We start from the raw sequence: 56,219 nt of genomic DNA on the forward strand, positions 1-56,219 counted from the left end.
CGTCGGGCGAATACCACTGATGCGGGTTGCCGCCCCCACCGACCCCGACCGTGTCGCCGACATTGACCACCATGCGCTGCGGATTCGGGTCGGACGCAAGCATTTTGTCGGCCCAGGCGTCATAACCGATGCCGTTTTCGACCACGACCTTCGCGTCGGCAAACCTACGGGCATCTCCGGCCGATGGCTCATAGCTGTGCGGGTCCGTGTCCGGGTTGGTGATGATGCTTGTCACCTGCAGCCTGTCGCCGCCGAGCTGTGAAGCGATGCTGCCCCACGCGTTAATCGTCGCCACCACGGCGAGTTTTCGGACGGGCCCCGTCGTGCTTTCGGCACTGGAACCGGATTGAGGTGTTTTGGTGCCGCTACACGCCACAGCGCTCAGCAGTACCGCGGCGATGCCCAGCGCCGCCTTGCGCCGACCAGATTGATCTGCCATCCGAGTCTCTACGGCTCCTTATTGAAAACGATTTCCATTACAGTGGGTGACTGTAGCACTCGACTTGACGTTGTGGAACGGCTGATTTCTCTGTGGCACCCGCTCCAACCGGCGCCACCGAAACTATGCGAAGAGGCCGCCAGCTGGCCCTGACTACCCGTTGGCGGTGTGGGCCGACGCCGCGGTGATCGGCTCGTGATCTGAAGTCGGCCATCGAAAGTGACCGCTTCCAGACTTGGGGAGGTGTGGGTGGCGCAGGTTTCCGGTGCGCCGGCCGTTGCGCTACATAATAGGACGGTGGCGACGCTGAGGTTGAGGCGCGGAGTCCGCATCGGGTCGTCCGAAGCGCTGGTAGGCATCCTGTTGGCGTGCGCCTTCTCGACGACGATATTGCGTAATGTGGTCTTCGGCAGCCAGGCGTTGTCGACAATGGGCACGGTGTTTTGTGGGGTGTTCGTGCAGGCGATTCCCTTCCTTGCGCTCGGGGTGGTGGTCAGCGGGTTGATCGCGGTGTTTGTTTCGCCGCAGCGGTTGGCGCGCTGGCTGCCGCGCCGGCCCGCGGTGGCGGTATTGGCCGCCGGTGTGGGTGGGGCGGCGTTGCCGGGCTGTGAGTGCGGGTCGGTCCCGGTGGCACGGCGATTGTTCGGCGAAGGGGGCGCTACCGGGGCCGCGGCCTTGACGTTCATGCTGGCCGCACCGGCGATTAACCCGGTGGTCTTAGTCGCCACCGCGGTGGCGTTTCCCGGTGCGCCCAGGATGGTTCTTGCTCGGATGGCAGCGTCTCTGCTCGCCGCGGTGATCATGGGCTGGGGGTGGGCGCGGTGGGGCCGCCCGGAGTGGGTCACCCGCCGGCTGCCCCCTTCTTGCTCTGACAGTGAGTCACGGTGGGTGGTGTTCGCTGAGGCGGCCCGCCACGACTTCCTTCAAGCCGCATCGTATTTGGTATTGGGTGCCGGCGCGGCCGCGATACTTCACGTGCTGGTGCCGCGGTGGGTGTTCGAACATTTGGCGGCACACCTGATCCTCGGCGTGGTGGTGATGGCCGCCCTCGCGGTGATTCTGGCAATGTGTTCGGAGGCCGACGCGTTCGTCGCCGCCAGCATGACGATGGTGCCGCTGCTGCCCCGGCTGGTGTTTCTGGTCGTCGGCCCGGCCGTGGATGTGAAACTGTTCGCGATGCAGGCGGGCATGTTCGGCCGCGCTTTTGCGGCGCGCTTTGCCCCTACCACGTTGCTGGTGGCAATGGCGAGCGCGTGTCTTGTCGGATTTTTCGTTCTCGGTGGTGGGTAAGTGAGCCGCGAAACTGAGAACATAGTTCTCTTGCTGGTAGGCACTAGCATCGCCGTGATCACCGTGTCGGGCGCGTTCACCCGTTACGTCAAGCCGGGACTATTGCCGTGGCTGGCTGCGTCCGCGCTGCTGCTGATTGCGTTAGCGCTCGTGGCGATCATCGGCGATATCCGCCGCGGCGGACCGCGGCCCACTGATCACAACGAGGCACACTCCCACCGGACCGGCATCGTGTGGCTGCTCGTCGTTCCTGTCTTGGTCTTGATCGTTGTTGCGCCGCCCGCGTTGCGCCCATCCGGGGCCGCGCCGTCTGTGACCGCCGCGTCCAACGCTGTTCTGAATCGGTTTCCGTTTGCTCCGCTACCGCCGGGCAACGCCCCTGAGGTGTCGCTCCCGGAGGTACTGCAGCGCGAGGTCCAGGACTCCACCGGCTCGTTGACTAATCGATCGATCACCGTGGCCGGCTTCGTCCTCAACGAAGCGCAGGGCGTCGACCTTGGTCGCGTAGTCATTGTCTGTTGTGCCGCCGATGCCCAGCTGGCCCGCATCCATCTGCGTGGCCCAGCCGCCCCCCACGCCGCCGGCCTGGCTGACAACACATGGGTTCGGGTGGAAGGCCAAGTCAAACCCCTAACCGGCCAGGCAGATTACCGCGTGATTCCGACGCTGGAAGCCACCAAAGTCACGCGCATCAACGCCCCGGCCAACCCTTACGACTACCCCCATTGATGCAGCAGGTTCCAGCCAATCGCGCAGTAATGCAAAACACGTCTGCGTGTGATACTGCTCCGATACCGAATGCCTTGCGTTGTCGCACACGGTGTTTGGTGATCTGGAGCCCCAGGCAGCGTGAGTACGCACAATGGCCACGATGTGCATTCGGCCGCGGGTCATGGTTCACCGGCCCATTGGCCGCTGTCAACCCCGCTTAGGCCTCTGCCGTTTGTGGTCAGTGGCTCGGCGGTGTCTCAATTGCTTCGACTTGCACCGCGAGCCCGATCATGCCCGTCGAGCTGTCTGGGCAAAGATGTGGTTTCCCACCGTCCCCGCTCTAACCAGTCGCGCAAGACTTCCGCGTCACCATGGTCAGTAATGGGGCCGATCCATCGGGGCGGCCCGGAGGGCACACGATCATTTGTGCAGGGCTGCAGCATCGCCATGACGCCGCATTCCGCCCGGCGAGACGCGCAGGTGAGTGGTCCGAGCACGCAGGCGGCGGCGACGAGTATCGCGTGTGGACAGCGTCGGATGACAGGCCGCAGTTCGTCGACGACCGATAGGTCATCATCGACCGCACAGGCGGTACAGACGACGACGGTGAATGGACGGTCGGTACCGCGAGGCGACGAAGTCAATGCGCCGTGCTCCGCGGCAGCGCGCCGAGATCAAAGCCGAGTTGTGTCATCGGTATATCCCTTCTGCGAGCGTGCATCAACGGTCAGGCAGTTTGTCCCGGATAGGGCAGTAGCGCCATTTCGCGCGCGTTCTTGATCGCGGTGCTGACCTGACGTTGTTGCTGGACGGTGAGGCCGGTGACCCGCCGGGAGCGGATCTTGCCGCGCTCGGAGACGAACATCCGCAGCGCGGAGGTGTCCTTATAGTCGACCGCACTGAGCCCCAGGATGGCGAGAAGATTCTTCTTGCGGGGCCCGATACCAGGTGGGGCGCCGCGACGAGCGCGCGGTGATTTCTTGGCCGTCACCAGCTCGCCTTCCGTATGCCGGGCAGCTGCCCGTTGTGGGCCAATTCGCGGACCCGTACCCGCGATAGCCCGAATTTGCGCAGATGCCCGCGGGGACGCCCATCGACCGAGTCGCGGTTGCGCAACCGCACCGCGCTGGCGTCGCGGGGCTGGCGCGCCAACTCTCTTTGCGCGGCCACCCGTTGCTCATCAGTGCTCGACGGTGACCGGATGATCTCTTTGAGGTAAGCGCGACGTTCTGCGTAGCGCGCCACAATTACCCGGCGGCGCTCATTCTTGACGATCTTCGATTTCTTGGCCATGATCAGCGTTCCTCACGGAAGTCGACGTGGCGGCGAAGTACCGGGTCGTACTTGCGCAGCACCAGCCGGTCCGGATCGTTGCGCCGGTTCTTCCGCGTCACGTACGTGTAGCCGGTGCCCGCCGTCGAGCGAAGTTTGACCAAGGGCCGGATGTCGTTGCGGGCCATCAGATTCGCTGCCCTTCGCGGCGCAGCCGCGCCACGACGGCTTCGATGCCGTCGCGGTCGATGACCTTGATGCCCTTGGCGCTGACCCTCAGCCGAATGCGATGGCCTTCCGATGGCAGGTAATACTTCTTGAGCTGGACATTGGGTGACCAGCGCCGCCGAGTCCGGCGATGCGAATGCGACACCGCGTTACCGAAACCCGGTGCCCGGCCTGTGACTTGGCAACGAGCAGACAATGTCTAACCTCCCTGGCGCTCATACCCTTATTGAAAATGATTTTCGACAAGCGTCGTCAGCGACGGTACCGTATCGGTAGCCCTAATGAAAATGATTATCAACAAGGGAGCCTGATGCGGACGCCCGTGATCTTGGTCGCTGGCCAGACCGACACCGACCCGGTCGTGGGCGCATTGCTGCGCACCGCCGGGACGCTGGTGGTAGAGCACCGTTTCGACGGTCATGTGGTGCGACGGACGATCGTGACCCTGCAGCATGGTGTGTTGACGACCGCGGAAGCCGGGCTCGAACTCGCGCACGGGTGCGTGTCCTGCACCATCCGCAACGACCTTCTGGTGTTGCTGCGTCAGCTGCACCGCCGCGACGACGGCGACCGCATTGTGGTTCACCTGGCGCCATGGCTGGAACCCGAACCGATCTGTGTTGCCGTCGACCATGTCAAAGTGCGTGTGGCGCCAGGCTACGTCGACGGACCTGCCGCTCTTGATGTGTCGATCGCCGCCGTCGTGACGTGTGTCGATTCATCGGCGTGGCTGAATCAGGCGCTCGGTGACGCCGAACTCGACGACGGACGCACCTGTGCCCAGGTGGTGGTCGGACAGGCCGAATTCGCTGACGTCGCGGTGCTCAACCATCCTGACCCGTTCGTGACTGCGGTACTGCGCCGACTGTCGCCGCGCGCTCGCATCACCGTGGGCGCCGACGACATCGAACACACCTTGGACAACCTGTACCGCGACGCGCGGCGAGGCCGAAGCGACGATCCCCATGGTCCGCTGCTGGCTGGCCAGCCGCCCTTGAATGCCCGGGGCCCCATCAACCTGATCGAGTTCAATGCCCGACGCCCGTTTCACCCGAAGCGTCTGCACGCGTGTCTGGACCTGCTATTAGATGGCGTCATTCGAACCCGCGGGCGGCTGTGGTTGGCCAGCCAGCCCGATCAGGCGATGTGGTTGGAAACGGCCGGCGGCGGATTGCGGGTTAGTTCGGCCGGCAAATGGCTGACCGCACTTACGAGTCGCGAGCTAGCCGATATCGATGCAGAACGACGCCTCTTCGCCGAGCTGACCTCGGACGAGCACTACGGCGATCGCCACACCGCGATGACCATCCTTACTTGCGCGGCAAACGACGCGGAAATCCACGACGGCCTCAACGGCGCACTGCTCACCGACGACGAGCTTCGCTGCCCGCAGGACTGGATCCACTACGACGATCCGTTCGGCGACTGGCATGAGGACCCGTGTGAAGCCCCGGCAGCCGATGCCGAAAACACACCTGCCCACCACGCCCAGAACGGAGACCCCGGATGAAACCCGGCATTCACCCCGAGTACCACCCCGTTGTGTTCCAAGACGCCACCACCGGCGCGATGTTCCTCACCCGATCGACAATCACCAGTTCGCGCACCGTCGAGTGGCAGACGCCCGACGGGGCGCACACCTACCCGCTCGTCGTCGTTGAAATCACCTCGGATTCACACCCGTTTTGGACCGGGGCGCACCGTATCGTCGACAGCGCCGGACAAGTCGAGAAATTCCACCGCCGCTTCGGAGCCCGGCAACCACCCCCACTTCAATGCGATGCCGATTCCCGAAATGACCGATGAAATGCCTACCGCTTTACCGTCCGCCTCAGCCTGGGCACAGATTGAGCTTCCTCGAGAGCCTTGAACAGCAAGCGATCTCGTCGATAACGTCAAATTCGGTTGACCAAAACGATGACGAGTAGCTCGTTCTGTTTTTCAGGTAAATCATCCACCAACTAGCATGGCCGATAGCCGCCGCGTCGGATTTACCAGTGCCATTCGTGTCCATGTCCGCCGATGTGAGCTCGCTGAGTCCCTCGGACAGCTTAGTCCTAATGACAATCGTTTCCATTAGGAGTACGGGGTCGAGGTTGCGTAGGCGCCGACGGGGATCCGCTGTAGCGTCACCGAACGTGAGTCCCACCCCCCGCCGGCGTGCGACTCTGGCGTCGTTGGCGGCCGAACTCAACGTCTCGCGCACCACCGTCTCGAATGCCTTCAACCGCCCGGATCAGCTCTCCGCCGACCTTCGCGAACGGGTGCTCGCGACGGCCAAGCGGCTCGGTTACGCCGGACCCGACCCAGTAGCGCGATCGTTGCGGACCCGCAAAGCGGGGGCCGTCGGATTGGTGATGGCCGAACCGCTGACCTACTTCTTCAGCGATCCCGCGGCGCGGGATTTCGTTGCGGGAGTGGCACAGTCGTGCGAGGAGCTGGGGCAGGGCCTGCTTCTGGTAGCCGTTGCGGGAAGCCGAACACTCGAGGACGGGACCGCCGCCGTGCTGGGTGCCGGGGTGGACGGCTTCGTCGTCTACTCCGTCTGCGACGACGATCCCTATCTCCAGGTGGTGCTGCAACGTCGGCTGCCCGTCGTGGTGGTGGATCAGCCCAAAGACCTGTCCGGGGTATCCCGCGTCGGCATCGACGACCGGGCGGCGATGCGAGAGCTCACCGACTACGTACTGCGGTTGGGACACCGTGAAATCGGGCTGCTGACCATGCGGCTGGGCCGGGACCGCCGCCAGGGGCTCGTCGACGCCGGGCGGCTGCGGTCACCGGCGTTCGACGTGCAGCGCGAGCGCATCGTTGGCGTGTGGGAGGCGATGAAAGCCGCCGGCCTGGACCCGGATTCGCTGACCGTGGTGGAAAGCTACGAACACCTCCCGGCGTCGGGCGGCGACGCGGCCAAGGCGGCGCTGGAGGCCAATCCGCGGATCACCGCGTTGATGTGCACCGCGGACATACTGGCCCTGTCGGCGATGGATTACCTTCGCGCACACGGCATTTACGTGCCAGGCCAGATGACGGTCACCGGGTTCGACGGCGTGCTCGAGGCGATCAGGCGCGGGCTGACGACGGTCGCGCAGCCGAGCCTGCAAAAGGGTCGCCGGGCGGGCGAACTGCTGCTGAACCCGCCGCGGTCGGGTCTGCCGGCGGTCGAGCTGTTGGACACCGAGCTGATTCGCGGGCGTACCGCCGGTCCGCCCGCTTAGCCGGATTCGGTGTCGCCGATCAGCAACCGCACGGCCAGGTCCAGCCGCTTGCTGACGTCGGTCGCCGAGGCCCGCCGGGTGAGCCACGCGAGCAGGTTCGACAGCCACACGTCGGAGATCACCCGGGCGATGTGGTACTGGTCCTCGGTCGGCTCCCCGTCGGCCATCGCACGCGCGAACATGGAGTCGATGAGCTTCTCGACCTGGTCGACCTCGCTGGCCGCGGATGCGTCGGCGAAAACATAGGCGCGCGTCATCGCCTCGGTGAGTAGCGGATTGCGCTGCATCGCGCGGTTGAGCTTGCCCACCATGAAGTTCAGCCGCTGAAACGGGGTGCCGCCGGCAACCGCGGAGCGGTCGGTTTTGGCATCGATGCGGCTGAACTCCCGCCCCAGGGCAGACACCAGCAGATGCACCTTCGACGGGAAATAGCGGTACAGCGTCCCAACCGCCACATCGGCCCGGTCCGCCACGGCGCGCATCTGGACCGCCTCGTAGCCACCCTTCGACGCGATGGCCATGGTGGCGTCCAGGATGCGTTTGCGGCGCTCCCGCTGTGCCTCCGAGCCCAGCTCGGATTCCGCTAATACCGCCACGTTTATGACCTCGCGCGGCTGCGATTCGGAAACGCGGCCCAGGTTGGTGTTCGCTGGCGACATCTGGCCGATTCCCCCTCTTCCGGGCGGTTCGTTCGCAAACGGTACACAAGCCGATTGTGAATTTCCCACCTCCACCCCACCGGGACAACGAGCTGTCCTGCTGCAATGTCGTTCGACTTGACGCTCGATCGCTGGCACTATTAGAACACGTTCTAGTGGGCACCGGGGCTCCATTTACTACCTCGAATCAAGGACGCGGAGGACGCACGTGGTAGCGACCGTCACCGACGAGCAGTTCGCGGCTCGTGAGCTGGTGCGCGATTGGGCACGTGATTCCTCCTCGGGGCCCAACGGGACCCAAGCGATCCGCGACGTCGAGCAGGGCAACGCCGATGCGTGGCGGCCGGTGTTCGCCGGCCTGGCCGAACTGGGACTGTTCGGCGTGGCCGTTGCGGAGGACTCCGGCGGGGCGGGCGGCAGCGTCGAGGACCTCTGCGCGATGGTCGAGGAAGCGGCCAAGGCGCTGGTACCCGGGCCCGTCGCCACCACCGCGCTGGCGACCCTTGTCGTCTACGATCCCGAAACGCTGGCCGCGCTGGCCTCCGGTGAACGCTTCGCCGGGGTCGCACTCGAGGGCGCCGTGCAGTTCGACCGTGGTCTTGCGTCCGGCTCCGTCGATCTGGTGCTGGGCGCCGCCGACGGCGGTCTGTTGCTGCTGCCCGCCGGCGAGACGTGGGTGTTGGTCGACACCCGGTGCGAGGGCGTTCAGCTGGAGCCGTTGCGGGCCACCGACTTTTCCCGGCCGCTGGCGCGGGTGGTGCTGACGGAGGCGCCGGCCACCGCGATCGAAGCGCCGCGCGAGCGGGTCGACGAACTCGCCGCGACCGTGCTGGCCGCCGAGGCGGCCGGCGTGACCCGATGGTCCCTGGACACCGCGGTCGCATACGCCAAAGTCCGCGAGCAGTTCGGCAAGCCGATCGGCAGCTTCCAGGCCGTCAAGCACCTGTGCGCCGAGATGCTGTGCCGAGCCGAACAGGCCGAGGTGGCCGCCGCCGACGCCGCGCGCGCCGCGGCGGACTCCGACCCCGCACAGTTCTCGATCGCCGCGGCGCTGGCCGCGAGCATCGGCATCGCCGCCGCGAAGGCCAACGTCAAGGACTGCATTCAGGTACTCGGCGGCATCGGGTGCACCTGGGAGCACGATGCGCACCTATACCTGCGCCGGGCGCATGCCATCGGCCGCTTCCTCGGCGGCGCCGAGCGCTGGCTGCGCCGCATCACCGCGTTGACGCAGTCGGGCGTGCGGCGTCGCCTGGGTATCGACCTCAGCGAGGTGGAGGGCCTGCGGCCAGAGATCGCCGCGGCCGTCGCCGAGGTCGCCGCGCTGCCGGAGGAGAAACGGCAGGCGGCCCTGGCCGACGCCCGGCTGCAGGCGCCGCACTGGCCCCCGCCGTACGGACGCGCGGCGTCACCGGCCGAGCAGCTGCTGATCGATCAGGAGATGGCGGCCGCCGGTGTGGTGCGGCCCGATCTGGTGATCGGTTGGTGGGCGGCGCCGACCATCCTCGAGCACGGCACCCCCGAGCAGATCGAACGCTTCGTGCCGGCCACCCTGCGCGGCGAATTCCTTTGGTGCCAACTGTTTTCCGAGCCGGGAGCGGGCTCCGACCTGGCGTCCCTGCGCACCAAGGCGGTCCGCGGCGACGGGGGCTGGCTGTTGACGGGGCAGAAGGTCTGGACGTCCGCGGCGCACAAGGCGCGCTGGGGTGTGTGTCTGGCGCGCACAGATCCCGACGCGCCCAAACATAAGGGCATCACCTACTTCCTGCTGGACATGAAATCGCCGGGCATCGAAATCCGGCCGCTGCGCGAGATCACCGGCGACTCGCTGTTCAACGAGGTGTTCCTGGACAACGTGTTCGTGCCCGACGAGATGGTGGTCGGCACGGTGAACGACGGCTGGCGGCTGGCCCGCACCACGCTGGCCAACGAGCGGATCGCGATGGCCACCGGCACCGCGCTGGGCAACCCGATGGAAGAACTGCTCAAGGTGCTGGCGGGGATCGACCTCGACACTTCCCAGCAAGATCGGCTGGGGCGGTTGATCGTCACCGCCCAGACCGGAGCGCTGCTGGATCAGCGCATCGCGCAGCTCGCGGTGGGCGGGCGGGATCCGGGGGCGCAATCCAGCGTGCGCAAGCTCATCGGCGTCCGCTACCGGCAGGCGTTGGCCGAATTCACGATGGACGTCTCCGACGGCGGCGGCCTGGTCCACAACCAAGCGGTTTTCGACTTCCTCAACACCCGGTGCCTCACGATCGCCGGCGGTACCGAGCAGATCCTGCTCACGGTGGCCGCCGAGCGCCTCCTCGGTCTGCCCCGCTGACCGCTTTTTCGCCGACCCTGTAATTTTGGCGGTCCCTACTCGCACTTTGTCTGCAGATTTACAGCCTCGGCGACGTGTCGGTCGCCGATGCCACTATGCGGGCGTGCAGGCGGTGTTTATCGGCAGCGAAGCGGTCGCGCGGGGGGTAGTGACCAGGCATGAAGTGCGGCGTTGGTACGAGCCGATCTATCCGGGAGTGTATGCCGCACGGGGTCAACAACTTTCGCTGCGGGACAGGACGGAAGGGGCATGGTTGTGGTCGCGACGCCGGGCCATCGTTGCGGGCGTCGCGGCTTCGGCGTTGCATGGCGCCCGATGGGTCGACGCCGACATCCCCATCGAGTTGATCTGGTCGAGCACGCGGCCACCGACGGGAATCGTCGCGCGTGAGCAGCTCCTGGCCGGCGACGAAGCCACCCGCGTCGCGGGTCTGCCTGTCACCACCCCCGCGCGAACGGCGTACGACTTGGGCCGGTATCTGCCGCGCGGGCAAGCCGTTGCGCGGCTCGACGCGTTGATGCGGGCGACTCCGTTTTCGATGGAGGATGTGCTGCTGCTTGCCAAGCGATACCCCGGTGCTCGCCGGGTGCGACGACTGCGCTCGGTTTTGCACCTTGTCGACGGCGGTGCCGCATCGCCGAAGGAGACCTGGCTGCGGCTCCTACTCGTCGACGCGGGCTTGCCTACCCCGACCACCCAGATACCGGTGGTCGACGGCTACCGCGCCCTGGCCATGCTCGATATGGGCTGGCGAGAGTTCGGCGTGGCCGTCGAGTATGACGGCGACCAGCACCGTAGCGATCGGCGTCAGTATGTGAAGGACCAGTGGCGCCTACGAAAGCTCGCGGAATTCGGCTGGATCATCATTCGCGTGATCGCCGAGGACAAGCCCGAGGATGTCATCGAGCGCGCCACGACGGCGCTCCTCGCTCGAGGTTGGCGACCCGAGCGGACGACGCGAGTCGCTTGACGCCGCCGAGCTTGTAATTTTGGCGGTCCCTACTCGCACTTTGTTTGCAGATTTACAGCCTCGGCGCGTCCAGAAGCTAGGAGAACGTCGTCACCGCGCAGGTGCTGGGCGAGGTGATGTTGACCCCGGGGTAGACCACCTGGATGTGCGTGCAGGTGATGACGTTGACGTCGGTCTTGGGCTGACCGGTCCGCCAATCGGTCGAGTCGATGCGCCCCGTCGTCTGGTATTTGTCCGGCGGTCCCTCACCGAAGTAGACGGTGGTGATCTCGTCGTTGCCCATCGCCTTGTGGACCCGTTCGTACTGGCCGCTGGCGTGCGTGTCCAGGTAGGCCAACCGGTCCGTCGACCGGACCTCGGTGGTCTGGCGGGCCCACAGGCCGGGCGGGAAACCGATCACGCCGCCGTCGGGGGTGCGCACGTCGGCCCCGGCGGTGAAGTCACAGTGGCCGTCGGACTTGAAGCAATTGAGGAACATGTGCGTCTCGAGCTGGTTGGGGCCGTCGAGCGGAAACAGCGTGGTGGCCGTGTTGCTGGCCGCCGATGACGCGGGCGCCGGCAGGAACGTCACCATCGCCCCGACCACCGCGAATCCCGTCACTAGCCGCATCATCGGCGCTCCCCTTCCCGATTCGCTACGCGACTAATCGTCGTAGGTGACTTCTACCGAATCAGATTCGGGGTGAGATTGACAGGCCAAAATCAAACCTTCGTCAAGATCCTGCTGCTCGAGCACATCGTTGACCTCCATGTTCACCTTGCCGCTGCGCAGCGTGCAGGCGCATGCGCCGCAGTGGCCCTCCCGGCAGGAAAACGGCGCGTCCAAACCTTTCGCGAGCAAGACGTCGAGCAGCTTGGCGTTACGCGGCCAGGACACGGTATGCGTTTCGCCGTCCAGCTCGACAACCGCGGTGGCCGGCGGCTCGTCGCCTTCCGCGGTGTCCTCGATCTTGACCGCCGCGAAGGGGTCGGAGTCCAGCGACTTGAACACCTCGATATGTACTTGCGGCGCAGGCACTTTCAGCGCCTCCAGCGCTTCACGCGAGGCATCCATGAACGGGCCGGGCCCGCAGATGTAGACGGGCCGATCGGTGTAGGGGGCGGCCAGCTTCGCCAGCGCCGTCGCGCTCGGCAACCCCTGCAGCGATTCCAGCCAATGCAGGACCGTAAGCCGGTCGGGATACTTGGCGGACAGCTCGCGCAGCGCGTCGGCGAAGATCACCGAGCGATCGTCGCGGTTGGCGTAGAGCAGCGTCACCTGCCCGCTGCCCTCGGCGAGTGCGGACTTGCAGATCGACATGATCGGGGTGATCCCGCTGCCGGCGGCCATCAGCAGGAAGTCGGCGTCCAGCGTCTTGGGCACGAAGTTGCCCGACGGCGCCAGCACGTGGATGCGCATGCCTTTGTGGGCGTGGTCGCACAGCCAGTTGGACGCGTAGCCGTCCGCGGTGCGCTTGACCGTGACTGTGAGCGCGTCGTCGGTGAACGGCGAACTGCACAGCGAGTAGCAGCGGGCCACCGATCCGGTCCGATCGCTGGGCACGCGCAATGTCAGGAACTGGCCAGGCGCGTAGCGCAGCCGCTCCGGGGGGATGGCGGGGTCGCCGGCCGCGTCCGGCACCGCGAACACCAACGATCGCGCGTCGTCGGTTTCCGCGACGACCTCGGCGATCTGCAGTTCAAGGACGTGGTCGCCGAGTGGCTCGTCGGGAATTGCTTCCGTCAAGACCAGCCCTTCCTTCGATGACAACTAGAACATGTTACAGAAAACCCGATTGGTACCGCTACCAGCCGCAGGAACACCCTGCTCGACACAAATCGGAACGTGTTCTAGTCTTCTGTGTAAATCCGCACTCCCAGGAGGCAAACGTAGGTGACTTCCATTCAACAGCGTGATGCACAGTCGATTCTGGCTGGCATCGATGATCTGCTTCCGCAGATTCGGGAACGCGCTCAGGCGACGGAGGACTTGCGCCGGCTGCCCGATGAGACCGTTCAGGCGCTCGAGGACGTCGGCTTCTTCACCCTGCTGCAGCCCGAGCAGTGGGGCGGTCTGCAATGCGATCCCACGCTGTTCTACGAGGCGACGCGACGACTGGCGAGCGCGTGCGGCTCCACCGGCTGGGTGAGCTCGATCGTCGGGGTGCACAACTGGCATCTGGCCCTGTTCGACCAGCAGGCTCAGGAAGAGGTGTGGGGCGAGGACCCCAAGACGCGGATCTCGTCGTCGTATGCCCCGATGGGCGCGGGCGTGGTGACCGACGGGGGCTACATCGTCAACGGCTCGTGGAACTGGTCGTCGGGCTGTGACCACGCCAGCTGGACGTTCGTCGGCGGCCCGGTCATCAAGGACGGCCGCCCGGTGGATTTCGGCAGCTTCCTGATCCCGCGCAGTGAATACCGCATCGACGACGTGTGGCATGTGGTCGGGCTGCGCGGCACCGGCAGCAACACGCTGGTGGTCAAGGATGTCTTCGTGCCCCGGCACCGGTTCCTGTCCTACAAGGCGATGAACGACGGCACCGCCGGGGGATACCAGACCAACACCGCCCCGGTCTACAAAATGCCTTGGGGCACAATGCATCCCACCACGATCTCGGCCCCGATCGTCGGCATGGCATACGGCGCGTACGAGGCGCACGTCGAGCACCAGGGCAAGCGGGTGCGCGCGGCGTTCGCCGGCGAGAAGGCCAAGGACGACCCGTTCGCCAAGGTCCGCATCGCCGAGGCGGCCAGCGACATCGACGCTGCCTGGCGCCAGCTCAGCGGCAACGTCGCCGACGAGTACGCGCTGCTGTCCGCGGGCAAGGAGATCCCCTTCGAGCTGCGCGCCCGCGCCCGCCGCGACCAGGTGCGCGCCACCGGCCGCTCGATCGCCGCGATCGACCGCCTCTTCGAGGCGTCGGGCGCCACCGCGTTGGCCAATGACCAGCCGGTGCAACGCTTCTGGCGCGACGCGCATGCAGGTCGGGTGCACGCCGCCAACGACCCCGAGCGGGCGTACGTGATCTTCGGGAACCACGAGTTCGGGCTGCCGCCCGGCGACACGATGGTCTGATTCATGACGGCTACCGAAGAGCTGACGTTCGAGTCCACGTCGCGCTTCGTGGAGGTCGACGTCGACGGGCCGCTGAAGCTGCACTACCACGAGGCGGGTGTCGGGAACGACCAGACCGTGGTGCTGCTGCACGGCGGCGGCCCCGGGGCGGCGAGTTGGACGAACTTCTCGCGCAACATCCCGGTGCTGGCCCGGCAATTCCACGTGCTGGCCGTCGACCAGCCCGGCTACGGCCACTCCGACAAGCGCGCCGAGCACGGGCAATTCAACCGCTACGCCGCGCGAGCGCTCAAAGGCCTCTTCGATCAGCTGGGTTTGGGACGCGTTCCGCTGGTGGGTAATTCGCTGGGTGGGGGGACCGCGGTGCGGTTCGCGCTCGACTACCCGGATCTGGCCGGACGCCTGGTGCTGATGGGTCCCGGTGGGCTCAGCGTCAACCTATTTGCGCCGGACCCCACCGAGGGCGTCAAGCGCCTGGGCAAGTTCTCCGTCGAACCCACGAAAGAGAACCTCGAGGCGTTCCTGCGCGTAATGGTCTACGACCAGAAGCTCATCACCCCCGAGCTGATCGACGAGCGTTTCGCCCTGGCCAGCACACCGGAGTCGCTGACCGCGACCCGCGCGATGGGAATGTCGTTCTCCGGGGCCGACTTCGAGCTCGGCATGATGTGGCGCGAGGTGTACAAGCTGCGCCAGCCGGTGCTGCTGATCTGGGGACGCGAGGACCGGGTCAACCCGCTGGACGGCGCGCTGGTCGCGCTGAAGACCATCCCCCGTGCGCAACTGCATGTCTTCGGGCAATGTGGACATTGGGCGCAGGTGGAGAAGTTCGACGAGTTCAACAAACTCACCATCGATTTCCTGGGAGGTGCGTGATGAGCATCCGCTCGCTGGGCTATCTACGCATCGAGGCCACCGACATGGCGGCTTGGCGTGAGTACGGCCTGAAAGTCCTCGGCATGGTCGAGGGCAAGGGCGCCACGGAGGGTGCGCTGTATCTGCGGATGGACGATTTCCCGGCCCGGTTGGTCATTGTTCCCGGCGAGCAGGACCGGCTCGCGGAAGCCGGTTGGGAATGTGCGAATGCCGAAGGGCTGCAAGAGATCCGCAACCGGCTCGACGTCGAGGGCACCCCGTACAAGGAGGCCACCGCCGCCGATCTGGCCGAGCGGCGGGTGGACGAAATGATTCAGTTCTCCGACCCGTCCGGCAACCCGCTGGCCGTCTTCCACGGCGCCGCACTGGAACACCGCCGCGTGGTCAGCCCGTACGGCCACAAGTTCGTCACCGGCGAGCAGGGCCTGGGCCACGTCGTGCTGACCACCCGCGACGACGAGGAGGCGCTGCACTTCTACCGGGATGTGCTCGGGTTCAAGCTGCGTGACTCGATGCGGATGCCGCCGCAGGTGGTTGGGCGGCCCGCCGATGGGGCGCCGGCGTGGCTGCGCTTCTTCGGCTGCAATCCCCGCCACCACAGCCTGGCGTTCCTGCCGCTGCCGACCCCGAGCGGCATCGTGCACCTGATGGTCGAGGTCGAAGAGGCCGACGACGTCGGCCTCTGCCTGGACCGGGCGCTGCGCCGCAAGGTGCCCATGTCGGCCACCCTCGGCCGTCACGTCAACGACCTGATGCTGTCGTTCTACATGAAGACACCCAGCGGTTTCGACGTCGAATTCGGTTGTGAGGGCAGGAAAGTCGACGACCACGATTGGATCGCCCGGGAAAGCACGGCGGTCAGCCTGTGGGGCCACGACTTCACCGTGGGCATGCGCGGCTAGCCATGTCGGCGCCGATCGATCCGCGGGCCTTCCGGCAGGTGCTGGGTCAGTTCTGCACCGGGATCACCATCATCACCACGGTGCACGACGAGGCACCGATCGGCTTTGCGTGCCAGTCATTCGCGGCGTTGTCGCTGGATCCGCCGCTGGTGCTGTTCTGCCCGACGAAGGTGTCGCGGTCCTGGAAGGCGATCGAGGCGTCCGGGCGGTTCTGCGTCAACGTGCTGACCGAAAAGCAGAAGGACGTCTCCGCCCGGTTCGGGTCGAAAGAACCGGACAAGTTCGCCGGCATCGACTGGCACCCTTCCGAACTCGGTTCGCCGGTCATCGACGGCTCGCTGGCCTACATCGACTGCACGGTCGCGTCGGTGCACGACGGCGGCGATCACTTCGTGGTGTTCGGCGCGGTCCAATCGCTTTCGGAAGCCCCCAAGATCAAGCCGCGGCCGCTGCTGTTCTACCGCGGCGACTACACGGGGATCGAACCGGACAAGACCACGCCGGCCCAGTGGCGCGACGACCTGGAAGCGTTCCTGACCACCACCACCCAGGACACCTGGCTCTAACGCGCTTTACGGCCGCGCCGCGATGTTTGGCGGCGCGCTTCGGAAGTGCGTTCGATATGCATTCACCCATTCGCCGCCAATCGGCCGTTCGGGAGCGGACAATAGGGAGTGATTCCCGGTGGCCCGCTGAGGGGGCGGGCCACCGGGTGGGGCGCGTCTCTACGAAGTGCCCGTATTAGACATATATCAAACAAGCGGAGGCCCGTGACGCAGTTTGGCCATTTTCGGGCCGAGGTCTTGCGCACTGAGGCCTAGCCAGGATCGCTGGGCTTATTGCCGGTGGGCGGACTCGGTGTCGGTCGCCGGCGTAGCCGCCTCGCTCGTCGACTCATCACGAGTCGACTCATCACGACCGTTTGCGGGCCCGGACGCAGCTTCCTGAGCTTCCGCCTTGACTTTCGGGTCGATGCGGTCGGCACGTTGCTGCTGCTCCTGCAGTTCCTCCCGCGAGGTCGCCACCTGGCTCTGATGCGCGGCCGCTCGTTCCTGCAGTCTGGCGGCTTCGGCGGCCTTGACCTCGGCCTCGGCCTGCGCAGCACGCGCCTTCGCCGCTGTTTCATCGGCTAGCGCTTGACGCCGATCGACCTCGGCCGCCTCAGACCGGGCGTGTTCGCGAATCTCTTCGGCCTGCCGTTGCCGGCGTCGCCGCTTTGCTCTGGTCGCCATGACGACAAGGGCGACGATGACGAGGATTGCCACCACGGCGGCGATCACGATCCAGACGATATTGCTGGTGCTCATAATGGGGCTCCGTTGCTCGGGTGTGTTGGTGCTGCCCGTCTACCCGGATCCCCGTACTTGACGCATGCCAAACAGCCAATGCCGGCGCGGGCGCCGCTACATGAAGTCCAGCGCCTCGACCGTCGCGATCGGACCCTCGTGGGTCGGCCGGTTTGCCCCGCCGATGCAGTACACCGTGTTGCCGACCGTGGCTACCACCTCGGCGTGCCGCGACGTCGGCATGGGCGCCAGCGTGCTCCACTTCGCGTTGGCGATGTCATACATCTCGACCGTGTTCAGCACCATCGTCGGTTCTTCGCCGCCGACGGCCACGATGCGGCCATCGATGTACGTGGCGCCGTAACTTCCCCGCGGCGTTGGCATGCCCACCAGCTTGGTCCAGGTCCCCGCCGCGGGGTCGAACCGTTCGAGTGCGGCGGAGTTCTTGTCGGCCGAGAGGAACCGGCCGCCGACCGTGTACACGTACGTGCCGTCGGAGACCGCCGCCAGGTGTTCGCGCGGCGTCGGCATGTCGGCGGCGTCGTTCCACGAAGTGCCGTCGAAGACCTCGGTCTGCGGGACGAGCTGCTTGGCGTTCTGCCCGCCGACCGCCACGAGTTTGTCACCCACCACAGCCGCGGCCGGCGCCGCCCGGGCATGAGTGAGGCTCGGCAGCTCCACCCAGTTGCCGCCGCGCAGCGCGAACACCTTGTTGGACGCGTTCGCGAGGTTGTCGCTCGCACCGCCGAGCACTACCACCTCACCGCGATAGGTTGCCGCCGCCGCGTGGTGCAGCGGGATGGGCAACGGAGGGCCGGTTTCCCAGGCGCCGCTGTGCGGGTCGTAGCTCTCGACGGTCTGCAGCGCAACTCCGTTCTGCAGGCCGCCGATGATCCAGATCTTGTTGTTGAGGACGGCCCACGCCATCATCAATCGGGCCGTCGGCGCGTCCGGCAGGGAGCGCCACTGCGAGGCCGGCTGGATCTTGCGGGCCGGCAGCTTCAGCACCTCCGCCGCGGCGGTCACCTGGCCGTCCCCGACACCGGTCGACCCGCCGATCGCGTAGACGGATTTCTCCACCGCCGCGACGGCCACGCCGTGGCGCGGGGTCGTCATGTCCGGCAGCCCGGTCCACGTTTTGGTCATCAGATCGAACACCGAAACGGTTTTGAGGACTTGCCCCGACGACACGCCCCCGACCGCCACCAGGCGTCCGTCCGTGATGGCCACGCCGAGGTCACTGCGCGCCTGGGGAAGCGCGGGCAACGACGTCCAGGCTTTCGCGGCCGGGTCATACGCCTCGAGCGTCGGCAGGTCCGAGCTGCCGTTGGTGCCGCCGACGGTGTAGACGAGCTTTCCATCCGAGGCCGCGGCCAGCATCTGCCGCGGAGTCGGTATGGGCGCGCCCAGGCTCCAGGAGTTGCCGTCGAAGACCTCGGTCGTGTTCAGTAGCGCGCCGCCCGCGTCGACACCGCCGGTGACAACCAGGCGATCACCGACGACGGCGGCTGCCGCCGCGGCTCGTGGCTGCAACAGGTGCGGCATCTCTACCCAGCGACTGTTGATCACCCGCCAAACCTGGTCCGACGCAACGCTTTTGCCCCCGACCGACTTGAGGCCGCCGAGCACGACGGGGTTGCCCTGCCAGTTGACCGCGGTCGCGCGCTGGACCGCAACCGGTAGATCGTCGCCGCCCTTCCAGCTATCGATGACGGGGTCGTACCCTTCCTGCATGGCGCTGAGGGCGCCGTCGCTTCGAATCCCGCCGAAGATCCAGATGGTGCCGTCGACCTGCGTGGTGGCCCCGGCGTCGCGGGCAACGCGCGCATTCGTGATCGGTTTCCACGCGACCGGTGCCTCCGTGCTCGGTTGGCTCGCGGCGGTCTTGTGGCCGTTGTCGCTCGGAATCGCGAAGACCGCGAGGACGATCACCAGCAGCACGACGGCGGCGGCCGCGCCGGCGACCAGCGCAATGCGACTCCGCTTCTTTCCCGGCTCGCCGAACCAAGCGGCGGCCCGCGCCTGCAGCGGTGGTTTCCCGCCCGGCGGGACGGCACCCGGCGGCTGCGGCTGCGCCGGGATCCTCGGCGGGGTCATTGCGTTGCCGTTTCCCGACGGCGGGGGCGGCGGAGTCGGAACCGGTCCCGGCGGCTCGGCGATGTGCCCGCCGCGCAATCTGGTCGCCGCGGCGGAGTACTCGTCGGACCCGGACGCCGCCAGCGGTGCGGTCGCGGGGGCGGACTCGCTCGGCGGCGGCGGTTTGGGAACGGACGACGTCGTGCGATCCCGCGGCTGCCCCGTTGCAGTGTGTCCGCGGGGGGAAGCGGAGGGCGTTGCGGTGAGGCCCGCAGTCACGTTCACCGTTTGCCCCGGCTCGACGCCGACGCTGGTGATCGCCATCGAATCGGGTTTCAGGCCATTCTGGCGCTGCGCCGATTGCAACTCGCGGCCGAACTGCGCCGCGGACGTGGGCCGCTCGGCCGGATCGATGGCCATCGCATGCTCGATCGCCGCGCACACCGCGTCCGGGATCCCGTCCGGACGCATGTCCGGGACCCGTGTCGTGCTGATCCGCAGATACTGCGCGATGAGGTCCTCGCCGCTGCGGCGTTCGTGTGCGGCGCTGCCGGCAATGAGCGCATAAATCGTGGCGCCGAGGGAGTAAAGGTCGGAACTCACCGTTGCCGGATTACCGGTCATGACCTCGGGCGCGGTGTAGTCGATTGTGCCGGAGAAGAACCCGGTCGCGGTTTCATACCCGCCTTCGATGTGGGCGATCCCGAAATCGCTGAGCTGGGGCTCGCCGTAGTCGTTGATAAGCACGTTCGCGGGCTTGATATCGCGGTGCAAAGTGCCGCTCTTGTGCGCGGTTTCCAGTGCCCCGCACAACTTCACCCCGATCCGCAATGCCTCGGGCCAAGAGATTGGCCCCTCGCGGCGCAACCTGACGGCCAGCGAATCCGCTGCGTGGTAGGGCATCACGATGTACGGCTTGCCGCTCTCGGTCACGCCGACGCGCAAGATGTTGACGATATTCGGGTGCCCCGAGAGGCCGCCCATCGCATAGCCCTCGCGCAGAAAGCGCTCCCTGCTGTCTTCGTCGAAATGCGATGGCAGCACCTTGACCGCGACATTTCGCCCGAGCGCCGTCTCGTAGCAGCAATAGATCACGCCGGCGCCACCCCGGGCGACTTGGCGGGCATCTTCGAATCCGGCGGAAGCCAACTCCGCAGCGAGCCCGCTCGGGGCCGGCGTCGGACCGTCGGTGGCAGGTCCTTCAGCCATTTTTGGGCGCCAATCTGTGCAATGAATGAATTAGCGAGGTCAAGAGTATCGCTCGCGATCTCCCGCGGAGAAGATTCGGCGAGGATAGTTTCCGCGGGACATATTCTGACGCCCGCCTGGGCCAGAATGGCGTCATGACGCTCGATCTGAACGGATACTTCGATCGCATCGACTACCGCGGCGCCGCCGAGCCGAACCTCGAGGTATTACAGGATCTGGTGACCGCCCACACTCGAACCATTCCGTTCGAGAACCTCGATCCGCTGCTGGGGGTGCCGGTCGACGACCTGGGCCCGGAATCCCTCGCCGACAAGCTGGTTCACCGGCGCCGGGGCGGCTACTGCTACGAGCAGAACGGCCTGATGGGCCATGCGCTCGCCGAAATCGGCTTTCGGGTGCGCCGATTCGCCGGGCGGGTGGTCTGGATGGTCCCGCCCGACGCGCCGGTCGGGGCGCAGACTCATACGGTGTTGGCGGTGACGTTTCCCGGTTCCGCGGGCCCATATCTCGTCGACGTGGGTTTCGGCGGCCAGACGCCGCCTTCGCCCATCCGGCTGGAAACGGGCAGCGTCCAGCAGACGACGCTGGAACCGTACCGATTGCGGGACCGCCGCGACGGCCTGGTGCTAGAGGCCCAGATCCGCGGCGAGTGGCAGTCGCTGTACGAGTTCACCGCGCGAAGCCGGCCGGACATCGACCTGCGGGTGGGTAGCTGGTGGGTGTCGACCCACCCGTCCTCGCACTTCGTGACGAGCCTGACGGTCGCACGGTTGACCGACGGCGCCCGAATGAACCTGGCGGGGCGCAACCTGACCGTTCACCGCGCCGACGGCAGCGAGAAGACCCGCCTCGAGGACGCCGCCGCGGTTGTCGACGCGCTGCGCGACCGGTTCGGCATCAATGTCGATGACGTCGCCGAGCGCGGTGCCCTCGAGGCGCGCATCGACAAGGTCCTCGACGCCTAGCGGCGGACCAGCCAGGGCCCGATCCGCCGCAGCGCCTCTTCGATGTCGGTGGTCGGCCCGGCGAAGGACAGCCGGACGAACGCATTGCCCCGCGCGGGGTCGAAGTCGATGCCCGGTGCGATGGCAACGCCGGTGTCGGACAGCAGCTTTGCGCAGAACCCCAGCGAATCGTCGGTGAAGTCGGAGACGTCGGCGTACACGTAGAACGCGCCGTCGGTCGGCGCCAGCCGGTCGATCCCGATCCGGCGCAGCCCGTCGAGCAGCAGCGAGCGGTTGACCGCGTAGTGACGCAGATGTCCGTCGGCCTCGGCAATCGCCTCCGGGGTGAACGCCGCCACCGCGGCGAACTGTGACAGCACGGGCGGGCAGATGGTGAAGTTGCCGGTCAGGCAGTCCACCGCGCGGCGCAGCTCCGGCGGCACCAGCAGCCAGCCGAGCCGCCAGCCCGTCATCGCGTAATACTTGGAAAAGCTGTTGACTACCACCGCGTTTCGCGACGTCTGCCAGGCGCAGCTGGTTTGCGGGGCGCCTTGGTAGACCAGGCCGTGGTAGACCTCGTCGCTGATCAGCCGCACCCCCGAGGCCTCACACCAGGACGCGATCGCCGCCAACTCGGCCGGCGGTATGACCGTCCCGGTGGGGTTGGCCGGGCTGGCGACGACGACGCCGGCCACCGGCGGGTCCAGTTCGGCCAGCATCCCCGCGGTCGGTTGGAACCGGGTCTCCGGTCCGCACGGGATCTCCACCACCTCGCATCCCAGCGCCGACAAGATGTTTCGATAGCACGGGTAGCCGGGACTCGCCAGCGCCACCCGATCGCCCACGTCGAAGCACGCGAGAAAAGCGAGCAGGAACCCGCCCGAGGAACCCGTGGTGATCACCACGGCGTCGGACTCGACGTAGATTCCGTGCTGGCGTTGGTAATCCGCCGCGATCGCGTCGCGCAGTTCCGGGATGCCCAGCGCCACGGTGTAACCCAACTCGTTGAGATGCAGGGCACTGGCCGCGGTGGCCCTTACCGGCTCGGGGGCGCCGACACTCGGTTGCCCTGCCGACAGGTTCACCAGATCGCCGTGGCTGCGCTGGCGCTCCGCGGCCGCCAGCCAGACATCCATCACATAGAACGGCGGGATGCCGGCACGCAGCGCGACGGAGGCGTTCACGGCGTTTTGAGCACCTCGGATTCCAGTCGGCTCAGCAGTTCTCGCGGCGCGCCCAGCAGCTGGGCACTGCCGTGTGCGCGCTTGAAATACAGGTGCATGTCATGTTCCCAGGTGATCGCGATGCCACCGTGAAGTTGAATGCCTTCGGCGGCCGCCCTGTTCAGCGCCTCGCTTGCGGTGAGGCGCGCGGTGGCGGCGTTGGTGGGTGTGGGATCGACGCACGCGTCGGCGACGACGGCCCGCGCCGCCGCGATCGCGACGTACAGATCCGCCATCCGATGCTTGAGCGCCTGGAAGCTGCCGATGGGACGGCCGAATTGCACTCTGCTCTTGGCATATTCGACGGTCAGCTCCAGGCAGCGCTCGGCGGCTCCGATCTGCTCGGCGGCCACCAGGATCGCCGCGGAGTCGGCCAGGCCGGGGTCGGGGCCCAGCGCGGTGGTCTCCTCGGGCCGCACTTGGGCCAGCCGGCGCGTGGGGTCCATCGTCGTCACCGGTTGCGCGCTGAAGCGGGTCCACCTGGCGAGCTGGCCGTCGACCGCGGCGACGACCACGTCGGCGATGTCGCCGTTGACCACATAGTCGGCGTCGAGCACCAGCGCGCCGATCGAGCTACCCTCCGCCAGTCCCGCCAATACGTCGGCGTCCGGCTCTGGCGCCGCCAGCAGCGCCAGCTCGGCCAGCGTGGTGCCCAGCAGCGGGGAGGGCACCAGCGCGCGGCCCAGTTCCTGCAAAACCGTTGCGGCATCGGCCAATTCCCCGCCCGCACCGCCCAGCTCCTCGGGCACCACCAGCGCGGCGGCGCCGACCTGCTCGCACAGCAGCCGCCACAGCGATTCGTCGTAGCCGCGATCGGACTCCATCGCCGCGCGCACCGCCGCCGGCTCTGCGTGTTTGGTGACCAGGGCCGCGACGGTCTCGCGCAGCATCTCCCGTTCTTCGCTCATAACGCCTCCAGCACCCTGCGCCGATGCGCCTCGGGATCACCCCACGCCGAGCGTAATGCCTGCACCCGCAGCAGCCACAGCGACAGGTCGTGCTCCTGGGTGAAGCCGATCGCGCCGTGCGTCTGCAACGACGCCCGCGCCGCCAACAGCCCGGCCTCGGATGCCGCCGCCTTGGCGGCGCTCACGTCGCGTGGCTCCAGCGTCAGCGCCGCGCCGTACACCAAGGGACGGGCCAACTCGATCGCGATATGCACATCGGCCAGCTTGTGCTTGATGGCCTGATAAGAACCGATCACCCGGCCGAACTGCGTGCGCTGCTTCGCGTAATCGACCGCGTCGGTCAGCAGCGCCTCCGCGGCGCCCACCAGCTGTGCCGCGGTGGCCAGCGTCCCGAACCGGCAGGCGCGCTCGACGTCCGCCTGCCAGGGGTCACCGGTCGCCGTCACGTCGTAGAGGCGGCGGCTTGGATCGACGGATTGGTGGCACTCGCCCGTCGCGGCTTCACTGACGCCGGCGTCGGTGGCCAGCAGCACCAGCCCGGCCGCCTCGGCGTCGACCGCGCGCGGCGCGTCGGGCGGCAGTGCGACGCTGGCGATCAGCTCACCGGACGCCAGCCCGGCGCTGCGATCATCCCCGGCAAGCAAAACCGGTGCAACGGCGATGGATTCGGCCACCGGACCCGGAACGCACCAGCGACCGAGGCGTTCCAACGCGACGACCAGGTCCACCGGGTCCGCGTCCAGGCCGTCGTATTTCTCGGACACGGCCAGGGCGGTGACGCCGAGGTTGGCCAGTTGCTCCCACACCTTGCGGCCGGGCGCGACGTCGCCGACCCCCCAGGCGCGCACCGCCCCGGGCAGGTCTGCCGCGCTCAGCGCCGCGTCGATGCTGGCCGCGAAGTCGCGCTGCTGTTCGTCGAGCGCAAATTTCACTTCTTGCCTCCCGACTTTTCCCGCGGCAGGCCCAGCAGCCGCTCGGAGATGATGTTGCGCTGAATCTCGTTGGTACCGGCATAGATCGGGCCGCCCAGCGCGAACAGCAGGCCGTCGGTCCACGGGCCGGCGAGCTCGCCGTCGGCGCCCCGCAGGTCGATTGCGGTCTGATGGATAGCCACGTCGAGATCGGACCAGAACACCTTGGTCACCGACGATTCGGCGCCCAGTTCGCCGCCGGCGGCCAGCCTGGTCACCGTGCCGAAGGTCTGCAGCCGGTAGGCCTGCGCCTTGATCCAGGCGTCGGCAACCCGGTCGGCGAGCTCGGCGGGGGAGCCGGTGTCCTTCCACAGCCGCACCAGCCGCTCGGCGGCCGCCAGGAAGCGGGCCGGGCTGCGCAGCGACATGCCGCGCTCGTTGCTCGACGTGCTCATCGCCGCCCGCCAGCCGTCGTTCGGGGTGCCGATGACGTCCTCGTCGGGCACGAAGACGTCGTCGAGGAAGATCTCACCGAAGCCGGTGTCGCCGCCCAGCTGGACGATGGGCCGCACCGTGATGCCCTTGGCTTTCAGGTCGAACATGAAGTACGTCAGCCCGTGGTGTCGCTCCGCCGAGGGGTCGGACCGGAACAACCCGAAACCCATCTCGGCGAACGGTGCCCGCGAGCTCCAGATCTTCTGCCCGTTGAGCAGCCAGCCACCCTCGGTCTTGGTGGCGGTGGACCGCAGCGACGCCAGGTCGCTGCCGGATTCGGGTTCCGACCAGGCTTGGGCCCAGATCTGTTCGCCGCTGGCCATTTTCGGCAGTATCCGGTCGAGTTGCTCCTCGGTGCCGTGCGCGAACAGCGTCGGGGCCAGCATCGAGGTGCCGTTGGCGCTGGCGCGCCCCGGCGCCCCGGCGTGGAAGTACTCCTCTTCGAACACCACCCAGTGCAGCAGCGGCGCGTCGCGGCCGCCGTATTTCTTCGGCCAGGTGATCACCGACAGGCCCGCATCGAAGAGTACCTTGTCCCAATGCCGGTGTTGCGCAAAGCCTTCCGCGTTGTCGTAGGACTTCGTCGGGATCGCCTCGGCGTTGGCGGTGAGGAAGTCCCGCACCTCGGCCTGGAAGGCCAATGTCTCGTCGTCTAGTTCAAGATCCAATTCAGGCCAGCTCTCGAAGTTGTGGTTTGACCACCTTGCCGCCCGCATTGCGCGGCAATGCGTCGACGAACCGCACCGACCGCGGTGCCTTGAAGTTCGCCAAATGCTCACGGGTATAAGCGATTACCGATTTCTCATCGAGGTTCGAGCCGGGCCGGGTCACCAGGAACGCCCGGCCCACCTCGCCCAGGCGCTCGTCGGGAACCCCGATCACGGCGGCGTCGGTCACGCCGTCGAGCCGGGCAAGCACCTGCTCGACCTCGGCGGGATAGACGTTGAAGCCGCCACAAATGTACATGTCCTTGAGCCGGTCGGTGATGCGCAGGTTTCCGGCCTTGTCGACGGCGCCGATGTCACCGGTGTGCAGCCAGCCGTCGGCGTCGATGGCCGCGGCGGTGGCCTGTGGGTCGTCGAGATAGCCCAGCATCACGTTGGGCCCGCGCAGCAGCACCTCTCCCGATTCGCCGGGTTCCGTTGCGTCGATGCGCAATTCGAAGTCCGCGAACGGGCGGCCGCAAGTGGTGGCGACGGTCACCGCGTCGTCGTCGGCTCGGCACATGGTGCCCATGCCGTTGGCCTCGGTCAGGCCGTAGGCGGTCAGCACGATGTCGATGTCCAGCTCGGACTGCATGCGTTCGACCAACACCACGGGCACGGTGGCCGCGCCGGTCACCGCGAACCGCAGCGAGCTCAGGTCGTAGTCGTTGCGCGCCGGGTGGTCCAGCAGGGTCTGGTAGATCGTCGGCGGCCCGGGCAACACGGTGATGCGGTGTTGCTCGATGGCCTGCAGCGTGCGCAGCGGATCGAAGGTCAGGTGCGGGATCAGCGTCGCGCCGGTCTGCAGGCAGGCCAGAATGCCGGCCTTGTATCCGAAGTTGTGAAAGAACGGATTGATGCACAGATAGCGGTCGTCGCTGGTGATCTTGCCGTTGGCGGCCCACGAGGCCGACGCCGAGAGCGATTGCCGGTGCGCGCACAGCACGCCTTTGCTGCGGCCGGTGGTGCCGGAGGTGAACAGGATGTCGCTGACGTCATCGGGGGACACGGCCGCGGCGCGGTCGGCGACCGCGCCGGTGTCGGTGCCGCCGGCGATGAAGTCCTCCCACGTGCCGTCCTCGGCCTCGATCGGTATCCGCACGATGTGCCGCAGCGCGGACAGGGCCGCGCGGTCGAGGTCGGCGAGTCGATCGTTGCCCAGAAATCGGCCCATCCCGAACAGCACCGGCGCCTCGGTGCGGGCCAGGATGTCGGCGGCCTCCGAGGCGGTGTAGCGCGTGTTGAGCGGCACCATCGCGGCTCCGGCGTGGTGAATCGCCAGGCAGGCGACCACCCAGTGCCAGGTGTTCGGCGACCAGATGGCCACCCGGTCGCGCGGTTGGACGCCGAGGGCGAGCAGCGCGGCCGTCGCGCGGTGCACCTCGTCGCGCAGCTCGGCCGCGGTGAACGAGCGGTCGTCGGTGATCAGCGCGGCGTGGTCGGGGAGCTGATCGGCGAAACGGTCCAGCGCCGCGGGCACGGTGCGCGGATCGTCAGTCATCGATGCTCCTAACAAAGCAAGTGCTTGGTAGGTTAGCCTACAGGGCATGCAGGACGTCGAGGAGTTCCGGGCGGAGGTCCGCGGTTGGCTCGCCGACAATCTGGTCGGCGAATTCGCAGCGCTCAAGGGTCTCGGTGGACCGGGCCGCGAGCACGAGGCGTTCGAGGAGCGCCGGGCCTGGAATCAGCATCTGGCCGCCGCGGGGCTGACCTGTCTGGGGTGGCCCGTCGAGCACGGCGGCCGCGGGCTTTCGACCGCGCACCGGGTGGCCTTCTACGAGGAGTACGCCCGCGCCGACGCCCCGGACAAGGTCAACCACTTCGGCGAGGAGCTGCTCGGCCCGACGCTGATCGCGTTCGGAACACCCGAACAGCAGGAGCGCTTCCTGCCGCGGATCCTCGACGTCACCGAGCTGTGGTGCCAGGGATATTCGGAGCCCGGCGCCGGCAGCGACCTAGCCAACGTCTCGACCACCGCCGAGCTCGACGGCGACCAGTGGGTGATCAACGGCCAGAAGGTATGGACGTCGCTGGCGCACCTGTCGCAGTGGTGCTTTGTGGTGGCGCGCACCGAGAAGGGCTCCAAGCGGCACGCCGGGCTGTCGTATCTGCTCGTGCCGCTGGACCAACCGGGCGTGCAGATCCGGCCTATCGTCCAGATCACCGGCACCGCGGAGTTCAACGAGGTGTTCTTCGACGACGCCCGCACCGACGCGTCGATGGTGGTCGGCCAGCCGGGCGACGGCTGGCGGGTCGCCATGGGAACGCTGACGTTCGAGCGCGGGGTCTCGACGCTGGGGCAGCAAATCCGTTATGCCCGTGAGCTTTCCAACCTCGCCGAACTCGCACAACGCAACGGCGCCGCCGACGATCCGTTCATCCGGGAGCGGCTGACGCGAGCGTGGACGGGGCTGCGGGCGATGCGTTCGTACGCGCTGGCCACCATGGACGTCGAGCAGCCCGGCCAGGACAATGTGTCGAAGCTGTTGTGGGCCAACTGGCATCGCGACCTGGGCGAGCTGGCGATGGACGTCATCGGCAAGCCCGGTCTGACGCTCTCCGATGGCGAGTTCGACGAGTGGCAGCGGCTGTATCTGTTCACCCGCGCCGACACCATCTACGGCGGATCCAACGAGATCCAGCGCAACATCATCGCCGAGCGCGTGCTCGGCCTACCGCGAGAGGTTAAGGGATGAGTCTGGCCGAAGCGCCGAAAGAGGTTGCCGGACACGGGCTTCTGGCCGGCAAGGTGGTCATCGTGACGGCCGCCGCGGGTACCGGCATTGGATCGGCGACCGCACGGCGGGCGCTGGCCGAGGGGGCCGACGTGGTGATCTCCGACCATCACGAACGACGGCTGGGCGAGACCGCCGACGAGCTGTCGGCGCTGGGGCAGGGCCGCGTCGAGAAGGTGGTGTGCGACGTGACGTCCAGCGTCCAGGTCGACGCGTTGTTCGCATCGGCCCATGCCCGGATGGGCCGCATCGACGTGCTGGTCAACAACGCCGGGCTCGGCGGGCAGACACCGGTGGTCGACATGACCGACGAGGAGTGGGATCGCGTCCTGAACGTCACCCTGACGTCGGTGTTTCGGGCCACCCGGGCGGCGCTGCAATACTTCCGCGACGCCCCGCACGGCGGGGTGATCGTCAACAACGCCAGCGTCCTGGGCTGGCGCGCGCAGCACTCGCAGTCGCACTATGCGGCCGCCAAGGCCGGGGTGATGGCGTTAACCCGTTGCAGCGCAATCGAAGCCGTCGAGTACGGGGTTCGGATCAACGCGGTGTCGCCGAGCATCGCCCGGCACAAATTTCTGGACAAGACCACGTCGTCCGACCTGCTCGACCAGCTGTCCGCGGGCGAGGCGTTCGGGCGGGCCGCCGAGCCGTGGGAGGTGGCGGCCACCATCGCGTTTCTGGCCAGCGACTACTCCAGCTATCTCACCGGCGAGGTCATCTCCGTCTCCAGCCAGCATCCGTGACGTGAGCGACGAAGGCCACTAAAGAGCGGCGCAGCTACCTGCAGATATCACGAAGCCACTCCAGGCGCCGTGGGCGGGCGTGGCTGTCGCTGGCGAGGCGCTCAAGTGCGTCTGTGATCGTGAGGTGCCGCAGCCTTCTCGCGCGTTTGACATGGACCCGGCAGAACGTTCCGACCCCCGGTGGCAAGCTCACGCCAGCCGAGTTCGTATACCCGAGTGTCGGCAAGCCGTCGGGACCGCGAGGGAAATCCCACGATGCGGAGTAGTCGGCGAATTTGACCGGCCAGACATCCGGGCCCCAGTAATCGCACAGCGAGTAGCGGAAGAGGACGCAGTGCGGGCCAACTGCCACGTCCCACCTATAGCACGCGGCTACGACGGCGTAGCGGCAGGATCGTGCCGCGCACGCGCCCGCCGCGTCTGGTCAAATCAGGTGGTACCCGGCGACTGGCCAAGCAAGCGCTTGGTTGATACTCTGATCCGGTGGACCGAGTGCCCGGTCAGGCGAACAGCCGGCGAGACGAGCTGCTGGACCTCGCTGCGACCATGTTCGCCGAGCGGGGCCTGCGCGCCACCACCGTGCGCGACATCGCCGACGGCGCCGGCATCCTGTCCGGCAGTCTGTACCACCATTTCTCCTCGAAAGAGGAGATCGTCGACGAGCTGCTGCGCAGCTTCCTGGACTGGCTGTTCGCCCGATACCGCGAGATCGTGGACAGCGAGGCCAACCCGCTCGAGCGGCTGAAGGGCCTGTTCATGGCGTCGTTCGAGGCGATCGAGGATCGTCACGCGCAGGTCGTCATCTATCAGGACGAAGCCAAGCGGTTGCTGTCGCAGCCACGGTTCTCCTACATCGAGGACATGAACCGCCAGCAACGCAAGATGTGGGTCGAGGTGCTCAACCAGGGCATCGACGAGGGCTACTTCCGGCCCGACCTCGACGTCGACCTCGTCTACCGATTCATCCGCGACACCACCTGGGTGTCGGTGCGCTGGTATCAACCCGGCGGGCCGCTCACCGCGCAGCAGGTGGGTCAGCAATATCTCGCCATCGTGCTCGGCGGGATCACTAAAGAAGGAGTCTGAAAGATGCCTCGTGTCGGCGACGATGCAGTGGGGGCACCCCCAGCCGCGCAGCGGCGAGGGGGACGAAGCGATGAGGAGGGGCGACACTATGGCTGAGGCGTACGTCATCGACGCTGTGCGTACCGCGGTCGGCAAGCGCGGCGGATCACTGGCCGGGATACATCCCGTCGACCTGGGCGCGCTGGGGTGGCGCGGACTTCTGGACCGGATCGACGTCGACCCCGCCGCCGTCGACGATGTGATCGCCGGCTGCGTCGACGCCATCGGGGGACAGGCGGGCAACATCGCCCGGCTCTCCTGGCTGGCCGCCGGCTACCCGGAAGAGGTTCCCGGCGTCACGGTGGATCGCCAGTGCGGCTCCAGCCAGCAGGCGATTTCCTTTGGCGCGCAAGCGATCATGTCCGGCACGGCCGACCTCATCGTGGCCGGCGGCGTGCAGAACATGAGCCAGATCCCGATCTCGTCGGCGATGACCGTCGCCGAGCAATTCGGGTTCACCTCACCGACTAACGAATCCAAGCAGTGGCTGCATCGGTATGGCGATCAGGAGATCTCCCAGTTCCGCGGCTCGGAGCTGATCGCCGAGAAGTGGAACCTGTCGCGTGAGGAGATGGAGCGCTACGCGCTGACCAGCCACGAACGCGCGTTCGCGGCGATCCGCGGCGGCCACTTCGACAACGAAATCCTCACCGTGGAAACCGAATCCGGACCGTTCCGCGTCGACGAAGGCCCGCGCGAGTCGTCGATGGAGAAGATGGCCGGCCTGAAGCCGCTCGTCGAGGGGGGACGGCTGACGGCGGCGATGGCCAGTCAGATTTCCGACGGCGCCAGTGCGGTGCTGCTGGCTTCCGAGCAGGCCGTCAAGGACCACGGATTGAAACCCCGGGCCCGCATCCACCACATCAGCGCGCGCGCCGCCGACCCGGTGTTCATGCTAACGGGCCCCATCCCCGCCACCCGCCACGCGCTGGAGAAGACTGGGCTGTCCATCAGCGACATCGATACCGTCGAGATCAACGAGGCGTTCGCACCCGTTGTGATGGCCTGGCTCAAGGAGATCAAGGCCGACCCGGAGAAGGTCAACCCCAACGGCGGCGCGATCGCGCTCGGTCATCCGCTGGGCGCCACCGGGGCCAAGCTGTTCGCCACCATGCTCAACGAGCTGGAGCGCATCGGCGGCCGCTATGGGTTGCAGACGATGTGCGAGGGCGGCGGCACGGCCAACGTCACCATCATCGAGCGGCTATAACGGCGAGGCTTCCTCCGCCTTTCCGGCGAGCGTGAATCACACGACGCTTCTACGGCGTGTCTCGTCGTGGATTTCACGCTCGGGGGTTGTCGGTGCGGGTGGGCACCATCGCCGGCATGACGGAGCTGTTTCTCGGTAGTGAGGTCCTAGCGGCCAAGGCAATGCCGGAGCGTGTGATGCGCTCGCTGTACGAGCCGGTGTACCCGGGCGTCTACGTTCCCAGCGGCATCGGGCTGACGGCGCGCCGACGTGCCGAGGCGGCCTGGCTTTGGTCTCGGCGCAGAGCGGTCATCGCCGGCAACTCTGCGGCAGCGCTCCTCGGCGCCAAGTGGGTGAGCTCGTCGCTGGATGCTGAGCTGATATACGGCAACCGCCACGCACCGGCCGGCATCACCGTGCACAGCGAGACGTTCCTTCCCTGCGAGGTAGTCAAAGTCAACGACATGCTGGTAACCACCCCGGCGCGTACGGCCTTTGATATCGGGCGGTGGACCTCCTCACGACTCCAGGCGCTCCAGCGGCTTGATGCCTTGGCGAATGCGACCGACGTCAAGTGCTCCGATGTGAAGGCAGTTATCCGCGAGCACGCCGGTGCGCGCGGTCTGCTTCGGCTCCGAGCGGCCTTGCCACTCGTGGACGGAGGCGCGGAATCCCCGCAGGAGACACGAGCAAGGTTGGCTCTGATCGACGCGGGACTACCGAAACCCCGAACGCAGATACGGGTGTTCGACGAATACGGCGACTTCGTCGCCCGCATCGATATGGGCTACCAGGACCTGCGTGTCGGCATCGAATACGACGGACCCCAACACTGGACAGACCCTTACCAACGCGACCGCGACATCGACCGGTACACCGGATTGCTTGACCTCGGCTGGACGATCATCAGGGTCAGCAGCGACCTGCTGCGTTACCGGCAGGGCACGTTCGTTGCCCGTGTCGCTGCCGCAATGCGAGCGGCGGGATGGCATCCGTGACGGCGAGTGTGAACCATCCGACGCGCGGTCGGCGTGTCGCGTCGCGAGATTCACGCTCGATGCGGGAGTTAGCCTTCGATCAGGCCAGACGCCGCCTGGAGGTGTTCGATCGCGTCGCGCACGATCGATTCGATCAGCTCGGCGCACGACGGCAGGTCGTCGAGGATGCCGGCCACCTGTCCCGACGCCAGCACGCCGGCGTCGGTGTTGCCCTCGACGAGGCCGGCCTTCAGCAGCATCGGCGTATTGGCCGCCATCACCACCTGCGACCAGGTCAGCTCCTTGCCGTGTCGCATCGCCAGTCCGTCGCTGATCATCGACCGCCAAGTCATCTGCGACATCTTCTTGAACTTGGCGGCATTGCGCAGCGCCGCGGTGAAACCCCTTGCCCGCGAGCCGCTTTCCAGCTTATCGACCAGCCCGGTGCGCAGTACCCGGTGCGGCATGCCGTCGACGCGGGTGGTGACCACCGTGCCGTCCAGCGCCGCCTCCAGGTACCGCCGCTTGACCGCGTCGGGCACGGTGGAATCCGAGGTGAGCAAGAACCGTGTGCCCATCGCGACCCCGGCGGCGCCGTAGGACAGCGCCGCGGCGAGGCCACGCCCGTCGAAGAATCCGCCCGCCGCGATCACGGGGATGTCGGTGCCCTTGACCGCGTCCAGCACGGACGGCAGCAGCAGCGTCGTCGCTACGGGCCCGGTGTGCCCGCCGCCTTCGCCGCCCTGGACGATCATCGCGTCGGCGCCCCAGCCCGCGACCTTGCGCGCGTGCTTGGCCGCACCGATCGAGGGGATGACCACCGCCCCGGCATCTTTCAGCCGCGCTATCAACTCTGGTTTGGGTGCCAGCGCAAACGACGCGACCTTCACGCCCTCGCGGATCATCAGCTCGACCCGGTCGCCGGCGTCGGCCGCGTCGGCGCGAATGTTCACGCCGAACGGCTTGTCGGTGGCCGCCTTGACCTTGCCGATCGCGGTCGCCAGCTCGTCCAGGGTCATGGTCGCCGACGCCAGGATGCCGAGCCCGCCCGCGTTGGCCGTGGCGGACACCAGCCTGGCACCGGCCACCCAGCCCATTCCGGTCTGCACCACCGGATGCTCGACGCCGACCAGTTCGGTCAGCGGCGTGCGTAATCTCATGAACGTATCTCTCTGTCGCGCAGCGACTTCGGGTCGATGACCGAGCGGATCAGGCTCAGCTCGTCGTCGGTCGGCAGCCTCGTCTCCTCAGCGCCGTCAAGGCCGTGCACCTCGAACGACGTGTTCTCGCGGACCTCATCGGGCGACACACCGGGGTGCAGGGACACCGCACGCATGGTCTTGTCCGGGCCGCCGAAGTCGAACACCCCGAGGTTGGACACGACCCGGTACGGGTTGGCGAACCGGAACGCCGGGTTTGCCTCGTCGATCTTGTCCCAGCCGATGCCGCAGACGACGTCGACCGCTTCGCAGAACACCCGCTTCGAGTGGTTGCCGACCCAGTAGCTGGTCGCATGGTTGATCGCGTTGCCGGGTGCGCCCCGGAGGCCGAACATCTGCCGGGTCGGATGCTGCAGCGGCCCGAACGCCGAGATGTTCTGATTTCCAAAGCGATCGACCTGATTGGCGCCCATGATCACATGCCGCCGGCCCCAGGCCAGCGTCTCGAACACCCGGCCGAATGGCATCCAGCCTTCGACCGCTCCGGCCTTGCCCAAGGCCGGGGTGTCGGCCAGGAGCTGGGCTTCGCCATCGGTGAGCAGGATGTCGGGTGAGAACGTCAGCCGGGCCAGCCGCGCGCCGACGGAGGCCATGTTCGTCATCGGGCTGACCATGATTTCGCCTGCGTCCCTGAACAACTCGGCGCAGGCTACGGCGCAGATTTCAGCTCGGGTACTGCTCACTTGGAAGCCTCCTCCGCGAACGCGCGCACGGCCGCCTGGTATTCGTCTTCGCCACCCGAGAGGTAGGTATGGACAAATCGCTGCCAGCCGTCTTCGGTCGAGGCGGCCTCGGCGTAGTGCCGCTGGAACTTCTCGTCCCGGCCGTAATCCGGTGCGGCGGTGGTGAAGTGGGCCCCGCCAGGCGCCTCTACCACCGCGTCGACCATCATCCGGTTCACCAGTAGCGCCTGCGGTGGCACCGCCTTGATCAGCTCCTCGGTCGGCACGACACGTTCCACCGACAGGTAGCGCTTCTCGGCGGCCATCAGGAAGAGATCGTCGAAGTAGGGATCGATGCCGGTGTAGGCCGCATTGCCTTGACTATCACCGAGATTGAGGTGCACGAACGCGGCATGCAATCGCAATGCGGGCATGGCGATCAGCGTCTCGTATCCGCCGCCCGGGGCGGGGTAGGGGCTGGTTACGGTCCGCAATTCGCCTTCCCAGAAGTCGGGCACCGAGCTGCCCAGCCCCGCGCGGATCGGCAGGAACGGCAGCCGCTGCGCCGCCGCCTGCAGCCCGCAACGCAGCATGCCCTCGTCCATTTCCCGTGCTTCGATCGCGCCGCCGGTGCGTGCCTTGGCGAACCAGGGATCGTAGAAGGGCGGCGAATCCAGCGACACGAACCCGTAGTAGACGCGCTTCACCTTGCCCGCCGAGCACAGCAGCCCAAGGTCGGGACCGCCGTAGGTGACCACCGTCAAGTCCGTGACGTCGGTGCGCAGCATGGCGCGCACGAAGGCCATGGGCTTGCGCCGCGACCCCCAGCCCCCGATGCCGATCGTCATGCCGCTGCGCAGTTGCGCGACCGCGTCGTCCAGCGTCGTCCTCTTGTCGCTCACTCCTTCTTGCCCTTCGCTGTCCCGGCGAACGCGTCGCGATGCTCGTCGGACACCCCGGCGAGGTTGAGCTCGAAGGTAAAGCCTTGCTCCATGCGATAACTCGAGTTGACCCGTTGCACGTCGATCAAGTTGAGCGCCTCCTTGGCCGCCCGGATCACCCGGGTGTCCTTCGCGGCGATATCGCGCGCCACCCGCAGCGCGGCCTCGTCCAATTCCTCCCGCGGTACCACCTCGTGCACCGAGCCGAAGTGGTGCAGGGTGGCGGCGTCAACGGTGGCCGCCGTGAAGAACAGGCGCCGCATCAGGTGCTGGGGCACCAGCCTCGAGAGGTGGGTGGCCGCCCCGAGCGCGCCGCGCTCCACCTCCGGGAGCCCGAAGGTCGCGTCGTCGGAGGCCACGATGACGTCGGAGTTGCCGACGAGCCCGATGCCGCCGCCGACGCAGAACCCGTTTACCGCCGCGATCACCGGCACCGCGCATTCGTAGACGGCGCGAAACGCGGCGAAGCAGCCGCGGTTGGCGTCGATGAGCGCGGTGAATCCCTCGGTGCGCTGCATTTCCTTGATGTCGACGCCGGCGTTGAAGCCGCGACCCTCAGCCCGCAGGATCACCGCGTGCGTTGCGCTATCGGCGCCGGCGGCTGTGATGGCATCGGCGAGTTCGAACCAGCCCTGCGACGGGATGGCGTTGACCGGCGGATAGTCCACGGTGACGGCGACTATGCCCGGTTCCGTGGTGGTGGATGTGATCGTCATTGGCACTTCCTGGTGGGCGGTTACCTAAGCAAGCACTTGCTTGGTACGCTAGCACAGTGACTCACGCCGACGGAGGCCCACCTTCTGGTGAAGCCATCAATTTGGGATTGGCCGGTCGGGTGGTGTTGGTCACCGGCGGCGTGCGCGGCGTAGGCGCCGGTATCAGTTCGGTTTTCGCCGCACAGGGCGCGACCGTGATCACGTGCGCGCGCCGCGCCGTCGAGGGCATGCCCTACGAGTTCCACTCCTGCGACGTCCGCGACGACGAAGCCGTCAAGGCGCTGATCGACTCGATCGTGGAGAAGCACCGCAGGCTCGACGTCGTGGTCAACAACGCCGGCGGTTCGCCGTACGTCCTGACCGCGGAGTCCAGCCCAAAGTTCAACCGCAAGATCATCGAGCTCAATTTGATTGGTGCGCTGCTGGTTTCGCAGTGCGCCAACGACAAGATGCAGGACCAGCCGGGCGGTGGGTCGATCGTCAACATCTGCAGTCTCAGCGGCCGGCGGCCAAGCCCCGGCACGGGAGCGTACGGGGCGGCCAAGGCCGGGCTGGAAAGCCTGACGCAGACGCTGGCGGTGGAGTGGGGACCGAAGGTCCGGGTGAACGCCTGCGTGGTCGGCATGGTGGAGACCGAACAAGCAGACTTGTTCTACGGCGACGCCGAATCGATCGCCGCTATCTCCAAAAATGTGCCACTGGGCCGGATGGCCAAGCCCGAGGACGTCGGTTGGGCCGCAGCCTTTTTGGCGTCCGACGCGGCGTCCTACATCAGCGGCGCCTCGTTGGAGGTACATGGCGGCGGCGAGCCGCCGCACTATCTGGCCACCACAAACGCGAGTTCGATCAAGTAGGGATCCAGTAGAGGAGATAGGGCATATGGGAGTGGTCGACGGCCGTGTCGTCATCGTCACCGGATCGGGCGGCGGTATCGGGCGCGCGCACGCGCTGGCCTTTGCGGCCGAGGGCGCGCGCGTCGTCGTCAACGACATCGGTGTCGGACTGGACGGCTCACCCGCCGGGGGAGGCAGCGCCGCGCAGGGCGTGGTCGACGAGATCACCGCGGCCGGTGGCGAAGCCGTCGCCGACGGATCCAACATCGCCGACTGGGATCAAGCGGCCGGCCTCGTCCGGACCGCGGTCGAAACCTTCGGCGGGCTCGACGTTCTGGTGAACAACGCCGGCATCGTGCGCGACCGGATGATGGCCAACACCAGCGAGGAGGAGTTCGACGCCGTCATCGCCGTGCACCTCAAGGGCCACTTCGCCACGATGCGCCACGCCGCGTCGTATTGGCGCGGGTTGTCCAAGGAGGGCAAACCCGTCGACGCGCGGATCATCAACACCAGTTCGGGTGCCGGCCTGCAGGGCAGCGTCGGCCAGGGCAACTACAGCGCGGCGAAGGCCGGCATCGCGGCGATGACGTTGGTCGGCGCCGCCGAAATGGGGCGCTACGGCGTGACCGTCAACGCCATCGCACCGTCGGCCCGCACGCGCATGACCGAGACCGTCTTCGCCGAGATGATGGCGACGCAGGACCAGGATTTCGACGCCATGGCGCCGGAAAACGTCTCGCCGCTGGTCGTCTGGCTGGGCAGCGCCGAATCCCGCGACGTCACCGGGAAGGTGTTCGAGGTCGAGGGCGGCAAGATCCGCGTCGCCGAGGGCTGGGCGCACGGACCGCAGATCGACAAGGGTGCGCGGTGGGATCCCGCGGAATTGGGTCCCGTCGTCGCCGACCTGCTCGCCAAGGCGCGCCCCCCGGTCCCCGTTTACGGCGCATAGCGCGGTTCGCACACCACCAACGGGATGACCCGGTCGGCCGTCTCGCGGTACTTCCGGTACGGCCGATACATCCGGATCAGGGGAGGCCAGTAACAGTCGCGTTCGGCGTCCGTCGCGTCGCGCGCGATCAGGTCCAGGCGCTCACCGCGAATCTGCACCTGCACCTCGGGGTCTTCTTTCAGGTTGCGGTACCACAACGGGTTCTCGTCGCGCCCACCGAACGACGCCGGCAGGATCACCCGATCACCGTCGCGCAGGTACAGCGTCGCGGTGGTTCGCGGCTCGTTGGACGCGCGCCCGGTCGTCGTCAGCAGCGCCGCCGGAAGCCACAGCAGCTTCGCGCCGATCCTGCCCTCGGTCCGGCGGTATACCCAAATATGGGCACGCGCAAAGCATTTGAGCAGCAGCGCGACCGGCCGGGAATTGCGGATACGGTGTCGGCCCGACAACGCTAGGGATCGCAGATGACGATCGGGATGGTCCGGTCGGTCCAGGACTGGTAATCGTCGTAGGACGGGTACATGTCGACCAATTTGGGCCAGTACTTGGCGCGCTCTTCGTCGGTGGCATCCCGCGCCGTCAGGTCCAGCACCTCTTTTTTGATCTGTACCTGAACCTTGGGGTTGGCCTTCAGGTTGAGGTACCACATCGGGTTTTTCGCGGAGCCGCCCTTGGACGCCGCGACAACAACGCGGTCACCGTCGCGCAGGAAGTACAGCGGGCTCACGCGCGGCTCGCCGGTCTTGCGGCCGGTGGTGGTCAGCAGGGCGACGGGAATCTTCTGGAATGTGCCGCCGAGGCCCTCGCCGCCGTTGCGGCGGTACATGAACGTGTTGAGGCGTGACATCCACTTGATCAGGAAGTCGGTGTAGGGCGTATTCAGAAACCGCGGCGGTGATTTTGGCATGACGTCATCCTAGAGACCCATTAGCGCTTGATGAACGGGCGGAAGCGAACCCTGATGTGGTGTATTTCGGCGTGGCCGCTCGCGCTTTCGGCTGGGATCACGAACGTTTCGTCAACCCGCGCGGCGAGCCGCCTGCGGCCGAACGCCGCCTTGGTCAGCACGTCGTAGGCCGCGTGCACCTCGTCGCCGCTGATTTGGTAATCGGGTGGCGTGGTGTCGGCGATGACCCAATATTGAAGTCCACGATTTAGGCTGCGCCGCAGGTGATTTCCGGAAAACCCGTTCTTCACGCCCTGCTCGATGCGGGTGCACCGGGCGGCGAACGGAACGCTGTCGCCGTCATGGCTGACGAGCGCGTCGATGTACGCCTGCGCCGCCGCGATGCGGTCGGCCTCCGAGACGCCCAACTAGATGCGCTCGATGATGGTGCCGGTGGACAGGGCGCCCCCGGCGCACATCGTGATCAGGGCGGTGCTCTGATCGGTGCGCTCCAGCTCGTGCAGCGCGGTGGTGATCAGCCGGCTGCCGGTGCTGCCCACCGGGTGGCCGAGCGCGATCGCGCCGCCATTCACGTTCACCCTGGCCATGTCGGGTTCGTGGACCCGCGCCCAGGACAGCACCACCGAGGCGAAGGCCTCGTTGATCTCGGTGAGGTCGATGTCGCCGATCTTCATGCCGGCCTTCTCGAGCACCTTCGCCGTCGACTGCACCGGTCCGTCCAGGTGGTAGTAGGGCTCGGCGCCGACGAGCGCCTGGCTGACGATCCGGGCACGTGGCCGCAGCCCGAGCGCCTTGGCCTTGTCCTCGTCCATCCACAACACCGCGGCCGCACCGTCGGAAATCTGCGACGAGGTGCCCGCCGTGTGGATGCCGCCCTCGAGGACCGGCTTGAGCTGGCTCAGGCCCTCGAGGGTGGTGTCGCGCAGGCCCTGGTCGCGGGAGACCATGTGGCGGTCGCTGGTGGGCTGCTTTTGCTCGTCGAGGACCGGTGCCTCGATCGGGGAGATTTCCCGGTCGAAGCGGCCCTCCTCCCAGGCCCGCTTGGCGCGCAGCTGCGACTCGAACCCCCAGGCGTCGATGTCCTCGCGGGTGATGCCGCGGCGCTTGGCGATCCGCTCGGCTGCGGTGAACTGGTCGGGCAGATCGATGTCCCACGACGCGGGCCGCAGGATGGTCCGGTCCGGACCCGCATTGGCGCCCAGGCCGACGCGGCTCATGGCCTCGATTCCGCACGCGATGCCGACGTCGATGGCGCCCGCCGCGATCAGGCCCGCGACGAGGCCGTTGGCCTGCTGGCTGCTGCCGCACTGGCAGTCCACGGTGGTGGCGCCGACGTGCTCCGGCAGGCCGGCGACGAGCCAGCTCACCCGCGTGATGTTGTTGGACTGCTCGCCGTACTGCGTGACGCAGCCGCCGACGACCTGCTCGACGTCGCCGGCGTCGATGCCGGCCTTTTCAACCAGGGCCTTTTGCACCGCGCCCAGCAGCTCGGTGGCGTGCAGTCCTGACAGCCATCCGTTGCGCTTGCCGATCGGGCTGCGGGTGGCTTCAACGATTACCGGGTTACCCATGGGGTCAGGCTAGAACACGTTTCATTACTCTGACAAGCGAGGATGCTTGGGCGCCTTTTGTCTGCGGTGGAGGCATGTTTTACTGGCACCAGAGCATCACTAGGACAGCTAGTGTCCTGGGATCGCAGGTCATCGAGGACTGCAGTGAAGGAGAATTAGCGTGCCCAGCCCCAATCTTCCGCCCGGGTGGGATTTCACCGACCCCGACGTCTACGCCGAGCGGATTCCGGTCGAGGAATTTGCCGAGTTGCGGGCAACTGCGCCCATCTGGTGGAACGAACAAGCGCCCGGTACCGGCGGCGGGTTCCACGACGGCGGCTATTGGGCGATCTCCAAGCTCAACGACGTCAAGGAAGTGTCGCGGCGCAGTGACGTCTTCTCCAGCTTCGAAAACTGCGTGATCCCGCGGTTCCAGAACGACATTCCGCGCGAGAACATCGACATGCAGCGGGCGGTCCTGCTCAACATGGACGCGCCGCACCACACCCGGCTGCGCAAGATCATCTCCCGTGGCTTCACGCCGCGCGCGGTCGGACGCCTCGAGGCCGAACTCAAGGAACGCGCCCAGAAAATCGCCAAGACCGCGGCGGCCGCGGGGTCGGGTGACTTCGTCGAGCAGGTGTCCTGCGAGCTGCCGCTCCAGGCGATCGCCGGCTTGCTCGGCGTGCCTCAGGACGACCGCGACAAGATCTTCCGGTGGTCGAACGAGATGACCGGCAACGATGATCCGGAGTACGCGGACGTCGACCCGCAGATGTCGTCGTTCGAGTTGATTTCGTACGCGATGAAGATGGCCGAGGAAAAGGGACGCAATCCCGGCGACGACATCGTGACTCAACTGATCGAGGCCGACATCGACGGGGAGAAGCTCTCCGACGACGAATTCGGCTTCTTCGTGGTGATGCTCGCGGTGGCCGGCAACGAGACCACCCGCAACTCCATCACCCAGGGGATGATGGCGTTCGCGGAATTCCCCGACCAGTGGGAACTGTACAAGAAGGAGCGCCCGGAGACCGCCGCCGACGAGATCGTGCGGTGGGCCACCCCGGTCACCTGCTTCCAGCGCACCGCGCTCGAGGACTACGAGCTGTCGGGCGTGCAGATCAAAAAAGGCCAGCGGGTGCTCATGTTCTACCGTTCGGCCAACTTCGACGAAGAGGTCTTCGAGGACCCGTTCACCTTCAACATCCTGCGGAATCCCAACCCGCACGTCGGTTTCGGCGGCACCGGCGCGCACTACTGCATCGGCGCCAACCTGGCCAAGATGACCATCAACCTGATCTTCAACGCGGTGGCCGACCACATGCCGGACCTGAAGCCGATCTCGGCGCCCGAGCGACTGCGGTCGGGCTGGCTGAACGGCATCAAGCACTGGCAGGTCGACTACACCGGCAAGTGCCCGGTGAATCACTGATGGACTTCGACCTCAGCGCCGAGCAAAACGCGGTCGCCGATGTCGTCACGTCGGTGCTCGACCGCGAGATCTCGTGGAGCGCTTTGGTTGACGGCGGCGTGACGGCGCTGCCGGTGCCTGAACGGCTGGGCGGCGACGGCGTCGGCCTGCCCGAGGTCGCGACGGTGCTCACCGAAGTCGGTCGCCATGGCGCCGTCACCCCGGCGCTGGCGACGCTGGGCCTTGGTGTGGTGCCGCTACTCGACCTGGCCTCCGACGAACAGCAGGACCGGTTCCTGGCCGGCGTCGCCAAGGGCGGTGTGTTGACCGCGGCACTCAACGAACCCGGCGCCGCTCTGCCCGACCGGCCGGCCACCACCTTCGTGCATGGGCGGTTGTCTGGCACCAAAGTCGCTGTGGCCCATGCCGAACAGGCGGACTGGATCGTCGTGACGTCCGACAGCGCGGTGGTCGTCGTGTCGCCGAAGGCCGACGGGGTGCGGCTGGTTCGCACGCCGACGTCGAACGGTTCGGACGAGTACACGGTCACGTTCGCCGACGTCGCCGTTCCCGACGGCGACATTCTGGCGGGCGCGACCGCGCGGCGGGTGAATCAGCTGGCGTTGGCCGCGATCGGGGCATACGCCGACGGGCTGGTCGCCGGGGCGCTGCGGCTCACCGCCGACTACGTGGCCAACCGGAAGCAATTCGGCAAGCCACTGTCCACCTTCCAGACCGTGGCGGCGCAGCTGTCCGAGGTCTATATCGCCTCGCGCACCATCGATTTGGCGGCCAAGTCGGTGGTCTGGCGACTGTCCGAGGGCCGCGATGCCGACGACGACCTCGACGTGCTCGGGTATTGGATCGCGTCTCAGGCGCCACCGGTGATGCAGACGTGTCATCACCTGCACGGCGGGATGGGGATGGACATTACGTACCCGATGCACCGCTACTACTCGACGATCAAGGACCTGACCCGGCAGGTGGGCGGGCCGTCTCATCGTCTCGACCTGGTGGGAGCGCAATGTTCATCGAACTGACCCCCGAGCAGCGGCAGCTGCAAGCCGAGATACGGCAATACTTTTCGAATCTCATCTCCTCCGACGAGATGAAGGAGATGGAAAAGGACCGCCACGGCGCCGCATACCGCGCGGTGATCCGGCGGATGGGCCAGGACCGCATGCTCGGCGTGGGGTGGCCAAAAGAGTTCGGCGGCCACGGTTTCGGGCCGATCGAACAGCAGATCTTCGTCAACGAGGCACACCGGGCCGACGTGCCGTTGCCGGCGGTGACGCTGCAGACGGTAGGGCCGACACTGCAGGTCTTCGGCAACGAGATGCAGAAGAAGAAGTTCCTGCCCGCGATCCTGGCCGGCGAGGTCCACTTCGCGATCGGCTACACCGAGCCCGAGGCGGGCACCGACCTGGCTTCCCTGCGGACAACTGCCGTCCGCCACGGCGACGAGTACATCGTCAACGGCCAGAAGATCTTCACAACCGGCGCGCACGACGCCGACTACATCTGGCTGGCCTGCCGCACCGACCCGGAAGCCGTTAAGCACAAAGGCATTTCGATCCTCATTGTCGACACGAAGGATCCCGGCTACTCCTGGACGCCGATCATCCTGTCCGACGGCGCCCACCACACCAACGCCACGTACTTCAACGACGTGCGGGTGCCCGCCGACATGCTGGTCGGCGAGGAGAACGGCGGATGGCGGCTGATCACCACCCAGCTCAACAACGAGCGGGTGATGCTCGGCCCGGCGGGCCGGGTCGCCGGGATCTACGACCGCGTGCACGCCTGGGCGTCGAAGCCCGGCGGCGACGGTGTCACGCCGATCGATCACCAGGATGTCAAGCGGGCGCTCGGCGAGATCCATGCGATGTGGCGGATCAACGAGCTGCTCAACTGGCAGGTGGCCGCCGCGGGCGAGGACATCAACGTGGCCGACGCCGCGTCGACGAAAGTCTTTGGTACCGAGCGCATTCAATACATCGGCCGGCTGGCCGAGGAGATCGTCGGCAAGTACGGCGACCCCGCGGACTCCGACACGGCCGACCTGCTCAACTGGCTCGACTCGCAAACAAAGCGCAACCTGGTGATCACCTTCGGCGGAGGCGTCAACGAAGTCATGCGTGAGATGATCGCGGCCGCTGGCCTCAAGGTGCCGAGGGTGCCCAGATGACCGATATCCAGGAAGCCGTCGCGCAGATCAAGGCCGCCGGCAGCAGTAAACCGCGCGCGGCCCGCGATCCGGTGAATCAGCCGACGATCAACAACTGGGTGGAGGCACTGGGCGACCGCAACCCGATCTACACCGACGAGGCCGCGGCCCGGGCCGCCGGTCACCCGGGAATTGTCGCACCGCCGGCAATGATTCAAGTCTGGACGATGTTCGGCCTGGGCGGCGAACGTCCGAAGGACGATCCGCTCGGCCCGATCATGCAACTGTTCGACGACAACGGCTACATCGGCGTGGTGGCCACCAACTGCGAGCAGACCTATCACCGCTATCTGCAGCCCGGCGAGGAAGTCAGCATCACCTCCGAGATGGGCGACGTGGTCGGGCCCAAGCAGACCGCCCTGGGCGAAGGCTTCTTCGTCAACCAGCACATCATCTGGCGGGTCGGCGACGAGGACGTCGCCGAGATGAACTGGCGCATCCTCAAATTCAAGCCGCGGGAATCGTCGGAGTCCTCCGGCTCGGTGCCTGACGACCTCGATCCGGACACCATGATGCGCCCCTCGATGTCGCGGGACACCGCGTTCTTCTGGGAGGGCGTCAAGGCGCACGAGCTGCGTATCCAGCGCCGGCCCGACGGCGGCCTGCAGCACCCGCCGGTTCCCGCGGTGTGGCAGGACAAGGCCGAGCCGATCGACTACGTGGTGGCCAGCGGCAAGGGCACGGTATTCAGTTTCGTCGTACACCACGCGCCGAAGGTGCCCGGCCGCACGCTGCCTTTCGTCATCGCGCTCGTGGAACTCGAGGAAGGCGTGCGGATGCTGGGCGAGCTGCGCGGCGCCGACCCGGCCGCGGTGGCGATCGGAATGCCCGTTCGCGCAACCTATATCGACTTCCCGGCCGGTGATGCCGGACCGGAGTGGACCCTGTACGCCTGGGAGCCCGCGACATGACTGCACAGGTGATAGAAGTCGGCACGAAGCTGCCCGAGCTGAAGCTGCACGGCGATCCGACGTTCATCATCTCGACGGCCCTGGCCACCCGCGACTTCCAGGACGTGCACCACGACCGTGACAAGGCGCAGGCCAAGGGCTCGAAGGACATCTTCGTCAACATCCTCACCGACACCGGGCTGGTGCAGCGCTACGTCACCGACTGGGCTGGACCGTCAGCGCTGATCAAGTCCATCGGGCTGCGACTGGGCGTGCCGTGGTACGCGTACGACACCGTGACATTCTCCGGCGAGGTGACCGCCGTGGACGACGGCCTGATCACCGTGAAGGTGGTGGGCAGCAACAGCCTTGGCGACCACGTCGTCGCCACCGCCACGCTCACGATGGGGGATGCCTAGTGTTGTCGGGTAAAGCTGCGATCGTCGGCATCGGGGCCACCGACTTCTCGAAGGACTCCGGCCGAAGCGAGCTGCGCCTGGCCGCCGAAGCGGTGCAGGACGCCCTCGACGATGCTGGCCTGAGCCCGTCCGACGTCGACGGGCTGACCACGTTCACGATGGACACCAACACCGAAATCGCCGTCGCGCGCGCGGTCGGCATCGGCGAGCTGAAGTTCTTCTCCAAGGTCCACTACGGCGGCGGAGCCGCGTGCGCGACCATTCAGCACGCGGCGATGGCCGTCGCGACCGGCGTGGCCGACGTCGTGGTGGCGTACCGGGCGTTCAACGAGCGTTCCGGCATGCGGTTCGGCCAGGTTCAGTCGCGGTTGGTGGGTGATGCTGGCGCGCAAGCCGATTCGACGACGGCAGACAACTCCTTCTCCTATCCGCACGGGCTTTCCACGCCGGCCGCGCAGGTGGCGATGATCGCCCAGCGGTACATGCATCTGTCCGGCGCGACCAGCAGGGACTTCGGCGTCATCTCGGTGGCCGACCGCAAGCACGCGGCCAACAACCCCAAGGCCTACTTCTACGAGAAGCCGATAACCATTGAGGACCACCAGAATTCGCGATGGATCGCTGAGCCGTTGCGCCTGCTGGACTGCTGCCAGGAAACCGATGGCGCGGTGGCGATCGTGGTGACGTCCGCGGAACGCGCGTGGGACCTCAAGCAGCGGCCGGCAGTCATCGAGGCGGCGTCGCAGGGTTCCAGCCCGGACCAGTACACGATGGTGAGCTATTACCGCCCGGAGCTGGGGCTGCCCGAGATGGGTCTGGTGGGCCGGCAGTTGTGGCAGCAGTCCGGGCTTAAGCCGTCGGATATCCAGACCGCTGTCTTGTACGACCACTTCACCCCGTTCACCCTGATTCAGTTGGAGGAGTTGGGATTCTGCGGCAAGGGTGAAGCCAAGGACTTCATCGCCGGCGGTGCCGTCGAGGTCGGCGGCCGGCTTCCCATCAATACCCACGGCGGCCAGCTCGGTGAGGCCTACATCCACGGCATGAACGGCATCGCCGAGGGCGTGCGGCAGTTGCGTGGCACCTCGGTGAACCCGGTGCCCGACGTCGAGCACGTGTTGGTCACCGCCGGGACGGGCGTCCCGACGTCGGGCCTCATCCTGGGCTAGCGCTGTGCCGAGCGCCCGGCTAGCCGGGCGCTCAAGGCCCAACGTGCGGCTGGCCGGGCGCTCGGCGGCTGAAGTGACGCCGGTCTGGAGGCGTGCGACCCTGCGGCGATGGACGAGCCATTTGTCGGGAGCGAAGCCGTTGCGTGCGGGCTGCTGACCAAGAGTCAATTGGAAACGCGCTACCACCGGCTTTTTCGAGGCGTCTACATCGATCGCGATGCCGAGCTCACCGCCACGGTGCGCGCCAAGGCGGGATGGTTGTGGACCGGCCGCCGGGGAGTTGTGGCGGGGTTCTCGGCGGCTGCGCTGCACGGAAGCACATGGGTCGACGACAGAAGAGCTGTGGAGCTGATTCACGACAACCACCATGTCGCGGCAGGGATACAGCTGCACAGAGACACGGTCGAAGCGGACGAAATCGAAATGATCGACGGCGTAGCGGTTACATCACCAACGAGGACGGCGCTGGACCTCGGCTGTTGGTACCCGACCATGACGGCCGTGGCGGGGATCGACGCCCTTGCCAGAGCAACGGAAATCAAGGCGGCTGATGTCGAGCTGCTGGCTCGCAGATACGCGGGGCGCAGGGGCATCGTGCGAGCACGCCAAGCGGTAAGCCTGTTCGATCCCGGTGCACAGTCGCCCAAAGAGTCGTGGTTGCGAATCGTCTTGCTCCAGGCGGGCTTACGGAAACCGGAGACACAGATTCCGGTACGCAACGAATTCGGCAGTGCGATCGCATATCTGGACATGGGATGGGAGGACGTCAAAGTGGCGGTCGAGTACGACGGCGAGCAACACCGCACCGATCGCCGGCAATACACGTGGGATGTCCGGCGATTGGAAACACTCGAGCGACTCGGGTGGATCGTCATCCGGGTGGTGGCCGGGGATCGGCCCGCCGAGATCGTTGGCCGTGTTCGCGCCGCATTCGCCCGCCGCGGGCTACCCGGCTAGCAGCGGCCGACAACCGGAAAAACGGTCTCCGTCCCGCGCCGGCCCTTGATCTCTACCTGCTCGGGGTGGCCCCACACGTATTGCGCCTCGACGGCAGCATGCACGCCGGCGCTGACCATCACGTCGGCATAACCCGCGCGCCCGGCAATGCCGGCCAGCCGGAACGCCACGTTGGTCGCGTCGCCGATGACGGCCGTGACCGTTCGTGTCATCGCCGCGATCGCGGCCCGGCCCTGCACCACGCCCCAACCCATGCGAATCGGCGAGCCGTCCGGGGCGCGCAGCGGAAGCGAGGGCCCCAGCTCCTCGACCCTTCGGTTCGCGGCGAGCGCGAAGTCGATCGCGAGCTCGTTCGCCGCCGGAATCGTCCGCAGTTCCCAGACCGCGTACAGCGCATCACCGGCGTAATGGTTGAGCGTGCCGCGGTGGGCGCGCAGGACGCGGCCGAGCTCGTGCCAAAGGTAGTTCAGGCTCCGGGCGATCACCTGGTTGTCGGTGACTTCGGAGATCGTCGAGTAGTTGGTGATATCCCCGACCACCATCACCATGGTCTCCTCGACGATCCGCGTCAGCGTCGGGCTGGTGTTGGTCACCCCGACTGCGTTGAACCGGTCCGACCGGAAGGTGAGCACGACGTCGCCCACCGAGATCCGGTCGTCGGGCTTGAGAGGGACCTGCACGGCGCGCTCCAGCGGCATGCCGTTGAGCAACGTCCCGTTGGTGCTGGTGTCGATGAGGTATGCCCGGTCGGTGCTGACGTCCAAGCGGATCTCGAGGTGGTTACGTGAGATGTTCGGATCGGGGATAACCAGCCGGCGTTGTTCGTCGATCCCCGCGCACTGACGGCCGACGAAGAGTTGATCGAAAATCGGCACACTCACGTCGGCGCCGTTTATGCGCATGTCGAGATGGGCCTGTGGCTTGTCCCACCAATCGGAGCGCATGAATTACCAACCTAGCCGCGCTGGAACGGCCGCGTGCGATGTCGCGAGCGAGACCCCGTGTTGTCTGCCCCGCCCGGCTTGACGACCTGGTGCACACACGAAGCGTCCATCTGAAGAGCCGTTGGTTGCAGAGCTAATGCTACAAGCAGGGCCGACGCTCAGCGAACAAGCGCCGGCTGTGCTTCCAGGGCCGCCCGGGTCGCGATCCGCCCGGCTTCCAGGGCGGCATCGATGTTTTTGAAGTCCAGCGGACCGATCGCCGAGACGTCCGGCTCGATGATCGCCGCCACTCGGGGGAACTCGCGCAGATTTCCTTTGGGGGCCGCAAGTTCAACGCTGCGAAGCAATGTCTCTTGCAGCGGTGGTAGGGCCACATCCGTCCCGGTCAGCAGCCGCCGGACGAATGCGGGAGGCTGAAGCATTGCCGGCAGCGGACCAAAGCCCTTCGATGGCACGTACGTCGTGCGCAGATCGACGCAGATGACCTCGCCGTCCGGGTCGGCGCACATCAAGTCGGCCGGGAGGATGTTCAACAGTCCACCGTCGACGAGGAGCTGCTCGCCGCGTTGCACCGGCGGCATGAGACCGGGGATCGAGATCGACGCGCGCACGGCGACCCACAAAAGTCCACGCCGATGGATGACCTGGTCGCCCGTGATCATGTCCGTCGACACGGAGAAGAACTCCCTTGGCAGATGCTCGATCAGGGTCCCGCTGCCGAAGAATCCCTCTACCAGGCGATCGACGCGCCGGCCTCGCGTGAGGGCTACCGCGGGGATCGTGTAGTCGCTAACCGGCCGAGTTTCCGCGATGAACTCTCGTGCCGCGGCGGTCGCATCGGGGGCGTCCAGCCCCAGCGCGAAGGTTGCCGCGGCGAGAGCACCGGCGCTCGTGCCGCCGAACCTGTCGATGACGATGCCCGCCCGTGTGAGCTCTTCGTAGACGCCGTAATGCGCGAGCCCCCGGGCGCCACCGCCGCCTAGCACCAGACCCAGCGACCGGCCGGCGATCCTGCGCGCCAGGGCACCGATTCCGCCGTCGTCGGCCTGGTGATGGGAGACCGGCTGCAGCAAGTCCCACCAGCTGGGATCCGGCACCACGTCACACGTGACCAGGTGGACCGGCTTTTGCGTAACGGGTGGATCGAGCGCTTCCGGCGGATGGGCTTGATCCGCGAGGACCACGAGTCGGTCGCTTTGCGCGACGACATATCGTCGCCAGTTGTCGCCCGAGCCTCGATCGGCCACCAGCAAGACCCAATCGTTGCTTCGCTCCATCCGGTCAACGGTCTCGCTGAACGCTTCGACGAGCTCGCCGTAGTGATTCGCGCCAGCCGTCGTGTCGACGGGCGGCGCGACCACCGCGGCGTCACCGTGCGGTCCCAGGCGAGTCACGACCGTGTCGACGATCGGGGCCGCGGCCACATCCCCGGTCGACAGCACGCCGACCACCCGGCGACCCCGAGAGACGTTGGCCGATCGTGACTCGCGAAGCATCCCTGCCATCGCGCGGAACATCGCATACTGCAGTGACGGAGCCTTCGCGAGCACTTCGGTGAACGTGTCGGCGGCGATCTTCCAGACGACGCCGTCCCGAAGGGCTCGTATTCCGGCCGAGCGAGCGGCACCGGTGATCACGCCCAGGTCTCCGACCGACTCGCCGGCTGCCATCTCACGAAACACCTGTCCATCAGGACCGACCGCAGCGAATCGCCCCGAGGCGATGACATAGAAGGCGTCAGGCGGGTCTCCCATGCGAAATAGCCACTCGTTGGCGGGGATGTACTGGCGAGCTACCGCGCTCGAGAGTCGATCGAGTTGCTCGTCGTCGATCTCAGCGAATATCGGAATATTCCGCAGTGCGGTTCGCTCATCGACCGCACGCGGTACGGGTGACTCCCGTTTGGGGCTCATGAGGTACTGCTATTGGTGTCCCGGCCCAAGGACGGAAAGCATGTTCCGCAGTTTAGCGGTAACCCCCCGCGCGCAAAGGCGCTATGCGGGCAGAAGTTCGACGCCGCTAAGCACGACGGCGTCGTCACGCGAAGGCGCAACGACGCTGGCCAGGAATCGGCCGTTCTCCTTCCAGATGCCAACCCTGAGCGTTTCACCGGGAAACGCCACACCGGCGAAACGCGCGCCGTAGGCGGCTACGGCGCCGGCATCGCCGTCCAGCAGGGCGTCGGTGATCGCCTTGCAGGTCATGCCGTAGGTGCACAGACCGTGCAGGATGGGCCGGGAAAAGCCTGCGGCGGCTGCGAATTCCGGATCCGAGTGCAGCGGGTTGCGATCGCCGCACAGCCGGTAGAGCAGCGCCTGCTGCGGCAGGATCGGCATGTCGACCTCCAGGTCGGGAGCTCGGTCCGGCGCCGCGTCAGCCGAAGACGGCCCGCGTTCCCCACCGAATCCGCCCTCGCCGCGGGCGAAGATCGATCGCTTCTGGGTCCACAGCAGGGTGCCGTCGGGTGCGCTGACCGTCGTCTCGCTCCAGATCACGGCGGCCTTGCCCTTGTCCCAGATGTCGGTGAACCGCGTGACGGCGCGCGCGGAACCGGACGGCGGCAGCGGCCCGGGCACTTCCACCCGCTCGCTGGCGTGCAGTACCTTGCCCAGCTCGATGTCGATCCCGGGAAACTTCACGGTCGGCGGTTTGGTGGCGTGAAAAGTCGCGGCCACGTTGCCGAACGTCGGTAGCACCTGGGGCGTGTCGTCGACCAGGTAACGAAGCTCGCGGGGGTCCATCGGATCGGCGCCGGCACCCAGCCCGAGGTGGTAGAGCTGGATATCGCTGCTGACCCAAGAGAATTCAATAGGGTCCAGCTCCGCCGCCAGTGCGACGTCCACGTCAATAGGCATATCAGTTGCTCCCGCCCTGATCAGCAATGTGCAGCGCCGCCAGATATCCGAAGGTCATCGCCGGTCCGATCGTGCCGCCGGGGCCGGGATAGGTGTGTCCCATCACCGGGGCACTGACATTGCCTGCGGCGTAAAGGCCTTCGATGATCGTCCCGTCGTCGCGCAGGGCACGGCCGTGGACGTCGGTGCGGATGCCGCCCTTCGTACCGAGGTCCCCTGGCACCATCTTGGCGGCGTAGTACGGCGGCTGGCTGATCTCGCCGAGATTGGGATTCGGCTTGTTGGTCGGGTCGCCGTAATACTGGTCGTAGGCGCTTTCGCCGCGGTGGTAGTCCTCGTCAACCCCCGACCGCGCAAAGTCGTTGAACCGCTCTACCGTCGCGGCGAAGTCGGTCACGGGCAAACCGGCCTTAGATGCCAGCTCCTCCAGTGTGGCGGCCTGGATGATCACGCCGGATTCCAGCCATTTGCGCGGAATGCGTTGCCCGGGCTGCAAACCCGCGAAGATGTAGCGGTCGCGGTATCGCTGGTCGAACACCAGCCACGCCGGGATGTTCTCGCCCGGCCCCGGCCCCTGGCCGAATTCCCCGCCGTACATGTGGTGGCAGGCTTCGACATACGGCATCGATTCGTTCATGAACCGCTTGCCGGACATGTTGACGATGATCGATCCCGGCGAATTGCGCTCCGACAGGGCGAACCACGGCGCACCGACCAGCGGCACGGTCGGCCCCCACCACGCGTCTTCCATGAGATCCAAGGCGGCACCGAGCTTTTCGCCGGCGAGGATGCCGTCGCCGGTATTGGCCTTAGCGCCCACGGTCCATTCGGTGGTGATCGGCGCGCGCTGATATTTCACCCGCATCTGTTCGTTGTGCTCGAATCCGCCGCTGGCCAGTATCACGCCGCGCCGGGCCCGGATCAGCTGGGGCTCAGCCGATTCCGAAGCTCTCGTATCGAGGACATACACCCCACGCACCACCCCGTCCTCGACGTACAGGTCGGTGAGTGCGGTGTTGAGCAGGACCGGGACGCCGGCACGTTGTAGACCGATCCGCAGCGGTCCGATCAGGGCCCGGCCCATACCGACCAGGTTCTTTCCGGTCGCCTTGGCCCACATCGTGCGCGCGCCGACCTTCAGGCTGCGCAGCACCCCCCGTGGGTGTCGCTTCAGCTGATTCAGCCGCACGTAGTCCTGTTGCATCACAACCACATTCAGCGGCACCTTGCCATACGCTGGCTCCAGCCCCGACTCGTCGGCGCCGAGCTTGCGGGCGTTGAACGGCTTCGGCTCGATCGAGCGTCCTCCGGCGCGGCCGCCCGGCGCTTCGGGGTAGTAGTCGGAGTAGCGCGGCACCCAGCACATCTTCAGCGGCGTGTGCTTGAGCACGAACGACAGCATCTCGGGCCCGCGTTCGAGGTAGGCGTCGATGCGTTCGGGCTCGACGATGTCGCCGATGATTCCGTGTAGGTAGGTGCGGGCGGCTTCGGGCGTGTCTTTGACGCCGTCGCGCCGTAGCACCTCGTTGTTCGGAATCCAGACCCCGCCCCCGGACCGCGCGGTGGAGCCGCCGAAGTGGGGGGCCTTTTCGATGACTACTGTCGAAAGGCCTCGGTGCGCGGCGGCGAGGGCAGCAACCATGCCGGCTCCGCCGCTCCCGACCACGACGACGTCGTACTCCTGCGCTGTCATGTAGAACACGTTATAGAATTGCCCGGGTCGGGCGCTACTGGCCCGGTCACACGGACGAGGGGACTTCGGTAAATGCTCAGTGTTGCCACGCGCGACGAGCTGGCAGCCGACCTGGCGCAGGCCGAGCGAAGTCGAGAGGCGATCAGTCCGCTCACCGCCGCCTACCCAGACATCGACGTCGTCGACGCCTATGAGATCCAACTGATCAATATCCGGCAGCGCGTGGCCGAAGGGGCCCGGGTCCTGGGCCACAAAGTCGGGCTCTCGTCGAAGGCGATGCAGCAGATGATGGGTGTCGACGAGCCGGACTACGGGCATCTGCTCGACGAGATGCAGGTGTTCGAGGACACCCCGGTCAAGGCGGGCCGCTATCTGCTGCCGCGGGTGGAGGTGGAAGTCGCTTTCATCCTGGGCGCCGACCTCCCGGGGGCCGGTTGCACCGAGGATGACGTGCTGGCGGCCACCGAAGCCCTGGCTCCGTCGATCGAACTGATCGACACCAGGATCACCGACTGGAAGATCGCGCTGTGCGACACCATCGCCGACAACGCCTCGTCCGCGGGCTTCGTGCTGGGGCAGGCGCGGGTGGCGCCGGGCGATATCGACGTCAAGGCGATCGATGCGGTGCTCACCCGTAACGGCGAGGTGATTGCGGAGGGCCGCAGCGACGCCGTGCTCGGTAACCCGGTCACCGCGGTCGCGTGGTTGTCCCGCAAGGTGGAAAGCTTCGGCGTCCGGCTGCGAAAAGGTGACATCGTGTTACCCGGATCGTGCACCCGCGCGATCGATGCACGCGCCGGAGACGAGTTCGTCGCAGACTTCACGGGTCTCGGTTCGGTGCGGTTGTCCTTCGAATAGCGCCGGATTACTTTTGAACTAGTCCAAATACCAGGAGAGTCGACATGCCGTCTAAGGCAAGCGTGGCCATCGTCGGGTCCGGAAATATCAGCACGGATCTGCTCTACAAGCTGCTGAGATCGGACTGGCTGGAGCCGCGCTGGATGGTGGGGATCGACCCGGAAAGCGAGGGCCTGGCCCGGGCCCGCAAGCTGGGTCTGGAGACCACCCACGAAGGCGTCGACTGGCTGCTGGCGCAGTCTGAAAAGCCCGACCTGGTGTTCGAGGCGACGAGCGCGTACGTGCACCGGGACGCCGCCCCGAAGTACGCGGCCGCGGGGATCCGGGCCATCGACCTGACGCCCGCCGCGGTCGGCCCCGCGGTGATCCCGCCGGCCAACCTGCGCGAACATCTGGATGCGCCCAACGTCAACATGATCACCTGCGGCGGGCAGGCAACCATCCCGATCGTCTACGCCGTGTCCCGGGTTGTCGACGTGCCCTACGCCGAGATCGTCGCGTCGGTGGCTTCGGTGTCGGCCGGGCCCGGCACCCGCGCGAATATCGATGAGTTCACCAAGACCACCAGCAAGGGCGTGGAAACCATCGGCGGCGCCGAACGCGGCAAGGCGATCATCATCCTGAACCCGGCCGACCCGCCGATGATCATGCGCGACACCATCTTCTGCGCCATCCCCGAGGATGCCGACCGCGACGCGATCGCCAAGTCCATCCACGACGTGGTGGCAGAGGTGCAGACCTATGTGCCGGGCTACCGGCTGCTCAACGAGCCGCAGTTCGACGAGCCGTCGATGAACTCCGGCGGCCGGGCGCTGGTCACCACGTTCATCGAGGTCGAGGGCGCGGGCGATTACCTGCCCCCGTATGCGGGAAACCTCGACATCATGACCGCGGCGGCCACCAAGGTCGGCGAGGAGATCGCCAAGGAAACGCTTTCCGTTGCGGGAGGTACACGATGACCGGCATTTGGGACGTCCGGATCACGGACACTTCACTGCGCGACGGGTCGCACCACAAACGGCATCAGTTCACCAAGGACGAGGTCCACGCCATCGTGGCCGCCCTGGATGCGGCCGGCGTTCCGGTCATCGAAGTGACGCACGGCGACGGACTGGGCGGCTCGAGCTTCAACTACGGATTCTCGAAGACGCCCGAGCAGGAGCTGATCAAGCTCGCGGCCGAGACCGCCAAAGAGGCCAGGATCGCGTTCCTGATGCTGCCCGGGGTGGGCACCAAAGACGACATCAAGGAAGCGCAGGACAACGGCGGGTCGATCTGCCGCATCGCCACTCACTGCACCGAAGCCGACGTGTCGATCCAGCACTTCGGCCTGGCCCGCGAGCTGGGCCTGGAGACCGTCGGGTTCCTGATGATGTCCCACACCATCCCGCCGGAGAAGCTGGCCGCGCAGGCCCGCATCATGGCCGACGCCGGATGCCAGTGCGTCTACGTGGTCGATTCGGCCGGGGCGCTGGTCCTCGAAGGGGTGCGCGACCGGGTGGCCGCGCTGGTCGCCGAACTCGGGGACGACGCCCAGGTCGGCTTCCACGGGCACGAAAACCTCGGCTTGGGGGTGGCCAACTCGGTCGAGGCCGTCCGGGCCGGCGCCAAGCAGATCGACGGCAGCGTGCGCCGTTTCGGGGCCGGCGCGGGCAATGCCCCCGTGGAGGCCCTCATCGGGGTGTTCGACAAGATCGGCGTCAAGACCGGCATCGACTTCTTCGACATCGCCGACGCCGCCGAGGACGTGGTGCGGCCGGCGATGCCGGCCGAGTGCCTGCTCGACCGCAACGCGCTGATCATGGGCTACTCCGGGGTGTACTCGAGCTTCCTCAAGCACGCGGTGCGCCAGGCCGAACGCTACGGGGTGCCCGCGGCGGCGCTGTTGCACCGGGCCGGTCAGCGCAAGCTCATCGGCGGCCAGGAAGACCAACTCATCGACATCGCGCTGGAAATCAAGCGCGAGCAGGAGAGCGGCGCCGCCGTCACGCACTGACGACGACGACGCGGTCAATTTTGCGCGAGTAACCTGGCGCGCATGACATCCAACACAGCGAGCCGTTCTCGCCGCGGAATCTGCGGTGTGCTCGCCGGTGGTCTGCTAGCTGCCGCGGCGTCGGCGGTGATCGCACTGCCGGTGGCCAACGCTGATCCCCCGTGCAATCAGACCGTGGGTAATTCGATCGACTCGTATCTGCAGCGCCATCCCGATCTTCACCAGCAGCTGGAAGCCAGGTCGCGGGCGGAGGGCGGTAACGGCACCGTCCTGGACTACCTGAATCGGCATCCGGACGTGCGGCAGCATCTGATCGACCTGTCCCAGCAGTGCGTGCCGTAGTGAGCGGCAGTCGTCGTCGCGCGCCGGCGACGACGCGCGGGAATGTTCGCCATTGACGAAAAAGTAGAACACGTTCTAGCGTCTAGGCGTGTTCTCTGATCCCCTCACCGAAGCGATCGCCGAAGCCGAGAAACTCGTCGCCGCCGCGCCGCACATCGAATCCGAAGCCGACCTGCTCGAAGGGCTGCAGTACCTGG

58 protein-coding genes (1 of these 58 running past the window's edge) are annotated in these 56,219 nt (G+C 66.8%); 31 read left to right on the top strand and 27 right to left on the bottom strand.

Features of this window, described 5'->3' with window-relative positions; genetic code table 11:
* The coding region (locus A5736_RS08855) for a metal ABC transporter solute-binding protein, Zn/Mn family (protein ID WP_175611229.1) at positions 1-439 on the bottom strand (439 nt) is incomplete at its 3' end.
* Between the two features lie 297 nt (positions 440-736).
* Here A5736_RS08855 and A5736_RS08860 point away from each other — a divergent pair.
* Entirely contained in the window at positions 737-1,729 is a 993-nt protein-coding gene (locus tag A5736_RS08860; RefSeq protein WP_076245673.1) for a permease, read from the top strand.
* Complete coding sequence (locus tag A5736_RS08865; protein WP_076245674.1) at positions 1,730-2,458, top strand: TIGR03943 family protein; 729 nt, start codon at positions 1,730-1,732, stop codon at positions 2,456-2,458.
* 709 nt (positions 2,459-3,167) lie between these two features.
* Here the strand turns inward: A5736_RS08865 and rpsR are convergent.
* Genes rpsR through rpmB form a run of 4 tightly spaced genes read right to left on the bottom strand, consistent with a single transcriptional unit; the run spans position 3,168 to position 4,136 of the window.
* Positions 3,168-3,431 carry a 30S ribosomal protein S18 gene (rpsR, locus tag A5736_RS08875; protein WP_076245678.1) on the bottom strand — a complete coding sequence of 88 codons (264 nt, stop codon included), beginning with the start codon at positions 3,429-3,431 and terminating at the stop codon, positions 3,168-3,170.
* Entirely contained in the window at positions 3,428-3,733 is a 306-nt protein-coding gene (gene rpsN, locus A5736_RS08880; RefSeq protein ID WP_076245680.1) for a 30S ribosomal protein S14, read from the bottom strand. Before rpsN ends, rpsR begins: the two co-directional genes overlap by 4 nt.
* A 2-nt stretch (positions 3,734-3,735) precedes the next feature.
* Positions 3,736-3,900: a 50S ribosomal protein L33 gene (rpmG, locus tag A5736_RS08885; RefSeq protein ID WP_076245681.1), complete on the bottom strand. Its 165-nt coding sequence runs from the start codon at positions 3,898-3,900 to the stop codon at positions 3,736-3,738.
* A complete protein-coding gene (gene rpmB, locus A5736_RS08890) occupies positions 3,900-4,136 on the bottom strand; it encodes a 50S ribosomal protein L28 (protein ID WP_076245683.1) in 237 nt (78 codons plus the stop codon). The genes rpmG and rpmB overlap by 1 nt, the downstream gene beginning before the upstream one ends.
* Before the next feature lie 114 nt (positions 4,137-4,250).
* Between rpmB and mrf the strand changes: the two genes are divergently transcribed.
* The 3 genes from mrf (at position 4,251) to A5736_RS08905 (ending at position 7,158) form a co-directional block, all read left to right on the top strand.
* Entirely contained in the window at positions 4,251-5,450 is a 1,200-nt protein-coding gene (gene mrf, locus A5736_RS08895; protein WP_076245684.1) for a ribosome hibernation factor-recruiting GTPase MRF, read from the top strand.
* Positions 5,447-5,746: a type B 50S ribosomal protein L31 gene (locus A5736_RS08900; RefSeq protein WP_076245686.1), complete on the top strand. Its 300-nt coding sequence runs from the start codon at positions 5,447-5,449 to the stop codon at positions 5,744-5,746. The genes mrf and A5736_RS08900 overlap by 4 nt, the downstream gene beginning before the upstream one ends.
* A gap of 332 nt (positions 5,747-6,078) precedes the next feature.
* Positions 6,079-7,158 (top strand): LacI family DNA-binding transcriptional regulator, encoded by a 1,080-nt coding sequence (locus A5736_RS08905; RefSeq protein WP_076245688.1) that lies wholly within the window; start codon positions 6,079-6,081, stop codon positions 7,156-7,158.
* Here A5736_RS08905 and kstR read toward each other — a convergent pair.
* Positions 7,155-7,754 (bottom strand): cholesterol catabolism transcriptional regulator KstR, encoded by a 600-nt coding sequence (kstR, locus tag A5736_RS08910; protein WP_170874547.1) that lies wholly within the window; start codon positions 7,752-7,754, stop codon positions 7,155-7,157. The genes A5736_RS08905 and kstR overlap by 4 nt on opposite strands.
* A 271-nt stretch (positions 7,755-8,025) precedes the next feature.
* Between kstR and A5736_RS08915 the strand changes: the two genes are divergently transcribed.
* Complete coding sequence (locus tag A5736_RS08915; RefSeq protein WP_076245690.1) at positions 8,026-10,143, top strand: acyl-CoA dehydrogenase; 2,118 nt, start codon at positions 8,026-8,028, stop codon at positions 10,141-10,143.
* 103 nt (positions 10,144-10,246) lie between these two features.
* The gene (locus tag A5736_RS08920) at positions 10,247-11,113 is read left to right on the top strand and encodes an endonuclease domain-containing protein (protein WP_076245692.1); all 867 of its coding nucleotides are present in this window, start codon (positions 10,247-10,249) and stop codon (positions 11,111-11,113) included.
* A gap of 76 nt (positions 11,114-11,189) precedes the next feature.
* Here A5736_RS08920 and A5736_RS08925 read toward each other — a convergent pair whose 3' ends face one another.
* A complete protein-coding gene (locus tag A5736_RS08925) occupies positions 11,190-11,726 on the bottom strand; it encodes a hypothetical protein (protein ID WP_076128554.1) in 537 nt (178 codons plus the stop codon).
* A gap of 30 nt (positions 11,727-11,756) precedes the next feature.
* Positions 11,757-12,839: a ferredoxin--NADP reductase gene (locus A5736_RS08930; protein ID WP_076128556.1), complete on the bottom strand. Its 1,083-nt coding sequence runs from the start codon at positions 12,837-12,839 to the stop codon at positions 11,757-11,759.
* Positions 12,840-12,986: 147 nt separating this feature from the next.
* On the opposite strand from A5736_RS08930, the gene hsaA reads away from it, so the two are divergent.
* From hsaA to hsaB, 4 genes are read left to right on the top strand one after another with little or no spacing between them, the layout of a single operon-like run.
* On the top strand, positions 12,987-14,171 hold the full coding sequence (gene hsaA, locus A5736_RS08935) for a 3-hydroxy-9,10-secoandrosta-1,3,5(10)-triene-9,17-dione monooxygenase oxygenase subunit (protein ID WP_076064160.1): 1,185 nt from the start codon (positions 12,987-12,989) through the stop codon (positions 14,169-14,171).
* 3 nt (positions 14,172-14,174) lie between these two features.
* Complete coding sequence (gene hsaD / locus A5736_RS08940) at positions 14,175-15,047, top strand: 4,5:9,10-diseco-3-hydroxy-5,9,17-trioxoandrosta-1(10),2-diene-4-oate hydrolase (RefSeq protein ID WP_076245693.1); 873 nt, start codon at positions 14,175-14,177, stop codon at positions 15,045-15,047.
* A complete protein-coding gene (gene hsaC, locus A5736_RS08945) occupies positions 15,047-15,949 on the top strand; it encodes an iron-dependent extradiol dioxygenase HsaC (RefSeq protein ID WP_076245695.1) in 903 nt (300 codons plus the stop codon). Before hsaD ends, hsaC begins: the two co-directional genes overlap by 1 nt.
* A gap of 2 nt (positions 15,950-15,951) precedes the next feature.
* Positions 15,952-16,515 carry a 3-hydroxy-9,10-secoandrosta-1,3,5(10)-triene-9,17-dione monooxygenase reductase subunit gene (hsaB, locus tag A5736_RS08950; RefSeq protein WP_076128562.1) on the top strand — a complete coding sequence of 188 codons (564 nt, stop codon included), beginning with the start codon at positions 15,952-15,954 and terminating at the stop codon, positions 16,513-16,515.
* Positions 16,516-16,785: 270 nt separating this feature from the next.
* Here hsaB and A5736_RS08955 read toward each other — a convergent pair whose 3' ends face one another.
* Positions 16,786-17,229 (bottom strand): hypothetical protein, encoded by a 444-nt coding sequence (locus A5736_RS08955; protein WP_254848330.1) that lies wholly within the window; start codon positions 17,227-17,229, stop codon positions 16,786-16,788.
* Between the two features lie 123 nt (positions 17,230-17,352).
* Positions 17,353-20,520 carry a serine/threonine-protein kinase gene (locus tag A5736_RS08960; protein ID WP_076128565.1) on the bottom strand — a complete coding sequence of 1,056 codons (3,168 nt, stop codon included), beginning with the start codon at positions 20,518-20,520 and terminating at the stop codon, positions 17,353-17,355.
* Between the two features lie 134 nt (positions 20,521-20,654).
* Here A5736_RS08960 and A5736_RS08965 point away from each other — a divergent pair, with 134 nt between their 5' ends.
* Entirely contained in the window at positions 20,655-21,485 is an 831-nt protein-coding gene (locus A5736_RS08965; RefSeq protein WP_076245698.1) for an arylamine N-acetyltransferase, read from the top strand.
* On the opposite strand, the gene A5736_RS08970 is transcribed toward A5736_RS08965, so the two are convergent.
* Genes A5736_RS08970 through fadD3 form a run of 5 tightly spaced genes read right to left on the bottom strand, consistent with a single transcriptional unit; the run spans position 21,482 to position 27,206 of the window.
* Positions 21,482-22,600 carry a pyridoxal phosphate-dependent aminotransferase gene (locus A5736_RS08970; RefSeq protein ID WP_076245758.1) on the bottom strand — a complete coding sequence of 373 codons (1,119 nt, stop codon included), beginning with the start codon at positions 22,598-22,600 and terminating at the stop codon, positions 21,482-21,484. The two genes, A5736_RS08965 and A5736_RS08970, sit on opposite strands and share 4 nt — an antisense overlap.
* A 44-nt stretch (positions 22,601-22,644) precedes the next feature.
* Complete coding sequence (locus tag A5736_RS08975) at positions 22,645-23,595, bottom strand: acyl-CoA dehydrogenase family protein (RefSeq protein ID WP_076245700.1); 951 nt, start codon at positions 23,593-23,595, stop codon at positions 22,645-22,647.
* A complete protein-coding gene (locus A5736_RS08980) occupies positions 23,592-24,527 on the bottom strand; it encodes an acyl-CoA dehydrogenase family protein (protein WP_076245701.1) in 936 nt (311 codons plus the stop codon). Before A5736_RS08980 ends, A5736_RS08975 begins: the two co-directional genes overlap by 4 nt.
* Positions 24,524-25,669 carry an acyl-CoA dehydrogenase family protein gene (locus A5736_RS08985; protein WP_076245703.1) on the bottom strand — a complete coding sequence of 382 codons (1,146 nt, stop codon included), beginning with the start codon at positions 25,667-25,669 and terminating at the stop codon, positions 24,524-24,526. The genes A5736_RS08980 and A5736_RS08985 overlap by 4 nt, the downstream gene beginning before the upstream one ends.
* A 1-nt stretch (position 25,670) precedes the next feature.
* A complete protein-coding gene (gene fadD3, locus A5736_RS08990) occupies positions 25,671-27,206 on the bottom strand; it encodes a 3-((3aS,4S,7aS)-7a-methyl-1,5-dioxo-octahydro-1H-inden-4-yl)propanoate--CoA ligase FadD3 (RefSeq protein WP_076245705.1) in 1,536 nt (511 codons plus the stop codon).
* Between the two features lie 46 nt (positions 27,207-27,252).
* Here fadD3 and ipdE1 point away from each other — a divergent pair, with 46 nt between their 5' ends.
* The 5 genes from ipdE1 to A5736_RS09015 all read left to right on the top strand — a co-directional run bounded on the left by ipdE1 (position 27,253) and on the right by A5736_RS09015 (position 32,498).
* A complete protein-coding gene (ipdE1, locus tag A5736_RS08995; RefSeq protein WP_076128577.1) occupies positions 27,253-28,401 on the top strand; it encodes an acyl-CoA dehydrogenase IpdE1 in 1,149 nt (382 codons plus the stop codon).
* The gene (gene ipdF / locus A5736_RS09000; RefSeq protein WP_076128579.1) at positions 28,398-29,186 is read left to right on the top strand and encodes a (5R,7aS)-5-hydroxy-7a-methyl-1-oxo-2,3,5,6,7,7a-hexahydro-1H-indene-carboxyl-CoA reductase; all 789 of its coding nucleotides are present in this window, start codon (positions 28,398-28,400) and stop codon (positions 29,184-29,186) included. The genes ipdE1 and ipdF overlap by 4 nt, the downstream gene beginning before the upstream one ends.
* Before the next feature lie 483 nt (positions 29,187-29,669).
* Entirely contained in the window at positions 29,670-30,272 is a 603-nt protein-coding gene (kstR2, locus tag A5736_RS09005) for a TetR family transcriptional regulator KstR2 (protein WP_139333214.1), read from the top strand.
* A gap of 88 nt (positions 30,273-30,360) precedes the next feature.
* Complete coding sequence (fadA6, locus tag A5736_RS09010; RefSeq protein WP_076128583.1) at positions 30,361-31,521, top strand: steroid 3-ketoacyl-CoA thiolase FadA6; 1,161 nt, start codon at positions 30,361-30,363, stop codon at positions 31,519-31,521.
* Positions 31,522-31,637: 116 nt separating this feature from the next.
* Positions 31,638-32,498 carry an endonuclease domain-containing protein gene (locus A5736_RS09015; RefSeq protein WP_076245760.1) on the top strand — a complete coding sequence of 287 codons (861 nt, stop codon included), beginning with the start codon at positions 31,638-31,640 and terminating at the stop codon, positions 32,496-32,498.
* A 68-nt stretch (positions 32,499-32,566) separates the two neighbouring features.
* Here A5736_RS09015 and ipdC read toward each other — a convergent pair whose 3' ends face one another.
* The 4 genes from ipdC to echA20 are packed head-to-tail and all read right to left on the bottom strand — an operon-like array spanning position 32,567 to position 36,016.
* Positions 32,567-33,637 carry a (3aS,4S,5R,7aS)-5-hydroxy-7a-methyl-1-oxo-octahydro-1H-indene-4-carboxyl-CoA dehydrogenase gene (gene ipdC / locus A5736_RS09020; RefSeq protein ID WP_076245707.1) on the bottom strand — a complete coding sequence of 357 codons (1,071 nt, stop codon included), beginning with the start codon at positions 33,635-33,637 and terminating at the stop codon, positions 32,567-32,569.
* Positions 33,634-34,380, bottom strand: a complete 747-nt coding sequence (gene ipdB / locus A5736_RS09025; protein WP_076128587.1) for a cholesterol ring-cleaving hydrolase subunit IpdB — start codon at positions 34,378-34,380, stop codon at positions 33,634-33,636. Before ipdB ends, ipdC begins: the two co-directional genes overlap by 4 nt.
* Entirely contained in the window at positions 34,377-35,261 is an 885-nt protein-coding gene (gene ipdA / locus A5736_RS09030; RefSeq protein WP_076245708.1) for a cholesterol ring-cleaving hydrolase subunit IpdA, read from the bottom strand. The genes ipdB and ipdA overlap by 4 nt, the downstream gene beginning before the upstream one ends.
* A complete protein-coding gene (gene echA20 / locus A5736_RS09035; protein WP_076128591.1) occupies positions 35,258-36,016 on the bottom strand; it encodes a (7aS)-7a-methyl-1,5-dioxo-2,3,5,6,7,7a-hexahydro-1H-indene-carboxyl-CoA hydrolase in 759 nt (252 codons plus the stop codon). The genes ipdA and echA20 overlap by 4 nt, the downstream gene beginning before the upstream one ends.
* 95 nt (positions 36,017-36,111) lie before the next feature.
* Between echA20 and A5736_RS09040 the strand changes: the two genes are divergently transcribed.
* A complete protein-coding gene (locus tag A5736_RS09040; RefSeq protein ID WP_076245762.1) occupies positions 36,112-36,870 on the top strand; it encodes an SDR family oxidoreductase in 759 nt (252 codons plus the stop codon).
* 25 nt (positions 36,871-36,895) lie between these two features.
* Positions 36,896-37,801, top strand: a complete 906-nt coding sequence (locus A5736_RS09045) for an SDR family oxidoreductase (protein ID WP_076245710.1) — start codon at positions 36,896-36,898, stop codon at positions 37,799-37,801.
* Here the strand turns inward: A5736_RS09045 and A5736_RS09050 are convergent.
* The 4 genes from A5736_RS09050 to A5736_RS09065 are packed head-to-tail and all read right to left on the bottom strand — an operon-like array spanning position 37,789 to position 40,279.
* The gene (locus A5736_RS09050) at positions 37,789-38,250 is read right to left on the bottom strand and encodes a nitroreductase family deazaflavin-dependent oxidoreductase (protein WP_076245711.1); all 462 of its coding nucleotides are present in this window, start codon (positions 38,248-38,250) and stop codon (positions 37,789-37,791) included. The two genes, A5736_RS09045 and A5736_RS09050, sit on opposite strands and share 13 nt — an antisense overlap.
* 2 nt (positions 38,251-38,252) lie before the next feature.
* Positions 38,253-38,708 carry a nitroreductase family deazaflavin-dependent oxidoreductase gene (locus A5736_RS09055; protein WP_076064198.1) on the bottom strand — a complete coding sequence of 152 codons (456 nt, stop codon included), beginning with the start codon at positions 38,706-38,708 and terminating at the stop codon, positions 38,253-38,255.
* Between the two features lie 20 nt (positions 38,709-38,728).
* Positions 38,729-39,115: a hypothetical protein gene (locus A5736_RS09060; protein ID WP_076128597.1), complete on the bottom strand. Its 387-nt coding sequence runs from the start codon at positions 39,113-39,115 to the stop codon at positions 38,729-38,731.
* Positions 39,116-40,279, bottom strand: a complete 1,164-nt coding sequence (locus A5736_RS09065; RefSeq protein WP_076128600.1) for a steroid 3-ketoacyl-CoA thiolase — start codon at positions 40,277-40,279, stop codon at positions 39,116-39,118. It lies immediately after the preceding gene.
* A 160-nt stretch (positions 40,280-40,439) separates the two neighbouring features.
* Here A5736_RS09065 and A5736_RS09070 point away from each other — a divergent pair, with 160 nt between their 5' ends.
* From A5736_RS09070 to A5736_RS09100, 7 genes are all read left to right on the top strand, one after another.
* The gene (locus tag A5736_RS09070; protein WP_076128601.1) at positions 40,440-41,693 is read left to right on the top strand and encodes a cytochrome P450; all 1,254 of its coding nucleotides are present in this window, start codon (positions 40,440-40,442) and stop codon (positions 41,691-41,693) included.
* On the top strand, positions 41,693-42,712 hold the full coding sequence (locus tag A5736_RS09075) for an acyl-CoA dehydrogenase family protein (RefSeq protein WP_076245713.1): 1,020 nt from the start codon (positions 41,693-41,695) through the stop codon (positions 42,710-42,712). Before A5736_RS09070 ends, A5736_RS09075 begins: the two co-directional genes overlap by 1 nt.
* A complete protein-coding gene (gene fadE29 / locus A5736_RS09080; RefSeq protein WP_076128605.1) occupies positions 42,697-43,860 on the top strand; it encodes an acyl-CoA dehydrogenase FadE29 in 1,164 nt (387 codons plus the stop codon). The genes A5736_RS09075 and fadE29 overlap by 16 nt, the downstream gene beginning before the upstream one ends.
* Positions 43,857-44,810 carry a bifunctional MaoC family dehydratase N-terminal/OB-fold nucleic acid binding domain-containing protein gene (locus A5736_RS09085; protein WP_076245715.1) on the top strand — a complete coding sequence of 318 codons (954 nt, stop codon included), beginning with the start codon at positions 43,857-43,859 and terminating at the stop codon, positions 44,808-44,810. Before fadE29 ends, A5736_RS09085 begins: the two co-directional genes overlap by 4 nt.
* Positions 44,807-45,208, top strand: a complete 402-nt coding sequence (locus A5736_RS09090) for a MaoC family dehydratase (RefSeq protein WP_076245717.1) — start codon at positions 44,807-44,809, stop codon at positions 45,206-45,208. The genes A5736_RS09085 and A5736_RS09090 overlap by 4 nt, the downstream gene beginning before the upstream one ends.
* Positions 45,208-46,377 carry a lipid-transfer protein gene (locus tag A5736_RS09095; protein WP_076245719.1) on the top strand — a complete coding sequence of 390 codons (1,170 nt, stop codon included), beginning with the start codon at positions 45,208-45,210 and terminating at the stop codon, positions 46,375-46,377. Before A5736_RS09090 ends, A5736_RS09095 begins: the two co-directional genes overlap by 1 nt.
* A 108-nt stretch (positions 46,378-46,485) precedes the next feature.
* A complete protein-coding gene (locus tag A5736_RS09100; RefSeq protein WP_076245721.1) occupies positions 46,486-47,334 on the top strand; it encodes a DUF559 domain-containing protein in 849 nt (282 codons plus the stop codon).
* On the opposite strand, the gene A5736_RS09105 is transcribed toward A5736_RS09100, so the two are convergent.
* From A5736_RS09105 to kstD, 4 genes are all read right to left on the bottom strand, one after another.
* Positions 47,331-48,278: an adenylate/guanylate cyclase domain-containing protein gene (locus tag A5736_RS09105; protein ID WP_076122742.1), complete on the bottom strand. Its 948-nt coding sequence runs from the start codon at positions 48,276-48,278 to the stop codon at positions 47,331-47,333. The two genes, A5736_RS09100 and A5736_RS09105, sit on opposite strands and share 4 nt — an antisense overlap.
* A gap of 158 nt (positions 48,279-48,436) precedes the next feature.
* Positions 48,437-50,191, bottom strand: coding sequence for a cyclic nucleotide-binding and patatin-like phospholipase domain-containing protein (locus A5736_RS09110; RefSeq protein WP_076122741.1), 1,755 nt, complete (start codon positions 50,189-50,191; stop codon positions 48,437-48,439).
* Between the two features lie 81 nt (positions 50,192-50,272).
* Positions 50,273-51,133 carry a MaoC family dehydratase gene (locus A5736_RS09115; protein WP_076245722.1) on the bottom strand — a complete coding sequence of 287 codons (861 nt, stop codon included), beginning with the start codon at positions 51,131-51,133 and terminating at the stop codon, positions 50,273-50,275.
* Position 51,134: 1 nt separating this feature from the next.
* Entirely contained in the window at positions 51,135-52,826 is a 1,692-nt protein-coding gene (gene kstD / locus A5736_RS09120) for a 3-oxosteroid 1-dehydrogenase (RefSeq protein ID WP_076245764.1), read from the bottom strand.
* Between the two features lie 72 nt (positions 52,827-52,898).
* Here kstD and A5736_RS09125 point away from each other — a divergent pair, with 72 nt between their 5' ends.
* From A5736_RS09125 to A5736_RS09145, 5 genes are all read left to right on the top strand, one after another.
* Complete coding sequence (locus A5736_RS09125; RefSeq protein ID WP_076122740.1) at positions 52,899-53,684, top strand: 2-keto-4-pentenoate hydratase; 786 nt, start codon at positions 52,899-52,901, stop codon at positions 53,682-53,684.
* Between the two features lie 44 nt (positions 53,685-53,728).
* Positions 53,729-54,643, top strand: coding sequence for an acetaldehyde dehydrogenase (acetylating) (locus A5736_RS09130; protein WP_076122739.1), 915 nt, complete (start codon positions 53,729-53,731; stop codon positions 54,641-54,643).
* A complete protein-coding gene (dmpG, locus tag A5736_RS09135; protein WP_076245724.1) occupies positions 54,640-55,680 on the top strand; it encodes a 4-hydroxy-2-oxovalerate aldolase in 1,041 nt (346 codons plus the stop codon). The genes A5736_RS09130 and dmpG overlap by 4 nt, the downstream gene beginning before the upstream one ends.
* A gap of 42 nt (positions 55,681-55,722) precedes the next feature.
* Positions 55,723-56,022, top strand: a complete 300-nt coding sequence (locus A5736_RS09140; RefSeq protein ID WP_076122737.1) for a hypothetical protein — start codon at positions 55,723-55,725, stop codon at positions 56,020-56,022.
* An 88-nt stretch (positions 56,023-56,110) separates the two neighbouring features.
* Positions 56,111-56,219, top strand: the start of a protein-coding gene (locus A5736_RS09145) for a hypothetical protein (RefSeq protein WP_076245726.1). The gene runs 1,019 nt beyond the window's last position; 109 of the gene's 1,128 nt are visible here — the first part of the coding sequence; the start codon lies at positions 56,111-56,113; its stop codon lies off the right edge, out of view.

It is taken from the genome of Mycobacterium sp. SP-6446 (genome assembly GCF_001954045.1).
In the GTDB taxonomy this organism is placed as follows: Bacteria; Actinomycetota; Actinomycetes; order Mycobacteriales; family Mycobacteriaceae; genus Mycobacterium.

Bases quoted from the DNA above. Each gene is read 5' to 3' on its own strand.
- rpsN (WP_076245680.1), bottom strand. From the start codon at position 3,733: ATGGCCAAGAAATCGAAGATCGTCAAGAATGAGCGCCGCCGGGTAATT.
- rpmG (WP_076245681.1), bottom strand. From the start codon at position 3,900: ATGGCCCGCAACGACATCCGGCCCTTGGTCAAACTTCGCTCGACGGCG.
- mrf (WP_076245684.1), top strand. From the start codon at position 4,251: ATGCGGACGCCCGTGATCTTGGTCGCTGGCCAGACCGACACCGACCCG.
- A5736_RS08900 (WP_076245686.1), top strand. From the start codon at position 5,447: ATGAAACCCGGCATTCACCCCGAGTACCACCCCGTTGTGTTCCAAGAC.
- A5736_RS08925 (WP_076128554.1), bottom strand. From the start codon at position 11,726: ATGATGCGGCTAGTGACGGGATTCGCGGTGGTCGGGGCGATGGTGACG.
- hsaD (WP_076245693.1), top strand. From the start codon at position 14,175: ATGACGGCTACCGAAGAGCTGACGTTCGAGTCCACGTCGCGCTTCGTG.
- hsaC (WP_076245695.1), top strand. From the start codon at position 15,047: ATGAGCATCCGCTCGCTGGGCTATCTACGCATCGAGGCCACCGACATG.
- hsaB (WP_076128562.1), top strand. From the start codon at position 15,952: ATGTCGGCGCCGATCGATCCGCGGGCCTTCCGGCAGGTGCTGGGTCAG.
- A5736_RS08960 (WP_076128565.1), bottom strand. From the start codon at position 20,520: ATGGCTGAAGGACCTGCCACCGACGGTCCGACGCCGGCCCCGAGCGGG.
- A5736_RS08965 (WP_076245698.1), top strand. From the start codon at position 20,655: ATGACGCTCGATCTGAACGGATACTTCGATCGCATCGACTACCGCGGC.
- A5736_RS08970 (WP_076245758.1), bottom strand. From the start codon at position 22,600: ATGGATGTCTGGCTGGCGGCCGCGGAGCGCCAGCGCAGCCACGGCGAT.
- A5736_RS08975 (WP_076245700.1), bottom strand. From the start codon at position 23,595: ATGAGCGAAGAACGGGAGATGCTGCGCGAGACCGTCGCGGCCCTGGTC.
- fadD3 (WP_076245705.1), bottom strand. From the start codon at position 27,206: ATGACTGACGATCCGCGCACCGTGCCCGCGGCGCTGGACCGTTTCGCC.
- ipdE1 (WP_076128577.1), top strand. From the start codon at position 27,253: ATGCAGGACGTCGAGGAGTTCCGGGCGGAGGTCCGCGGTTGGCTCGCC.
- ipdF (WP_076128579.1), top strand. From the start codon at position 28,398: ATGAGTCTGGCCGAAGCGCCGAAAGAGGTTGCCGGACACGGGCTTCTG.
- fadA6 (WP_076128583.1), top strand. From the start codon at position 30,361: ATGGCTGAGGCGTACGTCATCGACGCTGTGCGTACCGCGGTCGGCAAG.
- A5736_RS09015 (WP_076245760.1), top strand. From the start codon at position 31,638: ATGACGGAGCTGTTTCTCGGTAGTGAGGTCCTAGCGGCCAAGGCAATG.
- ipdC (WP_076245707.1), bottom strand. From the start codon at position 33,637: ATGAGATTACGCACGCCGCTGACCGAACTGGTCGGCGTCGAGCATCCG.
- echA20 (WP_076128591.1), bottom strand. From the start codon at position 36,016: ATGACGATCACATCCACCACCACGGAACCGGGCATAGTCGCCGTCACC.
- A5736_RS09045 (WP_076245710.1), top strand. From the start codon at position 36,896: ATGGGAGTGGTCGACGGCCGTGTCGTCATCGTCACCGGATCGGGCGGC.
- A5736_RS09055 (WP_076064198.1), bottom strand. From the start codon at position 38,708: ATGCCAAAATCACCGCCGCGGTTTCTGAATACGCCCTACACCGACTTC.
- A5736_RS09065 (WP_076128600.1), bottom strand. From the start codon at position 40,279: ATGGGTAACCCGGTAATCGTTGAAGCCACCCGCAGCCCGATCGGCAAG.
- A5736_RS09075 (WP_076245713.1), top strand. From the start codon at position 41,693: ATGGACTTCGACCTCAGCGCCGAGCAAAACGCGGTCGCCGATGTCGTC.
- fadE29 (WP_076128605.1), top strand. From the start codon at position 42,697: ATGTTCATCGAACTGACCCCCGAGCAGCGGCAGCTGCAAGCCGAGATA.
- A5736_RS09085 (WP_076245715.1), top strand. From the start codon at position 43,857: ATGACCGATATCCAGGAAGCCGTCGCGCAGATCAAGGCCGCCGGCAGC.
- A5736_RS09090 (WP_076245717.1), top strand. From the start codon at position 44,807: ATGACTGCACAGGTGATAGAAGTCGGCACGAAGCTGCCCGAGCTGAAG.
- A5736_RS09100 (WP_076245721.1), top strand. From the start codon at position 46,486: ATGGACGAGCCATTTGTCGGGAGCGAAGCCGTTGCGTGCGGGCTGCTG.
- A5736_RS09105 (WP_076122742.1), bottom strand. From the start codon at position 48,278: ATGCGCTCCGATTGGTGGGACAAGCCACAGGCCCATCTCGACATGCGC.
- A5736_RS09110 (WP_076122741.1), bottom strand. From the start codon at position 50,191: ATGAGCCCCAAACGGGAGTCACCCGTACCGCGTGCGGTCGATGAGCGA.
- A5736_RS09115 (WP_076245722.1), bottom strand. From the start codon at position 51,133: ATGCCTATTGACGTGGACGTCGCACTGGCGGCGGAGCTGGACCCTATT.
- kstD (WP_076245764.1), bottom strand. From the start codon at position 52,826: ATGACAGCGCAGGAGTACGACGTCGTCGTGGTCGGGAGCGGCGGAGCC.
- A5736_RS09125 (WP_076122740.1), top strand. From the start codon at position 52,899: ATGCTCAGTGTTGCCACGCGCGACGAGCTGGCAGCCGACCTGGCGCAG.
- A5736_RS09130 (WP_076122739.1), top strand. From the start codon at position 53,729: ATGCCGTCTAAGGCAAGCGTGGCCATCGTCGGGTCCGGAAATATCAGC.
- dmpG (WP_076245724.1), top strand. From the start codon at position 54,640: ATGACCGGCATTTGGGACGTCCGGATCACGGACACTTCACTGCGCGAC.
- A5736_RS09140 (WP_076122737.1), top strand. From the start codon at position 55,723: ATGACATCCAACACAGCGAGCCGTTCTCGCCGCGGAATCTGCGGTGTG.